The sequence below is a fragment of the Caecibacteroides pullorum genome (genome assembly GCF_019239235.1).
GTDB lineage: Bacteria > Bacteroidota > Bacteroidia > Bacteroidales > Bacteroidaceae > Bacteroides > Bacteroides pullorum.
Genome location: NZ_JAAZTS010000019.1, coordinates 1 through 57,671, shown reverse-complemented (window position 1 = coordinate 57,671; position 57,671 = coordinate 1). Strand labels below are relative to the sequence as shown.

At 51.3% G+C, this 57,671-nt stretch carries 49 protein-coding genes and 1 pseudogene (1 of these 50 running past the window's edge); 18 read left to right on the top strand and 32 right to left on the bottom strand.

Features of this window, described 5'->3' with window-relative positions:
* On the top strand, positions 1 to 255 hold the 3' portion of the coding sequence (locus tag HF894_RS11655) for a helix-turn-helix domain-containing protein (protein ID WP_204972532.1). It extends 150 nt beyond the left edge of the window; only the last 255 of its 405 coding nucleotides appear in the window; the start codon falls outside the window, past its left edge; it ends in the stop codon at positions 253 to 255.
* Positions 256 to 360: 105 nt separating this feature from the next.
* On the opposite strand, the gene lpdA is transcribed toward HF894_RS11655, so the two are convergent.
* From lpdA to HF894_RS11635, 4 genes are all read right to left on the bottom strand, one after another.
* Positions 361 to 1,710 (bottom strand): dihydrolipoyl dehydrogenase, encoded by a 1,350-nt coding sequence (lpdA, locus tag HF894_RS11650; RefSeq protein WP_204972530.1) that lies wholly within the window; start codon positions 1,708 to 1,710, stop codon positions 361 to 363.
* A gap of 28 nt (positions 1,711 to 1,738) precedes the next feature.
* Complete coding sequence (locus HF894_RS11645) at positions 1,739 to 3,637, bottom strand: TlpA family protein disulfide reductase (RefSeq protein ID WP_204972528.1); 1,899 nt, start codon at positions 3,635 to 3,637, stop codon at positions 1,739 to 1,741.
* A 577-nt stretch (positions 3,638 to 4,214) separates the two neighbouring features.
* Positions 4,215 to 5,093, bottom strand: a complete 879-nt coding sequence (locus tag HF894_RS11640; RefSeq protein ID WP_204972526.1) for a DMT family transporter — start codon at positions 5,091 to 5,093, stop codon at positions 4,215 to 4,217.
* Between the two features lie 11 nt (positions 5,094 to 5,104).
* Positions 5,105 to 6,070 carry a DMT family transporter gene (locus HF894_RS11635; protein WP_204969944.1) on the bottom strand — a complete coding sequence of 322 codons (966 nt, stop codon included), beginning with the start codon at positions 6,068 to 6,070 and terminating at the stop codon, positions 5,105 to 5,107.
* A 195-nt stretch (positions 6,071 to 6,265) separates the two neighbouring features.
* Here HF894_RS11635 and leuS point away from each other — a divergent pair, with 195 nt between their 5' ends.
* From leuS to HF894_RS11620, 3 genes are read left to right on the top strand one after another with little or no spacing between them, the layout of a single operon-like run.
* Positions 6,266 to 9,103, top strand: coding sequence for a leucine--tRNA ligase (gene leuS / locus HF894_RS11630; protein ID WP_204972524.1), 2,838 nt, complete (start codon positions 6,266 to 6,268; stop codon positions 9,101 to 9,103).
* A gap of 11 nt (positions 9,104 to 9,114) precedes the next feature.
* Complete coding sequence (locus HF894_RS11625; RefSeq protein WP_204972514.1) at positions 9,115 to 10,017, top strand: YitT family protein; 903 nt, start codon at positions 9,115 to 9,117, stop codon at positions 10,015 to 10,017.
* Positions 10,018 to 10,030: 13 nt separating this feature from the next.
* Complete coding sequence (locus tag HF894_RS11620; protein ID WP_204972512.1) at positions 10,031 to 10,609, top strand: non-canonical purine NTP diphosphatase; 579 nt, start codon at positions 10,031 to 10,033, stop codon at positions 10,607 to 10,609.
* A gap of 95 nt (positions 10,610 to 10,704) precedes the next feature.
* Here the strand turns inward: HF894_RS11620 and nadA are convergent, their stop codons facing one another.
* Together nadA and HF894_RS11610 are read right to left on the bottom strand one after the other, a co-directional pair.
* Positions 10,705 to 11,664 (bottom strand): quinolinate synthase NadA, encoded by a 960-nt coding sequence (gene nadA, locus HF894_RS11615; RefSeq protein WP_394369849.1) that lies wholly within the window; start codon positions 11,662 to 11,664, stop codon positions 10,705 to 10,707.
* Between the two features lie 8 nt (positions 11,665 to 11,672).
* A complete protein-coding gene (locus HF894_RS11610) occupies positions 11,673 to 12,962 on the bottom strand; it encodes a S41 family peptidase (protein WP_204972508.1) in 1,290 nt (429 codons plus the stop codon).
* Between the two features lie 478 nt (positions 12,963 to 13,440).
* Between HF894_RS11610 and HF894_RS11605 the strand changes: the two genes are divergently transcribed.
* Positions 13,441 to 13,980: an RNA methyltransferase gene (locus HF894_RS11605; RefSeq protein WP_204972506.1), complete on the top strand. Its 540-nt coding sequence runs from the start codon at positions 13,441 to 13,443 to the stop codon at positions 13,978 to 13,980.
* 294 nt (positions 13,981 to 14,274) lie between these two features.
* Here the strand turns inward: HF894_RS11605 and HF894_RS11600 are convergent, their stop codons facing one another.
* The gene (locus HF894_RS11600; RefSeq protein ID WP_394369848.1) at positions 14,275 to 14,892 is read right to left on the bottom strand and encodes a DUF4294 domain-containing protein; all 618 of its coding nucleotides are present in this window, start codon (positions 14,890 to 14,892) and stop codon (positions 14,275 to 14,277) included.
* A gap of 101 nt (positions 14,893 to 14,993) precedes the next feature.
* Between HF894_RS11600 and HF894_RS11595 the strand changes: the two genes are divergently transcribed.
* A complete protein-coding gene (locus tag HF894_RS11595; protein ID WP_204972502.1) occupies positions 14,994 to 17,003 on the top strand; it encodes a helix-hairpin-helix domain-containing protein in 2,010 nt (669 codons plus the stop codon).
* 16 nt (positions 17,004 to 17,019) lie between these two features.
* Here HF894_RS11595 and HF894_RS11590 read toward each other — a convergent pair whose 3' ends face one another.
* Positions 17,020 to 17,364, bottom strand: coding sequence for a cupin domain-containing protein (locus tag HF894_RS11590; RefSeq protein ID WP_246593231.1), 345 nt, complete (start codon positions 17,362 to 17,364; stop codon positions 17,020 to 17,022).
* Positions 17,365 to 17,631: 267 nt separating this feature from the next.
* On the opposite strand from HF894_RS11590, the gene HF894_RS11585 reads away from it, so the two are divergent.
* Together HF894_RS11585 and HF894_RS11580 are read left to right on the top strand one after the other, a co-directional pair.
* Complete coding sequence (locus HF894_RS11585; RefSeq protein WP_204972500.1) at positions 17,632 to 18,405, top strand: radical SAM protein; 774 nt, start codon at positions 17,632 to 17,634, stop codon at positions 18,403 to 18,405.
* 256 nt (positions 18,406 to 18,661) lie between these two features.
* Positions 18,662 to 19,759, top strand: coding sequence for an ATP-dependent metallopeptidase FtsH/Yme1/Tma family protein (locus HF894_RS11580; RefSeq protein ID WP_246593230.1), 1,098 nt, complete (start codon positions 18,662 to 18,664; stop codon positions 19,757 to 19,759).
* Here HF894_RS11580 and HF894_RS11575 read toward each other — a convergent pair.
* Together HF894_RS11575 and HF894_RS11570 are read right to left on the bottom strand one after the other, a co-directional pair.
* Positions 19,756 to 20,646 carry a DNA/RNA non-specific endonuclease gene (locus HF894_RS11575; RefSeq protein WP_021847185.1) on the bottom strand — a complete coding sequence of 297 codons (891 nt, stop codon included), beginning with the start codon at positions 20,644 to 20,646 and terminating at the stop codon, positions 19,756 to 19,758. The two genes, HF894_RS11580 and HF894_RS11575, sit on opposite strands and share 4 nt — an antisense overlap.
* Positions 20,647 to 20,764: 118 nt before the next feature.
* Positions 20,765 to 21,649, bottom strand: coding sequence for a TraB/GumN family protein (locus HF894_RS11570; RefSeq protein WP_204972498.1), 885 nt, complete (start codon positions 21,647 to 21,649; stop codon positions 20,765 to 20,767).
* 242 nt (positions 21,650 to 21,891) lie between these two features.
* Here HF894_RS11570 and HF894_RS11565 point away from each other — a divergent pair, with 242 nt between their 5' ends.
* Positions 21,892 to 23,244, top strand: coding sequence for a nucleoside hydrolase-like domain-containing protein (locus HF894_RS11565; protein WP_246593229.1), 1,353 nt, complete (start codon positions 21,892 to 21,894; stop codon positions 23,242 to 23,244).
* Positions 23,245 to 23,342: 98 nt separating this feature from the next.
* Here the strand turns inward: HF894_RS11565 and HF894_RS11560 are convergent, their stop codons facing one another.
* Positions 23,343 to 23,678, bottom strand: coding sequence for a DUF3836 domain-containing protein (locus HF894_RS11560; protein WP_262899893.1), 336 nt, complete (start codon positions 23,676 to 23,678; stop codon positions 23,343 to 23,345).
* 444 nt (positions 23,679 to 24,122) lie between these two features.
* Here HF894_RS11560 and HF894_RS11555 point away from each other — a divergent pair, with 444 nt between their 5' ends.
* Positions 24,123 to 24,605, top strand: a complete 483-nt coding sequence (locus tag HF894_RS11555; RefSeq protein ID WP_075318235.1) for an RNA polymerase sigma factor — start codon at positions 24,123 to 24,125, stop codon at positions 24,603 to 24,605.
* A gap of 12 nt (positions 24,606 to 24,617) precedes the next feature.
* Positions 24,618 to 25,196, top strand: coding sequence for a hypothetical protein (locus tag HF894_RS11550; RefSeq protein WP_204972495.1), 579 nt, complete (start codon positions 24,618 to 24,620; stop codon positions 25,194 to 25,196).
* A gap of 102 nt (positions 25,197 to 25,298) precedes the next feature.
* On the opposite strand, the gene HF894_RS11545 is transcribed toward HF894_RS11550, so the two are convergent.
* Both HF894_RS11545 and HF894_RS11540 read right to left on the bottom strand, forming a co-directional pair.
* On the bottom strand, positions 25,299 to 26,975 hold the full coding sequence (locus tag HF894_RS11545; protein WP_204972493.1) for a SulP family inorganic anion transporter: 1,677 nt from the start codon (positions 26,973 to 26,975) through the stop codon (positions 25,299 to 25,301).
* A gap of 92 nt (positions 26,976 to 27,067) precedes the next feature.
* Positions 27,068 to 27,370, bottom strand: coding sequence for a DUF4884 domain-containing protein (locus HF894_RS11540; protein WP_204972491.1), 303 nt, complete (start codon positions 27,368 to 27,370; stop codon positions 27,068 to 27,070).
* Positions 27,371 to 27,616: 246 nt separating this feature from the next.
* Between HF894_RS11540 and rbr the strand changes: the two genes are divergently transcribed.
* Positions 27,617 to 28,195: a rubrerythrin gene (rbr, locus tag HF894_RS11535; RefSeq protein ID WP_021847194.1), complete on the top strand. Its 579-nt coding sequence runs from the start codon at positions 27,617 to 27,619 to the stop codon at positions 28,193 to 28,195.
* Between the two features lie 182 nt (positions 28,196 to 28,377).
* Here the strand turns inward: rbr and nadB are convergent, their stop codons facing one another.
* On the bottom strand, positions 28,378 to 29,970 hold the full coding sequence (gene nadB, locus HF894_RS11530) for an L-aspartate oxidase (RefSeq protein WP_204969959.1): 1,593 nt from the start codon (positions 29,968 to 29,970) through the stop codon (positions 28,378 to 28,380).
* 102 nt (positions 29,971 to 30,072) lie between these two features.
* Between nadB and HF894_RS11525 the strand changes: the two genes are divergently transcribed.
* Positions 30,073 to 30,486, top strand: a complete 414-nt coding sequence (locus HF894_RS11525) for a PH domain-containing protein (RefSeq protein WP_021847196.1) — start codon at positions 30,073 to 30,075, stop codon at positions 30,484 to 30,486.
* A gap of 59 nt (positions 30,487 to 30,545) precedes the next feature.
* Here the strand turns inward: HF894_RS11525 and HF894_RS11520 are convergent, their stop codons facing one another.
* Entirely contained in the window at positions 30,546 to 30,941 is a 396-nt protein-coding gene (locus tag HF894_RS11520) for a hypothetical protein (protein ID WP_021847197.1), read from the bottom strand.
* A gap of 177 nt (positions 30,942 to 31,118) precedes the next feature.
* On the opposite strand from HF894_RS11520, the gene HF894_RS11515 reads away from it, so the two are divergent.
* A complete protein-coding gene (locus tag HF894_RS11515) occupies positions 31,119 to 31,667 on the top strand; it encodes a DUF4890 domain-containing protein (RefSeq protein WP_204972489.1) in 549 nt (182 codons plus the stop codon).
* A 387-nt stretch (positions 31,668 to 32,054) separates the two neighbouring features.
* Entirely contained in the window at positions 32,055 to 33,533 is a 1,479-nt protein-coding gene (locus HF894_RS11510; protein WP_075318228.1) for a TlpA family protein disulfide reductase, read from the top strand.
* Between the two features lie 408 nt (positions 33,534 to 33,941).
* Here HF894_RS11510 and HF894_RS11505 read toward each other — a convergent pair whose 3' ends face one another.
* The 3 genes from HF894_RS11505 to HF894_RS11495 all read right to left on the bottom strand — a co-directional run bounded on the left by HF894_RS11505 (position 33,942) and on the right by HF894_RS11495 (position 36,012).
* A complete protein-coding gene (locus HF894_RS11505; RefSeq protein WP_204972487.1) occupies positions 33,942 to 34,511 on the bottom strand; it encodes a hypothetical protein in 570 nt (189 codons plus the stop codon).
* 12 nt (positions 34,512 to 34,523) lie between these two features.
* The gene (locus HF894_RS11500; RefSeq protein WP_075318226.1) at positions 34,524 to 35,009 is read right to left on the bottom strand and encodes an RNA polymerase sigma factor; all 486 of its coding nucleotides are present in this window, start codon (positions 35,007 to 35,009) and stop codon (positions 34,524 to 34,526) included.
* A gap of 298 nt (positions 35,010 to 35,307) precedes the next feature.
* Positions 35,308 to 36,012 (bottom strand): YczE/YyaS/YitT family protein, encoded by a 705-nt coding sequence (locus tag HF894_RS11495; RefSeq protein ID WP_021847202.1) that lies wholly within the window; start codon positions 36,010 to 36,012, stop codon positions 35,308 to 35,310.
* A gap of 132 nt (positions 36,013 to 36,144) precedes the next feature.
* Here HF894_RS11495 and HF894_RS11490 point away from each other — a divergent pair, with 132 nt between their 5' ends.
* Positions 36,145 to 37,074, top strand: coding sequence for an AraC family transcriptional regulator (locus tag HF894_RS11490; RefSeq protein WP_204972485.1), 930 nt, complete (start codon positions 36,145 to 36,147; stop codon positions 37,072 to 37,074).
* A gap of 279 nt (positions 37,075 to 37,353) precedes the next feature.
* Positions 37,354 to 39,972 carry a DNA mismatch repair protein MutS gene (gene mutS, locus HF894_RS11485; protein ID WP_204972483.1) on the top strand — a complete coding sequence of 873 codons (2,619 nt, stop codon included), beginning with the start codon at positions 37,354 to 37,356 and terminating at the stop codon, positions 39,970 to 39,972.
* 233 nt (positions 39,973 to 40,205) lie between these two features.
* Here the strand turns inward: mutS and lgt are convergent, their stop codons facing one another.
* The 6 genes and pseudogenes from lgt to polA form a co-directional block, all read right to left on the bottom strand.
* The gene (gene lgt, locus HF894_RS11480) at positions 40,206 to 41,099 is read right to left on the bottom strand and encodes a prolipoprotein diacylglyceryl transferase (RefSeq protein WP_204969494.1); all 894 of its coding nucleotides are present in this window, start codon (positions 41,097 to 41,099) and stop codon (positions 40,206 to 40,208) included.
* Positions 41,100 to 41,173: 74 nt separating this feature from the next.
* A complete protein-coding gene (locus HF894_RS11475) occupies positions 41,174 to 42,088 on the bottom strand; it encodes a ketopantoate reductase family protein (RefSeq protein ID WP_204969493.1) in 915 nt (304 codons plus the stop codon).
* 35 nt (positions 42,089 to 42,123) lie between these two features.
* Positions 42,124 to 42,924: pseudogene (locus HF894_RS15325) on the bottom strand (carboxypeptidase-like regulatory domain-containing protein).
* Between the two features lie 92 nt (positions 42,925 to 43,016).
* Positions 43,017 to 44,120: a redox-regulated ATPase YchF gene (ychF, locus tag HF894_RS11465; protein WP_075318220.1), complete on the bottom strand. Its 1,104-nt coding sequence runs from the start codon at positions 44,118 to 44,120 to the stop codon at positions 43,017 to 43,019.
* A gap of 319 nt (positions 44,121 to 44,439) precedes the next feature.
* Positions 44,440 to 44,832, bottom strand: a complete 393-nt coding sequence (locus HF894_RS11460; RefSeq protein ID WP_021847209.1) for a DUF3836 domain-containing protein — start codon at positions 44,830 to 44,832, stop codon at positions 44,440 to 44,442.
* A gap of 277 nt (positions 44,833 to 45,109) precedes the next feature.
* On the bottom strand, positions 45,110 to 47,953 hold the full coding sequence (gene polA, locus HF894_RS11455) for a DNA polymerase I (RefSeq protein WP_204972481.1): 2,844 nt from the start codon (positions 47,951 to 47,953) through the stop codon (positions 45,110 to 45,112).
* Between the two features lie 88 nt (positions 47,954 to 48,041).
* On the opposite strand from polA, the gene HF894_RS11450 reads away from it, so the two are divergent.
* Entirely contained in the window at positions 48,042 to 49,016 is a 975-nt protein-coding gene (locus tag HF894_RS11450; RefSeq protein WP_204972479.1) for a polyprenyl synthetase family protein, read from the top strand.
* Between the two features lie 76 nt (positions 49,017 to 49,092).
* Here HF894_RS11450 and deoC read toward each other — a convergent pair whose 3' ends face one another.
* The 8 genes from deoC to HF894_RS11410 form a co-directional block, all read right to left on the bottom strand.
* Entirely contained in the window at positions 49,093 to 49,995 is a 903-nt protein-coding gene (deoC, locus tag HF894_RS11445) for a deoxyribose-phosphate aldolase (protein ID WP_021847212.1), read from the bottom strand.
* Complete coding sequence (locus HF894_RS11440; protein ID WP_204972477.1) at positions 49,985 to 50,320, bottom strand: nucleotide pyrophosphohydrolase; 336 nt, start codon at positions 50,318 to 50,320, stop codon at positions 49,985 to 49,987. The genes deoC and HF894_RS11440 overlap by 11 nt, the downstream gene beginning before the upstream one ends.
* A gap of 18 nt (positions 50,321 to 50,338) precedes the next feature.
* The gene (gene dtd, locus HF894_RS11435) at positions 50,339 to 50,791 is read right to left on the bottom strand and encodes a D-aminoacyl-tRNA deacylase (RefSeq protein WP_075318215.1); all 453 of its coding nucleotides are present in this window, start codon (positions 50,789 to 50,791) and stop codon (positions 50,339 to 50,341) included.
* 157 nt (positions 50,792 to 50,948) lie between these two features.
* Positions 50,949 to 52,796: an excinuclease ABC subunit UvrC gene (gene uvrC / locus HF894_RS11430; protein ID WP_204972475.1), complete on the bottom strand. Its 1,848-nt coding sequence runs from the start codon at positions 52,794 to 52,796 to the stop codon at positions 50,949 to 50,951.
* A gap of 84 nt (positions 52,797 to 52,880) precedes the next feature.
* Positions 52,881 to 53,405 carry an adenine phosphoribosyltransferase gene (locus HF894_RS11425; protein WP_204972473.1) on the bottom strand — a complete coding sequence of 175 codons (525 nt, stop codon included), beginning with the start codon at positions 53,403 to 53,405 and terminating at the stop codon, positions 52,881 to 52,883.
* Between the two features lie 58 nt (positions 53,406 to 53,463).
* Entirely contained in the window at positions 53,464 to 55,338 is a 1,875-nt protein-coding gene (gene mnmG / locus HF894_RS11420; protein ID WP_204972471.1) for a tRNA uridine-5-carboxymethylaminomethyl(34) synthesis enzyme MnmG, read from the bottom strand.
* 135 nt (positions 55,339 to 55,473) lie between these two features.
* Positions 55,474 to 56,286 (bottom strand): DUF6261 family protein, encoded by an 813-nt coding sequence (locus HF894_RS11415; protein ID WP_021847218.1) that lies wholly within the window; start codon positions 56,284 to 56,286, stop codon positions 55,474 to 55,476.
* A 319-nt stretch (positions 56,287 to 56,605) separates the two neighbouring features.
* Positions 56,606 to 57,671, bottom strand: a 1,066-nt coding sequence (locus tag HF894_RS11410) for a leucine-rich repeat protein (RefSeq protein WP_204972469.1), incomplete at its 5' end; no start/stop codon positions are given.

Below are 57,671 nucleotides of genomic sequence, written 5' to 3'. Positions count from 1 at the left end.
ATTGCAAAAACGATGTGTCTGAGCAAATCCCAACTCAACCGGAAAGTGAAGTCGCTGACCGGCATGAGTACCTCGGCCTACATCAAGCAATTGAAGCTGGCCCGTTCCCAGATGTTTCTGAAGGATCCGGAGAAGACAATCGGAGACATCGTCATGATGTGCGGTTTCGAATCGGCCAGTTACTTCACCAAGATGTTCAAGGAGAAATTCGGCATCACTCCGTCGGAATATAAAAAGAATAACATGGAAACTTAAAAGAAGCCGGCTCAGAATGTCAGTACTATTCCACTCTGAGCCGGCTATTCTTGTTTGTTTTACGGTCAACGCAGTGTAAATCGACGCGCTACCAATTAGGAAAGGTTACAACGCTTCACGAAAGATCTCGCCCACCGTGGGATGCGGGAAGACTACCCTCTTCCATTCCTCGGCCTTGAGTTTCAGCTCGACGGCCATGCCGGCCAGGGTGATGATCTCGCTGGCGGGATTGCCAAGCACATGTGCTCCCAGAATGGTGTCGTCCTCGGCCAGGATGAGCTTGCAGAGGCCGTTCACGCCTTCGTTCTCGGCTACGAAGCGGCCGCTATAGGCCATGGGCAACTTGACCACACGGCAGGCGATGCCTTTCCGTTGCAACGACTCTTCCGTCTCGCCCACGCCCGCAATCTCAGGATTGGTATATACCACGCCGGGGATGGCGCGGTAGCTCATCGCGTCTTCCTTGCCTGCGATGTGGTTCACGGCCACTTCGGCCTCGCGTACGGCGGTATGCGCCAGGAGCGAGAAGCCCGTCAGGTCGCCGCAGACATATACGCCGGGCAAGGACGTCTGCATGTGTTCGTCCACCACGATGCTACCGCGTTCGGTCTTCTGCAGGTCGAGGTTTTCCAGCCCGAAGCCCTTCGTCACGGGGCGGCGGCCTACGCTCATCAGCAGCCGTTCGGCCACGACGGAGCCTACGCCTTCGGCGTTCTCATATCCCACCTGTACCTGCCCGCCTTCGGCCACGGCCAGCGAAACAACCTTCGTACTGAGCATGAATTTCACGCCGCGCTTGGCATAGTCGGCCCGCAGGAGGGCGGCGAGTTCCTTGTCCATGCCGCCCAGTATCTCGTCCACCATCTCGATGACCGTCACCTGCACGCCCAGGCTGTTGAAGAACGAAGCGAACTCCATGCCGATGACTCCACCGCCGATGATGGCCAGCGACTGGGGTAGTTCCTTGTTGTCAAGCGCGTCGCGATGCGTCCAGTAGGGCACGGTGTCCACACCTGCGATAGGCGGGATGAACGTTTCCGAACCCGTACAGAGCAGCAGGTTGTCGCACTCATAGACCTCTTCGCCACAGCGCACGTGGTTCTTGTCCACCACTTCGGCCGTGCCTGTCACGATCTTTACATTATGGGCCGTCAGCTTGGCCTTGACGCCCAGTACCAGCTTACGCACCACCTTCTGCTTGCGGGCGATGATTTTGGGCAGATCGAAGCCCACGTTCTCGACCGACACGGCATACTTCGACGCATGGCGCGCGCCGTCGTAGGTCTTGGCCGAATACAACAACGTCTTGGTGGGGATGCAGCCCTCGTTCAGGCAGACGCCCCCCAGGCTGTTTTTCTCGAAGAGTACAACGCTCAGTCCTGCCCGTCCGGCAGCTTCGGCGGCAGTATAGCCCGCAGGGCCTCCGCCGATAATGGCAACTTGATATCTTTCCATGGTGTTATTCTTTAATTTATATAGAGGATTACTCAATCATTCCCTTCAACGTATCCTTCATCTTCCCGTGGTCGCGGAAGTCGTTGCGGAGGCCGTACTTGCCCTGCTTGTCCACCAGCACATACGAGGGGATGCCGTCTATCTTGAACTTGTCGCAGAGGTAGGCCCACTGCTTGTCGGTGAGGCGGTAGTGCTTGCCCTTGATGTCGGGTATCATCTCCTTGTACTTGACGAGCGGGGAGGTCTGGTTGGCGATGTAGATCCAAACCAGGTTGTCACTCTTCAGCTCACCGTCCTTCAACGGCTCGTTGGCCTTGATAGCCATGCGGCAGGGCGCACACCAGGTATTCCAGAAGTCTACGAGGACGACCTTGCCCTTGTGGGGTGCGATGATGGCGTCGAAGAGCTTCTCCACAGGCACATCGGGCGTCTGCTCGATGACGGCTTTCCCTTCGACGGCCTTGAGCAGAGCCAGCGTGTTCTCCTGCATCTTCAGCAAGGCTTCGCGCCAGAAGGGGTTCTGCACGCCGTCCAGCGTCTGCAGGTCGGCTTCGGTGAGGGCGGCGTTCGAGGCTTTTTCTACCAGAGGCAACGCCAGCTTCAGTGCGGAAGCGAAGGTACCTTCCAGGCCCGCTTCCTTGGGCCATGCGATTCGGGGATTAGCTACAGCCGATGCATACTCCATCGCATGCTGCCCCATCAGCAACTTGGGGTCGGCAATGGAGAAGAGCTTGCACAGCTCCGCGCGGTTCTCAGCCGTCAGCAGGTCGATTTTGAGGCCCAGAGGTTTGGAGCGGTCCCACTGGTTATGTACGCTTCTGTAATTGTGTTCACGGAAGAAATCGCCTTGTGCCATGGCCTCGACCGCCTCCTGCTTCAGATTGATCAAGGCCAGTTCCTTGCCTGCGGGCGGCAGCTTGCTTTGGGCGATGCTGTCCGAGAGGGCCTGATAACGGCCGATGACATGCTTTGTGTATTCGGCAGCCGTCATCTTGTAGTCGGCAAACTCGCCTGTATATAAGTTCATACCATAATACTTATCCGAATACAAAGACGGCGCCGACAGGCCCGCGTATGTGCCCGAGAAGTAACAGAAAGGAATGGTCTCGAATGCCGGCAACTGTTTCTTTTCAGCCCGACGCTTCAGAATATACTGCCCGCTACGCCGCATATCCACGTAGAGGTCTATCTCCTCGCCCGGCGCCAGCCATATTTGTCCATTCACCATGCCCACGCTGACCAAAGCCTGTGCAGGTCCGTATTGCCAGAACTTGAATTCGGCCCTACCCGTTGCAGAGTCGATGGCGGCTGTATAGGGCTGCTGGCCGTTCATCAGTGTATTGAGGTAAATATTGGCTTCTTTGGCCAGCTCCTTCCGATAGCCTGAAAGGTGCATGTGTACCATCGTCTCGCCTATCTTGAATTGAGGCTCGGGCACAGCATCGGGGGCGGTTTCCGAAGCACGGATGACGTCGGCAGGGATGTCAGAAAGGCGGTTGAAAGCCTTCTTGCCCGTCAGGTCGACACCGAACAGCTTGAAGCAATCCTCGCAATCGCCCTCGATAAAGTCGAACGAGCGCGTGCCGCGCGGCAACGGTTCGAAGGTCAGCTGGAAAGAAGCCTCGCCCGACTTGGGCATCCAGAAGAGCGAATCGGCATCGATGCCTTCCGTGCCGGTCAAGGCATAGCGTTTGCCGTCAGCCAACAGGTAAGATTCGGAACTGATCCTGATCCAATAGCCCGGATGGAAATAGGCATCCGTATAGAGCACGGTGGTCGTGTCGTTCAGTTCGACTTTGGAAATGTCGAGCGTCATGGTGTTGGCCGACTCAATCAGAGGATTCTCCACGCATTTGTCCCGTTGCGTACACGAAGCGGCCAGCCACAGGGTTACAGCTGCCGTCAGAAAGGCAATCTTGTTGTGCATAATGGTTTCGATTTAATATTGCTACAAATATAATAAAGATTTGCTTGCCTCTGCCTCGAAAGCAAATAAAAATCGACTGACTTCGTCCACCGTCTATTGACAGATTGACACTTTGATTTTCAAACCGTTTGAGAATCGCTTCGTTCGGTCCAAAGGTAAGGCTGATGGCAACGAACGAAGTGTAAAACCGTTTATTTGCTCATTCTTAATTCGATAGCGAAATATTTACAAAAAAACTGGAAGAGAAACAAAGAAAAATGCCTGTTTTCGAAGACGAAAAAAGAGAATAAAAGACTAAAAGTATCTGTTTCTCATCGTAAAGTAGTACTTTATGAACGAAAACAGGCACTTTTCTGAGGGAAAACAAGCACATTTATAAGAGAAAATAAGGCCGAAAACCAAGAAAAACATCCCCAAAAACAGGAAAAAACAGGCTTTAAAAGCCCTCAAAGCCTTCTATTTCGTACTTTTTAAAAAACAAGAGTGTCAGCGAAAAGAAAGAATCGGCCACAGAAAGAAAGATAATATGCCCAAAATCGAGCAATCCGCTAAACCAACAAAAAGTTCATTCTTCCGCCTACTTCTTCCCTGCCAAATAGACGCCACACAATACGCAAGCCGCACCCAACAAAGCAACGGGTGTCAACGGTTCGCCCAAGAAAAGCAGGGCACCAATGGACGTAAAGATGGGGTTCAGGTAAATATAATTAGAAGCGCGAACGGTACCCAACTGCTTCAGAATGAAGTTCCACACCACGAAGCACACCAATGAAGCCAATACACTAAGAAACAGCAGGTTCATCCAGACGGCAGGCCGTGCGAATGCCTCCAATGGGAATTGCCAGGGACGCACCACGAAAGCAGGAAGAATGGTGAGTACCCCATAAAAGAAAACCTTGCGGGTAATGAAGACCGTGGAATAGCGGTCGGCCACCTGGCGCATAATCAAGCTATAGAAAGCCCAGCAAAGAGCAGCCGTCAACGAAAGCACATCGCCCAGAGGCGAAAGCTTCAACACGAAATTGCCGTTGAAAATGACCAATCCCACGCCCAGCAAAGCCAGCAACGAGCCGCATACCAACCGCCACGTAGCCCGCTCGCTCCGATAGAAAAGCCGAGCCAGCAACATAGTGAGCAGAGGCGTACTACAGACAATAAAAGCCACATTTGTGGTAAGCGTCACTTCGAGGGCAGTATTCTCCGTCAGAAAATAGAGCGAACCGCCCGTCACGCCCGCCAACAGCATCCAGCCTTCGTCGCGCCACGTGCGGCAAAGCAATGTTCGAGGCGAAATGAACCAAATACCCACGTAAGCTATGAGGAAGCGCAACAGGAAAATCTCCTGCGGCGTAAGTCCGTTCTCTATCAGCACACGGGTCGAAATGAACGTCATGCCCCAAATGCCTACCACCACGATGGCCGTCAAGTGCCACTTGAAATCCTTGCCGCCTTCCATTGCCCTCTCTCCTACTCTGCTTTTTTGTCCAAGTTTTTCGCCTGCTTTTCCGCCTTATAAGCTTCCATTTCGGCACGGCTCTTGCTGGAAGTCACCAGCCAGACACCACCGAAAATCATCACGACGGAAAGCATCTTCGTCAGATTAAAACTATCCATCCCCCAGCAGATGGCTACAATCGTGGCGACCAGCGGCTGGATATAGTTGTACATGCCTGCCACCGTCGGACGCAGGTTCTTCTGCCCTACAATAATCAAAATATAACTAAGAAACGTAGCACCCACTACTACGAAAAGGATGGAAGCAATGCGCGCTCCGTCGAGTGCCAACCAGTCGGTACTCAGAAGACTGTTGTATGAGAAAGGAAGCAGACAAATGAAGGCATAGGTAAACATCCATTTCATCACCGTCACGGCCGAATACTTGGCTACGAAATTTTTAAACAACACAAAATAAAAAGCATAACTGCACTGCGCCAAGAGTACAAACACATCGCCCAGCAGAGGATTATCACCCTTCGATGCCGAACTGGCCGCCGCCTGCGAACTTCCCAAGATAAGCAGCAACGCGCCCGATGCGCCCACGGCAATACCCAATATCTTCCGACCCGTGATGGGTTCCTTCAGGAAGATGGCCGCCAATATCATGGCGATGAGCGGCATGCTGGTCGTGATGATGGAAGCATCGACAGGCGAAGTCAGCCCTACGCCGAAGATATAGCTGCCCTGATTGAAGACAATAGCCAGGAGCGAAGCTACGAAAAGCTTCATCAGATCCTTGTGACCCACATGTTCAGGCTTTTGGAAAAAAGAAAAAATCCAAAAGAGAACCATCGCACCAAAGACGCGCAAGTCGGTCATCACCAGCGAACTGACCGCCCCTCCTATCATGACGAATTTGGCCAGCGGAGCCATCAATCCCCACATGCTGTTAGCCGCCAACATCGCGGCATGGCCTTTCATTTTTGATGTATCCATAAGTGAATATTTCTGTTTCGGGCGCAAAATTACGAGAAAAGTAAGCAACGTACGCCCGCAACCCAATGTTTTTTATCGGCTTGATGAGCAAATCTGAAAATAAACCTGTAAATTTGCAACGGTTTATTAACCGTATTATAAACCGAAAAAAGAAGATATAAACACGTTTTCAATAAATTATTAACAGACATCAGTATGGAATACAATTTCAGGGAGATTGAAAAGAAATGGCAGAAACGATGGGTGGACAACAAAACCTATCAGGTAACGGAAGACGATACGAAACAGAAATTCTATGTACTGAACATGTTCCCCTACCCCTCGGGTGCAGGTCTGCACGTGGGACATCCGCTGGGATACATCGCTTCGGACATCTACGCCCGCTACAAACGACTGCAAGGCTTCAACGTACTGAACCCTATGGGTTACGACGCCTACGGCCTGCCCGCCGAGCAGTATGCCATCCAAACTGGCCAACACCCTGCAATTACTACCGTCAACAATATCAACCGCTATCGCGAACAGCTCGACAAGATAGGCTTCTCGTTCGACTGGAACCGCGAAATACGCACTTGTGACCCCGAATATTATCACTGGACACAATGGGCTTTCCAGCAGATGTTCCAGAGCTACTACGACAACAAGTTGCAGAAGGCACAGCCCATCGCCCAGCTGGTGAAGGCTTTCGAAGCTAATGGTACCGAAGGAATCAACGCGGCTTGTAGCGAGGAACTGAGCTTTACGGCCGACGAGTGGAAGGCCATGAGCGAAAAGCAGCAGCAGGAAACGCTGATGAACTATCGCATCGCCTACCTGGGTGAAACGATGGTAAACTGGTGTCCTCAGTTGGGCACGGTACTTGCCAACGACGAAGTGGTGGACGGCGTATCGGAGCGCGGCGGTTATCCTGTTGTACAGAAGAAAATGCGCCAATGGTGTCTGCGTGTGTCGGCTTACGCCCAGCGTCTGCTCGACGGACTGGAGACCATCGACTGGACCGACTCGCTGAAGGAAACACAACGCAACTGGATTGGCCGCTCGGAAGGTACCGAAGTTCAGTTCAAGGTGAAGGACAGTGACCTCGAGTTCACCATCTTCACAACTCGTGCCGATACGATGTTCGGCGTAACGTTCATGGTACTGGCGCCTGAAAGCGAACTGGTTCCACAGGTGACAACCGAAGCCCAGAAGGCCGAAGTGGAAGCCTATCTGGACCGCACCAAGAAGCGTACGGAGCGCGAACGCATCAGCGACCGCAGCGTGACGGGTGTCTTCTCGGGCTCTTATGCCATCAATCCTTTCACGGGCGAGGCTGTGCCCATCTGGATTAGCGACTATGTGTTGGCCGGATATGGTACGGGTGCCATCATGGCCGTACCTGCCCACGACTCGCGCGACTACGCCTTTGCCAAGCATTTCGGTCTGGAAATCCGTCCGTTGGTCGAAGGTTGTGACGTTTCCGAGGAAAGCTTCGACGCCAAGGAAGGTATCGTCTGCAACTCGCCGAAGGCCGGCGCCACTTCCTATTGCGACCTGTCGCTGAACGGACTTACCATCAAGGAAGCCATTGCTGCTACCAAGAAATACGTCAAGGAACACCACCTGGGCCGCGTCAAGGTGAACTACCGCCTGCGCGACGCCATCTTCAGCCGCCAGCGCTACTGGGGCGAACCGTTCCCTGTTTACTATAAGGACAACATGCCCTACATGATTCCTGAAAGCTGCCTGCCTCTGGAGTTGCCCGAAGTGGACAAGTTCCTGCCTACCGAAACAGGCGAACCGCCATTGGGACATGCCACGAAGTGGGCTTGGGACACGGTGAACAACTGTGTCGTTGAGAACAGCAAGATAGACAACCAGACCATCTTCCCGCTCGAACTGAACACCATGCCGGGCTTTGCAGGCTCCAGTGCCTACTACCTGCGCTACATGGATCCGCGTAACCACACAGCACTGGTAGCCCCGAACGTAGATGCCTACTGGAAGAACGTGGATCTCTATGTAGGCGGTACGGAACATGCTACCGGCCACTTGATCTACTCCCGCTTCTGGAACAAGTTCCTGCACGACCTGGGTATCTCCGTTGTGGAAGAACCTTTCCAAAAGCTGGTGAACCAAGGTATGATTCAGGGACGAAGCAACTTTGTATATCGCATCAAGGATACCAACACCTTCGTGTCGCTGGGCCTGAAAGACCAGTACGACACTACCCCACTCCACGTGGATGTAAACATCGTGTCGAACGACGTGCTCGACGTGGAAGCCTTCAAGAACTGGCGTCCTGAATACAATACCGCCGAGTTTATCCTCGAAGACGGCAAGTATATCTGCGGTTGGGCGGTTGAAAAGATGTCGAAATCGATGTTCAACGTCGTAAATCCCGACATGATTGTCGAGAAATACGGTGCCGATACGCTGCGTATGTACGAGATGTTCCTCGGCCCTGTAGAACAGTCCAAGCCCTGGGATACGAACGGTATAGACGGTGTACACCGTTTCCTCAAGAAATTCTGGTCGCTCTTCTACGACCGCTCAGGCCAGTATCTCGTGACCGACGAAGCTGCCACGAAGGACGAACTGAAGTCGCTCCACAAGCTCATCAAGAAAGTGACGGGCGACATCGAGACCTTCTCGTACAACACCAGCATCAGCGCCTTCATGATTTGCGTCAACGAGCTTTCTTCCCTGAAGTGCAACAAGAAAGAAGTGTTGAACCAACTAATTATAGTACTGACTCCTTTTGCTCCCCACGTATGTGAGGAATTGTGGGAAACACTGGGCAATACAGATTCCGTATGCGACGCCCACTGGCCGGCCTACAACGAGGAATATCTGGTGGAAAACACCGTAAACTACACCATCTCCTTCAACGGAAAGGCACGCTTCAACATGGAATTCCCCGCCGATGCCGCTTCGGATGCCATCCAAGCAGAAGTGCTGGCCGACGAACGCTCGGCCAAGTGGATGGAAGGCAAGTCGGTAGTGAAAGTCATCGTCGTGCCGAAGAAGATTGTGAACGTGGTAGTGAAATAAATCAGTAAACTATGCATATCAGTAAACCAAGTAAAGCAGCATTGATGAGGGAGTTGAAAGACTATGTCATGATTACCCTCGGACTCATCAGCTATTCGCTGGCATGGGCAGCTTTTCTGATCCCCTACCAGATAACGACAGGTGGAACCACAGGTATCGGAGCCATCATTTATTATGCCACCGGCTTCCCCATCCAATGGTCCTACTTCCTCATCAATGCTGTACTGATGACTTTTGCCATCAAGATACTGGGTCCCAAATTCAGCATCAAGACGACTTATGCCATCTTTATGTTGACATTCTTTCTGTGGTTGTTCCAGAAGATTGTGAACGGTCCTGACGGCATACCGCCACAGATTCTGGGACCGGGACAGGACTTCATGGCCTGCCTGATCGGCGCATCGATGTGCGGTTTGGGCCTGGGTGTGGTGTTCAACTGCAACGGAAGTACGGGCGGAACGGATATCATCGCCGCCATCATCAACAAGTATCGCGACGTGACGCTGGGACGCATGATTATGGCTTGCGACGTGGTCATCATCAGTTCGTGCTACTTCATCTTCCACGACTGGCGCCGCGTGATATTCGGCTTTGTAACGTTGTTCGTCATCGGCTTTGTGCTCGACTACATTGTGAACAGTGCCCGCCAGTCGGTACAGTTCCTCATCTTCTCCAAAGAATACGAGAAGATAGCCGACCGCATCACCAAAGAAACCCATCGTGGCGTAACGGTGCTCGACGGTACAGGCTGGTACAGCAAAGGTCACGTCAAGGTACTGGTAGTCCTAGCTTACAAGCGCCAGTCGGTCGAAATCTTCCGCCTGGTCAAGGACATCGACCCCAATGCTTTCATCTCGCAAAGCTCGGTCATCGGTGTATATGGTGAAGGTTTCGACAAACTGAAAGGAAAATAAATTCTATCAAGATATGAAGAAATATGTCTTTGCAACCAACAATGCCCACAAGCTGGAAGAAGTGAAAGACATCTTAGGTGACAAGATAGAACTTCTCAGCATGAAGGACATCAACTGCCAGACAGACATTCCCGAAACGGCTGATACCCTGGCAGGAAACGCCTTGATAAAGGCAAGATACATTTACGAAAACTATCACATGGACTGCTTTGCCGACGATACTGGTCTCGAGGTGGAGGCACTGAACGGCGCTCCGGGCGTCTATTCGGCCCGCTATGCAGGCGATGCCCACAATTCCGAAGCCAACATGAAGAAGCTGCTTCAGGACCTGGAAGGCGTAGAGAACCGCAAGGCTCAGTTCCGCACCGTCTTTGCCCTGATCATCGACGGAAAGGAACATCTGTTCGAAGGCATCGTCAAGGGAGAGATTGTCAAGGCACGGAAAGGGACTTCTGGCTTCGGCTATGATCCAATCTTTGTACCCGAAGGCTATACCCAGACCTTTGCAGAAATGGGCAATGCCGAAAAGAACAAGATCAGCCATCGGGCCAAGGCTACGCAGAAGCTCTGCAAATTCCTGAAGTCCATCTGATGTAAGTTACTACACAGACTATATAAAAAAAGAGTGCCGACATAACCGAATGTCAGCACTCTTTTTTTATACATTACAACCTATTATTCAGAAAATTATAATCCCAGCTGTGCCGATATCTCGAGCATGCGCTTGATGGGACGGACAGCCTTTTCGGCAATGGCAGGATCGACGGTTATCTCGGGACTCTCGTCTTTCAGGCAGTTGTAAAGCTTCTCCAGCGTATTCAGACGCATGAAGTTGCATTCGTTGCATCCGCAGGTGCTGTCCATCGGAGGAGCAGGGATAAAGGTGGTTTGCGGACATTTTTTGCGCATCTCGTGCAGGATACCTGCTTCAGTAGCTACAATATATTCTTTTTCAGGATGAGCTACGAAATACTTCAGCAGGGCGGCGGTCGAACCTACGACATCGGCCAGTTTCAACACAGCCCCCTTACATTCGGGATGGGCCAGGATGACTGCCTGGGGATGCTGCTTCTTGATTTCAACTATCTTTTCAACTGAGAACTGTTCGTGTACATGGCAGGCTCCATCCCATACCAGCATATTACGACCTGTAACGGAGTTGATATAACTACCCAAGTTTCTATCAGGTCCAAAGATTATTTTCTCATCTTTTGGAAAGCTTTCTACAATCTGACGAGCATTAGTAGAAGTGACCACTACATCAGTCAATGCCTTGACGGCCGCCGTGGTATTGACATACGAAATAACAGTATAGCCCGGATGTTCCTTGACAAATTGTTCGAACTTATCGGCCGGACAGCTATCAGCCAGCGAACAGCCGGCGGCCATATCGGGCACCAGTACCTTCTTTTCAGGGCAGAGAACCTTGGCTGTTTCGCCCATGAAGTGAACGCCACACATCACAATGATGTCTGCCGTTGTCTTGGCAGCCTGTTGTGCCAACGCCAAGCTGTCGCCGATATAGTCGGCGATTTCCTGTATTTCACTGCGCTGATAATAGTGACCCATAATCAAGGCATTCTTCTCTTTCTTGAGCTGCTCAATGGCTTGTATCAGATTTTCCATAATCGTTAGTAATTTGTTCAGATGCAAAGTTAATAACTTTGGCAAACACCTGCTATATGTTTCCGTACAAATTCTATTTGCGTATCACGACCATGCATGAAATCGTCTACAGTGAAAGGTACCACATAATGAGGAACAATCCCCTCGCCTTCCAACGGAAAGCCATGATGCGAACAATCCGGTTCACGGGTGGGGATACGTAGCCAGATGCCGTGCGAGGTGCAGAAATTCTTTGGTCCGTTACCCGTATCTCCAGCGGTAGGTTCACCCACCAGCGTCACATTACCGCTCTCTTTCATGTCCAGAGTAAAACTCTCGGCAGCCGAAAAAGTATCAGGTCCCGTCAACAGAAATACCTGTCCACGGTAAGCGTCTTGAGCGGGCTCCAACTGACGGGAATCGGAAAGGCAATGAAGCTGCGGACGGTTGATGAAATATTCGCATAGGAGTGCACCGTTGGCACTGCTTCCGCCTCCGTTGTCGCGAACGTCAACAATGAGATAAGGCAGGTGGCTCACCACAGGATAACACGTAACAAACTCATCCATGACGGGAGGCATCATGGTGTTGATGGCCAGGTAACCGATACTGTCATCCAACACCTTGGCAACAACGGCAGGCTGTTCTTCATAGGAGACACAATCGTTTCGTCGTAATGGCAAGCTCAGTATCAGCGTGTCGGTACCGCGCTGAACGGTATAGCTGACCACTGTATCGACATAACTGCGGAAAATACTCCGTGCCGAACGGTAATGACGGTCGGAAGCCGTAGAACCGCAAGCATATTTCTCGTTCTCGGCCACCCATTGTCTGACGGGGATGCCGTTAATGGCCGTAATACGATCTTTATCGCAAAAGCCAGCAGCACGCAGGTACTCGTTGGGCTTGCTTATGAACAACGAATCGTTGATAACCTTGGGTATAGCAGCAGCCGTATATTTGCTGAAAAAACTGGTAGCGTGTCCCGCCCTCAAAGCTGCTATATATTCCTGTACCAACAAGACATATTCAGCCGACTTCCTGGCAGTACTAATCCGCGATGCAAAAACACGGTAAAGCGAATCCATATCCAATCCCTTCTGGCGGTAGAGCGAATAGTTGTCCACCACAATCTGATGGATTTCATCAAAGTCAGCGGTATATTGGTCAGGAGTCAACGGAAGTTCGTCCACATAATACCATACACCGGTACGGGAATTATCCTTCTTATACGTATAATAGGCGTAGGCCACCAATCCACCAAACGCCAACAGAAGTACCAGCACAACAATTCCTGCAATTTTCAATACCTTTTTCCAGAGAGAACGATTGTTTTCCATCGGTATTAGCTTTTATCATTAAAAATTTTATTTCTCTTTTTTCTTTTTAAATCCCTATGGTAGTGATAATAGGCTGTTAATACGGTGGACAAATAAATACGATTTTTATTGCCTGTGAAGTTATTAGTCTCTTCTTTCTGTTTATCCCATGCTTATCAACGGGCAGGAAAGAGGTTAATCCTTGAAAACAAGCATACTTTTGTTCTGTATTAACTTCTTGTTCATATATTGCAAAGTTAATAACTTTCGGGGGATTATCTGTCTGAATGATGCTGAAAAATCTGTTTAAGATTGCTTGGAAATTAAATGCTAACTTTTTTGGGATATTTATAACTCATGGAGCATATAGTTTCTTTTGAATCGTGCAAGAAAAAGTTTTCATTTTCTTTTCATTGAGTTTCCACATGTTTTCAACGGTTGTTAACCGCTATATGAACGGAAAGGAGTATCTTTGCCAAGGATATAAAAACAGAATCGTATGGAGCATCGTAAATTGAAGATTACCGAACTGAACCGCATCAGTGCCGAAGAGTTTAAGAAGGCAGACAAACTGCCTCTGGTTGTGATACTTGACAATGTGCGTAGCTTGCACAATATTGGCTCAGTCTTTCGTACGTCCGATGCTTTTCGTGTGGAGTGTATCTATTTGTGTGGTATTACGGCCACTCCTCCTCATCCTGAAATGCACAAGACGGCATTGGGGGCTGAATTCACAGTAGATTGGAAGTATGTTAATAACGCGGTTGAAGCTGTTGATAACTTGCGTCAGGAGGGGTATGTTGTGTTTTCTGTAGAACAAGCTGAAAACAGTATCATGCTGGAAGACATGCGGTTGGAGCAAGGGAAACGTTATGCCGTGGTGTTGGGAAACGAGGTGAAAGGTGTTCAACAAGAAGTGATCGACCATAGTGATGGTTGTATTGAAATCCCCCAATATGGCACCAAGCACTCGCTGAACGTGTCAGTAACGGCAGGTATCGTTATTTGGGACTTGTTCAAACAACTTAAAACATTGTAATTTTCTGTCTCTTTATAGGAAGATCATCTGAGATATCTTACTAAGTGAAGCTTGTTCCCAATAGAGGAAACAGTTGTTACCTTTATAAGGTAACGGTCGTTTCCTATAATGGTAACGGCTGTTTCCAAATGCTGGAAACGATTGTTTCTATGTATAGGGAACGGAGAAAAGAAGCTGCTTATAGGGACAGTATGGTTCATAACTTATGAACAGAACTAATCATTTGATTTATAGCGAACTGTTTTCTTCTTATTTGAATAGTTAACCGCTGTTTCAACAAGATATAAACATGAATCAGAGTTGTCCGCTCTCTACCAGCAGAATGACACGTTCGGTCAGAGCATCATCGCCTGTAGCGTCGTATTCCTTCTTCAGACTGGCACCGAAGAGGGCGGCAAACGTCTGATAGAAGCCTGCACGAAAAGTGCCAAGGAAAGCTTTCACCAGTTCATAACCTGTAGAATGTGTTTGTCTGTCCACCAACTTTATTAACAGCTTGCCTTGAGAGAAAGTGAGTTTCTTCATACGAGGCATATATTGTTCTTTCAAGCTTTTCTCGACTCTCTTCAGGTGTTTGGACCTTTCTTTGGGAGGAAGCGTCTGCAAGTATTCATAGGTTTCGATGACGATCTGATTGACTTCTTTGGCAATGGGTAATACCTTCTTGACATCGCGTATCAGTTTGTAGTATTGTGTACGGGCTCTTTTGTTTTTGAACTTTAGTGGTTTGAATATATAGACGGTTGGTAACTTTACGTAAGGGATGGTGTCACCTTCGTAAATGGTCATGGGAGTGAGATACACCTTACCAGGTTGTTGTTTCTTCTGTTGGGAGTAACCGTTGAAAGTAGCGGTTATTAACAGGATAATGGTTAATATGAAAAGCTTTCCGTTCACGTTGCAAAAGTACAGCATTCTTTGATATTTTTTTTGAATACCTTTCTTTTTCCTTGCATTGTTAACTTATTTAAGGTAACTTCGTTGGCACATAAACAAAAAATTACATCGATCCTATGAAAAACATAAAGATAGGGGTGTGGTTGCTGATAGGATTGATTTCTTCTGCCGTGCAGGCTCAGAATACCAATCTGATGCTTTGGGAAGAAAACTTGGAGCAGCTGGCTACCGAAGCTGAAAGCACGGATTGGGAAGACGAACTGGAGGAACTTTCTCATCGACTGACTCAGAAACTGAACTTGAATACGGCTACACGACAACAGCTGGAGATTTTTCCTTTCTTGTCGGACATTCAGGTGGAAAACCTGTTGGCATACGTGTATGTGCATGGCGATATGCAGACATTGTACGAACTCCAGTTGGTGGAGGAGATGGACAAGGCGACTATCGAACGGTTGCTTCCTTTCGTCTGTGTGGTCCCTTCGCGTGAGGAAGAGAGGTTTCCTTCGTTAAGGCGTATTTTGAAGTATGGAAAGCACGAGGCGACGACTCGTTTCGATGTGCCTTTCTATACGCGCAAAGGATATGAGACAAGCTATCTGGGCCCTTCGCTCTACCATTCGTTACGTTACAATTTCCGTTATAGCGACCGTCTGCAAGTGGGCGTGACGGGCGAGAAAGATGCAGGCGAACCTTTTTTTGCTTTGCACGACCGTCAGGGATACGACTATTATTCCTTCTATCTGTTGATGAAAGATTGTGGACGCTTGCAAACCTTGGCTATAGGTAACTATAAAGCCAGTTTCGGACAGGGATTGGTGTTGGGCAATAGTTTCGGATTTGGCAAGACTTTCTCGTTGGCAACTACTGAAAACCGCACAGAAGGTTTTCGTAAACATAGTTCATCAGACGAATACAATTACTTCAGAGGGGTGGGGGCTACCGTCCGTTTGGCATCTCGTTGGCAAACATCGGCTTTCTATTCGCATCGGCGGATGGATGGCGTGGTAGAAGATGGATCGATCACTTCCATCTATAAGACAGGCTTGCATCGTTCGGAAAGCGAGGCGGCCAAGAAGCATGCTTTCGTGATGCAGGTAGCAGGAGGAAACGTTTCTTACGAAAACGCTCATCTGAAAGTGGGTATGACGGGTGTATATTATTTCTTCAACCGTCCTTATGAACCTAATTTGAGGAAGTATGCCCGCTACAATCTGCGAGGCAATCATTTCTATAACGTGGGTGTGGATTATAAACTTCGCTTGGGCAGGTTTGCTTGGGTGGGGGAGGCGGCCAAAGGAAAACAAGGTTATGCGTTTCTCAATCAGTTGCGCTATCAGGTGGCGAACAATTACAAGGTGATGCTCATCCATCGCTTTTATTCCTACGACTATTGGGGAATGTTTGCCCATTCGTTTGGAGAAAGCAGTGCTTTGCAGAACGAAAACGGCTGGTTTCTGGGTGGCGAAGCATCGCTTTTCGCCCGATGGCGTTTCTTTGGTGCGATCGACCTCTTTTCGTTTCCCTGGTGGAAGTATCGCATCAGCAAGCCTTCGCAAGGAGTGGACGGCTTGTTTCAAGCTACGTTCACGCCCAACAAGCGATGGTCGATGTATGCCAACTATCGCTTCAAGCGGAAGGAAAGGGATGTGACAGGTAGCGGAGGAGAAACTATATTGCCCACTTACCATCACAAAGTGCGCTATCGACTTAACTTCGTGCAAGGCATTTGGAGCCTGCGTACTACGTTTGATTACAATCATTTCAGCCAGCCTCCTTTGCAATATAGTCAGGGATGGCAGGCGACGCAATCATGTAATGTACGATTACCTTTCTTTCCTTTGGTCGCTTCGTTGCAAGGCACCTATTTCCATACCGACGATTATGATTCGCGCGTCTATGCTTACGAGAAAGGGTTGCTTTATACTTTCTATACGCCTTCGTTCTATGGTCGCGGCTTTCGTTTTTCCGCTCATTTGCGTTATGATTTTCGCAACTGGCTGATGTTGATAGCCAAATTCGGACAAACCATCTATCAGGACAGGGATGAGATAGGTTCGGGCAATGACCTGATACGAGGAAACAAAAAGTCGGACCTGCAAATACAAGTCCGACTGAAATTTTAGCGTATGAAGAGTGTGTTTATTTCTTCAAGAAATCATCTCTATATGGGTTGAAGCAGTCGATGAGAAGACCTGCTTCAAGGCATACACAACCATGCTCTACGTTAGGCTCCATGTAGAGCGCGTCGCCTGCCTTTACCACTTTCTTTTCGTTGCCGATGGTAAATTCGAATGCGCCGCTTACGACATAAGTCACTTGTGTGTGCTTATGGGTATGGGCTGTACCGACACCTCCTTTTTCGAATTTTACCTTGACCATCATGATGTTCTCGTTGTAACCTACAATCTGGCGGGTCACACCTTCGCCTGCAGGTTCCCATTCCATGTCATTTTCATACATGAATACGTTGCTGTGATTATCCATTTCCTTTTGATTTTGTTGTTGCGTACAGCTGCTTGTGGCAAACAAAGCCGACAAGGCGAATACGGATACAAGAGTTTTAAAAGTTTTCATATGCAGTAGTTTATGCTAATTGTTGTTTGCAAATGTAGGTAACTTCTATGGATTGTAAAGACGATTTTGTTGAAAAGTGGAGCAAGATTGTTTATTTTTGAAGGAAAAACAAAGAATTCATTCATTTTGCTTACCTTTGTTTTTGTTATTCGTGATTGGTTAAAATAGAAGATTGGTATGACTGTCATCTATCCTTCGCCCATTTTTGGGCCTGTTCATTCCCGTCGTTTGGGAGTTTCGCTGGGCATCAATCTGATGCCTGCCGATGGTAAACTATGTACGTTCAATTGCATCTATTGTGAATGTGGTTTCAACGAAGATTTTCGTCCGAAGCTTCCTCGTCCGACACGTGAAGAAGTGCGCCAGGCACTCGAAGCCCGTTTGCAAGATATGAAGGCCAACGGTCCTGCTCCCGATGTCTTGACCTTTGCAGGTAATGGGGAACCGACTGCCCATCCACATTTTGCTGAAATCATTGATGATACGTTGGCTTTGCGCGACCGCTATTTTCCAAATGCCAAAGTTAGTGTGCTCAGTAATTCCACCTTTATCCACAAATCTGCCGTCTTTGATGCATTGAACAAGATAGACAACAATATCTTGAAACTCGATACAGTAGATGAGGACTATATTCGCGACCTTGACCGTCCGACAGGCAAATATGCTGTGGCTGATATCATTGAAGGTATGAAGGCGTTCAAAGGCCGTTGTATCATTCAGACAATGTTCCTTAAGGGTGGATATAAAGACAAGGATATGGACAACACGTCAGACAAATATGTCCTTCCTTGGCTGGAGAAAGTAAAGGAAATATCTCCTCGCCAGGTGATGATCTATACCATTGACCGCGAGACACCCGATCACGATCTGCTGAAGGTTACACACGAAGAGCTTGACTGTATTGCCGCACTGGTGAAGGAAGCAGGAATTGAAGTAAGTGTATCCTATTAGAAATGAGCCTATTTAAATACTTTCTTACTTTCTTTAAACATTAAAAAGAAACCAGGTGACTTTTAGAACATTCTTGGTCTTTTTTGGATAATATTTTCTGTTATACTATTTGCGATATTTGCAGATAAAACAGAAGTCAACATAATAATGAAGCAAGAAAGTCAGAATCAACAACCCAAACGAATGAACCCATATTGGGGACTTTTGGTTGGTATTTTAATTGTCCTTTTTCTTAACGGCCTGCTTGTACATTGGTATGGGAGCAGCTAAAGTTCGCGATCTTTTTCGACAAGCCAATGAAAAAGCACCTTGTATTATCTTCATCGACGAAATAGATGCTATAGGCAAACGTTGCGACACAGGTATAGGAGGTAACGACGAACGTGAACAGACTTTGAACCAGTTGCTTACCGAAATGGATGGTTTTGATGGGCGCAAGGGTGTTGTAATATTAGCTGCTACCAATCGTCCTGAAAGTTTGGACAAGGCATTACTTCGTCCAGGTCGTTTCGATCGTCGTATTCAGATGGAGTTGCCCGATCTTGAAGGGCGCAAGGCTATTATCAATGTACATCTTAAGAAAGTGAAATGTGACAAGATAGATATGGATGTAGTGGCTCGTGCTACGGCAGGTTCGTCGGGTGCCGAATTGGCCAATATAGTCAATGAGGCAGCCTTGCGTGCTGTTCGTATGGAACGTAACAAAGTCACTACTTCTGATTTGGAAGAAAGTGTAGAGACGGTAATTGCAGGTGCTCAAAAGAAAGGAAAAGTAATTTCAGACGAAGAGAAGAAAATTGTTTCCTACCACGAGATAGGTCATGCTTTGGTAGCCGCTTTGCAGAGCCATTCGGCACCTGTCCACAAGATTACAATCGTGCCTCGTACTTCGGGTGCATTGGGTTATACCATGCAAGTGGACAAGGGTGAGCAGGTGTTAATGAGTCGAGAGGATCTTTTCAATCGCATCGCTACGTTAACAGGTGGACGTGCGGCCGAAGAAGTAATCTTGGGGCGTGTTACAACAGGTGCTTCGAACGACATTGAGCAAGCTACCCGTCTGGCACGTGCTATGGTAACTCGCTATGGTATGAGTGAAAAATATGATATGATGGGGTTGGAAACAGTGAATAATGCCTATCTAGGTGGTGATTCCTCGTTGACTTGTTCATCGGAAACGGCGGCCGACATTGATCGCGAAATGCTTAAAATGATTGGTGATGCTCATCAGAAAGCTCGCAAGCTCATTGCCGATCATTTGGACATTATGCACGAAGCCGCTGCTTATCTGCTGGACAAGGAAACCATTACAGGGGAGGAATTTATGGCGATTGTGCGTAAATATCAGTCTTAGTTCCATTGTTTCCAGTCACATTTCGCTTCTACTTGTTTCTCCACATCATCAGGTAGGGCAGGGAAGAAGTCGATGCCTGTGATGCGCTCCACCTGGTCAACGGAATTGATATAGCTGTCCAGCGGATGGTTGCCTGAAGTATTTTTGTAGATGAAGCCGATGGCACGCGGAGGGCGACTGTCGGCACATAGGATGACTTTGAAGAAGGCTTCGGGCACGGTCACTTTGTGCTCTTTTCCGATGGTGCGATGTTTTTGATTGTAAAGTATGGGGCCGCAGACGATGTAGATACGACCTTCCTGTTCAGCCCATACGCGACAGCGGTCTTCCAGTTCCTTCCAATCACCGCGATTCAGGTTGTGGTGCTGAGGACAGATATTGGTCATGTAGAAGCTTTCTTGCATGGCGCGCCAGTGCCAGCGGTTGTCGGCAGCGGGACACATGTGGCCGCGATCCCAGCCCGAACCTTTGTAGTCGTCGGTAGTGACGGCTTCGCTTTCAGGCAGGTCGGGGTCAGGTAGAAATTTATCCGTGCGGCTTTCGCGTTCTATCAGTTTGTCGCGATTTAGCTCCCACGCTACCCAGTTGGGTAGGTTTAATGTACGATTATAAGATACTGTATACCCTTTCCGTTTCAAAATGGTTTCATTTATGCCTTTTAATGGGGCAGGTATTTCGAGGCCTTGGGTAGTGGAGAGATTTGTTTGTGTTTCAGGTTCACTTGTCTGTACAGCGGACTTTATGCTTTGTGGCAGGCGGTCGAGATGAATAAGTCCTGATTTCCAAGCATTGCTTAGCGGGCCGTAGCCGATGAAGGCGGCACAAACCAGTAGAATAAAATACAGAAGACCTTTGGAGTCTTTCTTTTTAGCTTTTCTTCTTGCCATAAGAATTCGTTTGTTCAGACTCCAAAGGTAGTGAAAGTCGAAAGCAGAAAAAACAAAGCTTGCTTGATTTTTTTTGCTGAGGTGTATTCTGCCTTATCGAAAGGAAGGAAAATTAGCATTACTTCATTGGCTCTACTGTGTATCCTTGGTCTTCGAGCAGCTTCAGAAGACCTCGCTGGCTGGGCAAATGGCCAGCACCTACTACAAACAGGGTGGGGGCTTGCTTCATGATGTCGGGCATTTGGCGGGCCCAGTCGGCATTGCGGCCGAATATCAGGGTGTCTTCCTCCTGAGGTGTACTGTCGCAAGAGTCGTTTTGTTTCTCTTCCATGATTTCAAGCAGGGTGTTGAGGTCCTGGTTCATGTATGCCTCTGTCATGCGTTGGGCCTGTAAGGTAGCGTAGTCGATGGTGGTAGCCGCACAATAGAGCAGGTGGGCCTGGCGTTGCAGGCTTTGCGAGCGGTAGAGTACGTCGATTTGCTGCTCCATACTTTCCAGCCCTCCCACTTTCTTTCCAGCCTGTTTGGCCTGTGCCTGAAACCAAGTATCGAGTTGTTCTTGCGGATTGAAATCCTTTACCGACTTGGCAGCCAGTGCTACGGACAGCTGGGTGGTAAGGGCGGCTGGCTTCAGCTTGTCGAACAGGGCAAGGTCCATGCCGATATATGTCTTTACGACCGAAGCGATGCTGTCGTATTCGGCTGGCGTGAAGAGGCTCTTCAGCGTAGTGTCGGCTGGCAGCATCATGGCCTGTTGCATCTTCATCAGCATGTCGGGTTTCATGGCATTCTCCATAACGAGCTCGCCATAGACCTGTTGCGTTTCATCCATCGCCTGCTTCATGCCTGCAATGCTGTCCTTGATGCTGAGGGGAGCCAGATGGTGGGTACCCATGACGTACGAGGGGCGGTCGAGTCCGTTGCCCGATATTTTCCATAACAGTTGTGCCTGAGCTCCGAGAGTGATGCAAAGGAGCATCACGAGTGCGAGTGTTTTTTTCATTGTTGTCATTTGTCTTTTTGTTTTTTGTTGATGCAAAGATAGGGAAGGATAGTGGAGATTTAGGTTAACGTTACGTTAATGTTAGGTTAACAGACATCGGTCATAAACACTGACTCTGTCTGTAAGAATAGGAAAACATTCTGTATCTTTGTTGGCGTTATTATTGGAATAGTATGATTGGATTGAGATTTATTGGAATTGTTTGCTTGCTGGTCATTTGTTGTTGTACATCTGCCAGGGGAATGGAAGACAGGCCTCGCATCATTGTCACAACCGATGGTGAGGCGGACGATCGTGCTTCGTTTGTACGCTTTCTGCTGACATCCAATGAGTTTGATGTCGAAGCCATAGTGAACAGCAGTTCGGAGTTCCATTGGGTGGGTGGTAAAGGATGGAATGCTTTTCATCCCGTCGAGTGGATAGCGGAGTATATCGGATATTATGCACAGGTTTATCCCAATCTGTTGAAGCACAGTAAGGATTATCCTTCGCCCGACGAACTGCTGGCACGTTGGAAGGTGGGTAACATTAGCGCAGTAGGCGAGTATGCCACCCGCACGGAAGGAGCTCGCTTTATTGCAGATATCCTCTTGGACAACTCAGACAGCCGTCCCATCTGGTTGCAGGCCTGGGGTGGATGCAATACGGTAGCGGCAGCCTTGAAAATCATTCAGGAAGACCATCCTGAGCGTATGGCCGAAGTAGCTTCACGCCTTCGCCTGTATCTCATCTGGGAGCAGGACGAGACTTATCAGCAATATATCCGCCCTCAGTGGGAGCCGTATGGCATACCGACCATTATTTCCGACCAGTTCGACTGCATGGCATATATATGGCCGAAGGTGCTGCCAAGCGAGGTTAAACCTTATTTTGAGAAGGCGTGGATGAAGGCTCAGATACTGGAGGGACATGGACCTCTGTGCGACGCCTATCCCAACAAGCAGGGAGCCTTCAATGCCGAGGGCGACACGCCCGCTTTTCTGCATACCATTCCTACAGGTTTGCGCAACAGGGAGTCGCCTGCCTATGGAGGTTGGGGAGGACGTTATGTCAGGGTCAGGGGAAATGTGTGGATGGATCCTCTGCCTTTATCGGATTATGTATATCCTTCGGGTCAGTGGGGAATTGCCAACAGCTGGTCGAAACGCTTGGAGCATGCAACTGATACGGCGGAAATCAATGTCCGTACCCGCTATTTCAAGCCCCTCTGGCGATGGTTGGACGACATTCAGAATGACTTTGCGGCACGGGCGGATTGGTGTGTAGAGGAGTATGAGTCGGCCAATCATCCGCCTGTCGTCAGCTTGGCTCAGGCTTTGTTGGACGTCTCTGCAGGTGTTGGTGAAGTAATCGAATGGGATGCTTCAGGCAGTACCGACCCCGATGGCGATACGTTGTCTTTCCGCTGGTGGCATTATGCCGAAGCTGGAAGTTATGCGGGTCATGTCGAAGGAGTTTCGACGCCCAAGTTTTCATTTAGGATACCTGAAGATGCCCGCGTGGGCGATACTATCCATCTGATTTGTGAGGTTCGCGACTCAGGTACGCCTGCATTGACACGCTATTGTCGGGTGATTGTGACCGTGGTTGGATAAATAGTCTTTTGTTTACATACACTTGTCCCCCGAAACGGCTGTCTACAAATGGTGCGTTTCGGGGGACAAGTGTATGTAAAGTCAGACTTCAAGCGCGGTTATTCAGCCTGTTTGTCGTCGGTCGGATTGAAGGTTTCCGTCTGTTGGAGGACGTAGTTTTGGCGGGCGTCGCTCCACACGTAGGTCTTCTTGTCTGTCACCTGTCCTTGTGCATTGTAGGTGAAGTCCATCTTGAAGAGGCGTTTCAGGTACTTTCCGTTTTCCACGCTGAACACTTCCTTGTTCGCCAGTCGGTTGTTTTCCATTTTTACGTTGTACACCAAGTTGGTAGATACGCCTGCGGCCGAAATCAAAATGGCCATGATGAGATTGGTAATCATATTCGTTTCAGTTTTTATAGTTAGACATTCCTTTTTTTTGTTTCGATGTCGCAAAGGTAGGGCGATGCAAGGAGCTTTCAGGTTAAGGCTACGTTAAGCTTAGGTTAATGCCTGTTTGCCGTCAGTAACATCAACATGAGTGTCGTAAAGAGGGACTTTAGCAAGCTAAAGTGGCACTTTACGAGAACCATGTTCATGGTTGCGAGGCGGAAGGATATTTATGGCTTTTCGTAAAGCATAGTTTTACCTTCCGTAAAACATAGTTTTATCCTTCGTAAAGCATTGCTTTTTCGGGTGAAAGCAATTTATTTTGTTTCGCAATCCCGTCTTTTGAAAAGATAAAGTCCTTTTCTATGTGAATCGTTCACCATAACTTGTTTGTTATGAGACGCTTACTTTGAAACTTCATTGAATGGAGATGAATGAATCAAAATAATGGGTGTGAACGTATAGTTTTCAGGTCGCTTTGTGGTCTAATAAGTAAAAACAGCATGTGAAATGAATGCGAAAGAACAACAATTCATAAATATCATCCGAGAGCATGAGCGGACTATTTACACCGTCTGCTACATGTTTTCGAACGATACGGACGAGGTGAACGATCTCTATCAGGACATTCTCGTCCGCTTGTGGCAGGGCTTCGATGCCTTCGAGGGGAAGAGCGATATCCGAACGTGGATTTATCGCGTCAGCCTGAACTACTGTATCAACTTCAGCAACCGCCAGAAGAAGCAGCGCGAACGGCTGGACTTGGGTACGAGTTTTCCTTCGGAAGGGAGAAGTCTGGAAAAGAATTTGCAGATAAAGCAGCTTTATAAGCGGATCAATGCATTGGGACTGGTCGACAGAAGCGTCGTTCTGTTGTGGCTCGAAGGCCTGAGCTACGACGAGATTGGCGCTATCCTGGGTATTTCTGTCAAGAATGTCTCGTTCAAGTTGGTTCGCATCAAGGAACAACTCAAAAAAATGTCTAACATCTAAAAAACGAATCGTATGGAAATCAATATCGAAAAAGAACTTCAGACACTGAAATCGGAGTATAACGTGTTTAAGGAAGGGTTGGAAAAGCAGGAAACGTTGAACGAAAAGTTTTTCAAATCCCTCAGGAAACGGCCTGCGATGGCCATCAGCAAGGAAATCAGAGACCGAATGTTGGGTGATGTCCTGACGGTACCCATGATTATTGTGATTTGTGTCAACATAGATTGGCCTCTGCTGTTTGGCATATTGGTGTCATTGTGGGCTTTGGTCGATTTGGGTGTCAGCCTGTGGGTCAGCCGCAAATTGGGCATGAACCATCTGCTGGACGACGATGTGCGGACGGTTACAGAAAAGATTACCGGTTATCGCAGATTTTACACGGGGTCGCTCCTTGTCGGCATAATTCCCCTGACCGCCATGCTCACCTACATCTTTATGCGCCTGTATGCTCAAGCGGACGATCCTGCTACCGTACAGCTTATTACCGTGTCGGGCATTGTTTCCATCATTGTTGCCATTGTGATAGCTCTGTTTCAATATAAAAAGCATGTGGAAAGGTGCAAAGAGCTGCTGGATCAGTTCGAGGAGTAGTGGTCGATATATTTAAGATCGTTGTGGATCTTTAAAATAAAATGTGCCAAAAACAGAAATTACTCGTTTTTGGCACATTCTTTATATGCAGAGGTTGTCTGTTTACAATAACTTCTTGGCCCGCTCCAGCGCTACATTGATGTTTGGACAGATGTTTTCTTCGCCCAGCAGTTCGTAGAAGCCCGATTTCTCCAGTACCTTGTGTACCTTTTCGTTGACACCCGAGAGGACGATAGTTATCTTTTCCTTTTGTGACATGCGGCAGAGGTTCTCCAGATTGTGAATACCCGTGGAGTCGATGAACGGCACCTTACGCATGCGGATGACACGTACTTTGGGTCGGTCGCCCATTTGCGCCATCATTTCCTCGAACTTGGTGGCGATGCCAAAGAAATAAGGACCGTTGATTTCGTATACCTCCACACCCTGCGGGATGATAAGATGTTCCTCGCTCGTGGCGATATCCGATTCCTTGCTGGGGTCTATCTCGTCTTTGATGACCGAGATTTCTGTTGTCTCCATCACACGGCGCATGAAGAGCACGCAAGCAATGACCAGACCCATTTCAATGGCTACGGTCAGGTCGAAGATGACGGTCAGGAAGAAGGTGATGAGCAGCACCGTGACGTCCGACTTCGGATTGCGGAGCAGTGCCTTGAATGTACGCCAGCCGCTCATGTTATAGGATACTACAACCAGTACGCCCGCCAGGCAGCCCATGGGGATGTATTGGGCCAGCGGCATGAGCAACAGTAGGATGAGCAGCAGTACGATGGCATGTACGATGCCAGCCACAGGTGACTTACCGCCATTGTTTATGTTGGCCATGGTACGTGCGATAGCTCCTGTGGCAGGGATGCCGCCGAAGAGCGGTGTAATGATGTTGGCCGCTCCCTGTGCGATAAGCTCCGTGTTTGAGTCATGTTTGTCGCCAATCATACCATCGGCAACGGTAGCTGAAAGCAACGATTCAATGGCACCTAGCACAGCGATGGTCACGGCTACGGGGAAGAGGTTCTTTACAGCTTCCCAATCCAATGCGGGGATAGCGGCATCGGGCAGCTCGGCACGGATGCTGAAGCGGTCGCCGATGGTGTCGATGCAGGTAATACCGCCGTAGGTCTTCATCAGCCAGACAGCCAACGTTACCACTACGATGGCGATGAGCGAGCCGGGTATTTTTTTAGAGAACCTGGGTGTCATGGCGATGATAGCGATACTTACTATGCTCACCAGTGTGTTCCACCAATTCACTGTATCAAAGTGTCTGAAATAGACCAGCCATTTACCTACAAAGTCGCCAGGCACCTTCTCGTCGCCAAACTGAAGGCCGAATACATCGGCCACCTGTGTAGTGAAGATGGTAACGGCAATACCGCTTGTAAAACCCACAATGATGGGATAGGGGATGAATTTGATGACTGCTCCCAATTTGAATACACCCAGCAGCACCAGGATGACACCTGCCATCAGCGTAGCTACGATGAGGCCCGCCTCACCATATTGCTGGATGATGCCATAAATGATAACGATAAATGCACCTGTAGGTCCGCCGATCTGCACCTTGCTACCGCCCAGCAGGGAAATGATGAAACCCGCAATGATGGCGGTTACAATACCTTTCTCGGGCGATACACCCGACGCGATGCCGAAAGCAATAGCCAATGGAAGGGCTACGATGCCCACAATGATGCCGGCCATGAGGTCGGCCATAAACATTTCTTTAGAATAATTCTTCAGCGCCGTGTAGAGTTTCGGCTTGAATTCGAACGCTTTCATTTTCTGTTTAATAGAACTTTATTTTACCTATTGAGTTTGTTGTGATTCCGAAAACGAGGGTGCAAATTTAGGTAAAATAAAGCAAATAGTTGCTATTGCTCTGCTTTTTTTGTGAATACGCTGTCATTCCATTGGCGGTAAGTGACCGTTTGCTGGCGTGTGGAGTCGTTGGGGATGGCGGTTACGTCGCCTTGTGTGGTGAAATAAACATAGCTGGACGAATATGTATCATAAAAGCGATATACACGGCATCCGTCGTGTTCGAAGAGGTAACTGACAGTATAGTCGGGGTTATTGGCGGCTTTGTCGACCGAAACGGAACGTTGTACGAAACAGGCGGAAAAACAAATGCAGGCCAAAGCCAGCAAAAGGAGAGAACTGAGATTTTTTTTCATGGAGGATGGAATATTTATGAGGTTTCTATGAACCCAAAGATAGTGACATTTGTTTTTTTATAGCGTATGGATGACGACAATTATTGTTAATACAACTAGGTTTCTACTGTATAATAGATTTTGTTTATGAAGTGATAGAAAAATCCGATAAGGTTGGAGATAAGGCATTTGAAGTCTTTTTCCTACATTTGCAACGTAAGAAATCAACAAAAACAAAATATTAACCCTTTTAAAAACTGAATGATTATGACTAAGAGTATCAAAGGAACCCGCACAGAGAAGAATCTGATGACTTCGTTTGCCGGCGAATCGCAGGCACGCATGCGTTACACTTACTTTGCCAGTGTAGCTAAGAAAGAAGGTTACGAACAGATTGCTGCTATCTTCATGGAAACAGCCGATCAGGAAAAGGAACACGCTAAACGCATGTTCAAGTGGCTCGAGGGTGGTATGGTAGAGATTACGGCCAGCTATCCCGCAGGTGTTATCGGCACGACGCTCGAAAACCTTCAGGCAGCTGCTGCAGGTGAGCACGAAGAGTGGTCGCTCGATTATCCCAAGTTTGCTGACATCGCCGATGAGGAAGGTTTCCCCGAAATCGCTTTGATGTACCGCAACATTGCTGTAGCTGAGAAGGGACACGAAGAACGCTACCAAGCTTTCGTAAACAATATCCAGAATGCTACTGTATTTGCTAAGGAAGGCGAAGTGGTATGGCAGTGCCGTAACTGTGGATTTATCTATGTAGGTAAGGAAGCTCCTGAGTTATGTCCCGCTTGTCTCCATCCGCAGGCTTACTTCGAAGTGAAGAAGGAAAACTGGTAAGATTTGGATTATCTCCATTCTATATTCTATAAGTAACGACCCATTGGCAGAAGTCGCATAGACAGGCCAATGGGTCGTTTTTATTATATGCTTGTTATAGGTTGCAAAATTAAGTTTGCGTCCAATTCTATGGCCATCTGGGACCAATGAGGGGAGTCTTCTTAATGTTTACAGAAGACTTTTTATTTTTTCTTTCCGTCGGCTTCGTCGGCGTGGTGCGGATAGTCAATGGTGTAGTGCAGGCCGCGGCTTTCCTTGCGCTCCATAGCTTGCTTCGTGATGAGGTAACCCACATTGATCATGTTGCGCAGTTCGCATAGCTCGCGCGTGGCCTTGCAACGCTTGAAGAGGCGTTCAGTCTCCTCATAGAGGATGTCCAGGCGGTTCCAAGCGCGGGTGAGGCGCACGTTACTGCGCACGATGCCCACATACGACTCCATAATCTGGTTCACCTCCTTCATGCTCTGTGTGATAAGTACACGCTCTTCGTTACTGATGGTGCCCTCGTCGTTCCATTCGGGGATGTCTTCGTTGAAGTCGTAACGCTCCAGCACGCTCAAGGCATGCTTGGCAGCCGCGTCGGCATAGACCACGGCTTCGATGAGCGAGTTCGAGGCCAGACGGTTACCGCCGTGCAGGCCTGTGCACGAACATTCTCCGATGGCATAGAGGCGACGGATGCTGCTCTGCCCGTCGAGGTCCACCTTGATGCCTCCGCAGAGGTAGTGAGCAGCAGGTGCTACAGGGATATAGTCTTTTGTAATGTCGATACCGATGCTGAGGCACTTCTGATAGATGTTGGGGAAGTGGCGCTTCGTTTCTTCGGGGTCTTTGTGGGTCACGTCCAGGTAGACATGGTCTTCGCCGCGGAGCTTCATTTCGTTGTCGATGGCACGAGCTACGATGTCACGCGGGGCGAGCGACAAGCGCGGGTCATACTTCTGCATGAACTCTTTGCCGTCCATTGTGCGGAGTACGCCGCCGTAGCCGCGCATGGCCTCGGTGATGAGGAACGAGGGACGGTCGCCTGGATGGTAGAGGGCCGTGGGGTGGAACTGGATGAATTCCATGTCCTTCACCGCTCCCTTGGCGCGGTAGACCATGGCAATGCCGTCGCCTGTAGCCACCAGCGGGTTGGTGGTGTGGCGGTAAACGGCCTCACAGCCTCCCGTAGCCATGACGGTTATCTTGGAGAGGAAGGTGTCCACTTCGCCCGTATTCTCGTTCAGTACATAGGCGCCATAGCACTTGATGCCCGGCGTGTAGCGCGTCACGATGATGCCCAGATGGTGCTGTGTGATGATTTCCACTGCATAGTGGTCGGTGAATATACTGATGTTGGGATGCCTTTTCACAGCTTCGATGAGCGAAGTCTGTATCTCGGCTCCCGTGTTGTCCTTGTGGTGCAGGATGCGGAATTCAGAGTGACCGCCTTCTTTGTGCAGGTCGAATGTCCCGTCTTCCTTTTTGTCGAAGTTCACGCCCCAGTGGATGAGCTCCTTGATCTGTTCGGGGGCATTACGCACCACCTTCTCCACGGCGGCACGGTCGCTGATCCAGTCGCCGGCTATCATGGTGTCTTCGATGTGCTTGTCGAAGTTGTCCACGGCCAGATTGGTCACCGAGGCGATGCCTCCCTGTGCAAAATACGTGTTGGCCTCTTCCATTCCGGCCTTACAGATGAGGGCTACCGTCCCCTTTTCCGCCACTTTCAGGGCGAAGCTCATACCGGCTATTCCAGAGCCGATGACGAGGAAATCGAACTTTCTTACCATAACAATGTGTATTAGCAGGTTGCAAATCTACAAAATAAGTGCGTTGTTTGTGCGCTTTGCCACCGAAAATCCATACCTTTACCGCAAAAAAAAGAAGAAACTATGGACAGAGTATTCCATGCCCGAGTGGGTGCAGCCCGTTATCTGGCGCTGCTTATGTTTACGTTCATGCTGGTTTATTGCTTGTGGGTGAAGTACATCTTGATAGCTGTGCTATGGGGTATCCTGTTGCTTCATTTCATCGAAAAAATCATTCATACTACTTATACATTGACAACAGATGGTCAGCTGATCATTTATGAAGGACGTTTTTCGCGCAGACGTGAGCGTTCGTTAGCCGAGATTGTGTCAGTGGAGTGTCGTTCGTCCATGCAAGTGGGAGGGCGTGCGTTGGTGCACTATGTGCTGGTAGTCTATAAAGATGGCAAGCACGATGCCCTCCAGCCTACCAATGAAAAAGAGTTCGTGCGGATTTTGGAGAAGCGGCGGAAGGAATTAGATAAAACGAATGGATAGGAGGCTTTTACTAAAACTATGCAATCCATACTCGAAAAGGCTGTTTTGCGAGGCGTAAATCAATGGTTTGTTTCCAGCAGGCCAATGAGAAATTCTCGTTGGAGCGAATAGTTGTCGCTATGCTGCTGGATATATTTTAACAGTTGGATGCCTTCCTGTCGGAGGCGTGATTTCAGTAGAGGATTGTCTTCATCTACTTCTTCGGCCAGCTTCAGCATGTTGACGGCGGCCAACTCCAGTTTCTCCATACCGTCGGGCGTGTCGGCATGGCGGGCAATTAGTTCGTCGGCACTGGTGTTGAGCAAGTCGCGGGTGTCTGTCCCCAATATCTGTCTCGTCAGGTGATCGTAGTCTTCCCATTCCTTCTGGCGGATTTTTTTCTTGTGTAGCAGCGCCTCTACAATCATAGAGACGATTTGCTGTATCATGCGTATCAGGTAGTCTTGTTTAATCATATCTTAAGTTTCTTTTATTAGTCGTTGTCGGGTTGGATAAATTACATTCAGATGCCAGATTTTTTAGGTTTTATCGTCAAAAGTTTCCTATTGGTCTATTCTGTTTTCTATTTGTTCGAATGCTGGCTACATTTGCAATGTCATTCATAGTAAACAAAGGAGGAATAAGAGATGAAAATGAGCCTGAAATATACGGTATTGTGTCTTGGAATTTTCCTATCTGCTTTGCAGGTACAGGCACAGGTGGCTTCGGAAGGCGAGCCAGAGAAGAAAGGTGAAATGTTTCGCGAAGTGCCTAATCCTGAAAAGATGGCACAAAAAGAAACTGATCGCTTGAAAGAAGCTTTGAATCTGACGGACAAGCAGTATAAGAAAGTCTATAAACTGATTTTGAAAGAACAGCGCGAATTGCTTGAAAACCGTATGCAACGTCCGCCTATGATGGGGGCAAATGGTCGGGGGCCTCGTCCGCCTCATGAGGGAGGAATGCCACCCATGGGCATGGGAGAAGGTGCTCCTGACGGTATACACCGTCCACCTATGATGGATGGAGCTCCGAAGCCAGAAAGTACGGAGGACATGCAAAAGCGTATCGCCAAAAAGAACAAAAAAATGAAGAAGATACTCACCGAAACCCAATATGACCAATGGTTGGGCATGAGTCAAAAGCCGATGCCTAAACATAAACCGGAGGGTACGCCGAAGCAAGAAAGAGATGATGAGTGAGGATTGATATCGCTAGCGTAAAAACGGTGGAACAGCCGTCGTTTCCTATACAATAAATAGGAAATGGTGGCTGTTGTTTTTTGATTGATATTTGTGAGTACAGGTAAAGATATAAAAAAAGGGCTCCGCTGAGCCCAACCTTTTGTTAACCTTAAATCTAATACTATGAAAAACACATTGCAAATGTACGGACTTTGGGGAAATCTGCAAATTTTGGAAGTGAAATAGGCTGTTTTATAACATGTATTAAAATCCTTACAGATTTATTTGGATAAGAATTTCTCTTTTAAGTATCTGTTTGCATCTCCGAAACATTCGTTTTTCTTATATTTGCTGCATCTTGCTATGGCAGAGAATAATTATATCTAACGATTTATGCAATTGTCTATGAAGCATCTATTTTTTGTGGTCTGTCTGTTTCTATGCAGCTTTGGCCGTCTTTGGGCCGATGGTCTTGAACCCGTTAAAACAGCTGTTGTGCAGGGCCGTATTCTGAATAGGGGAATTTATCCCAATGAGAAGGAATTGGAGTTGGTACTGGTTTCTTTTAACGCCAAACAGGAGACGGTGTATAAGGCTTCTATCAGGGAGGACGACACCTTCTCGTTTAACGTGCCGCTCTGCGAGGCGGTGTGCGAGTTTTCTCTTCGCAATTATGCACCCCGTCTGTATCTGGCACCAGGCGATAGCCTCTATTTACAGATTGATTTTAATGACTTGCTCCATCCGGTGGTAAAGGGAACTTCAGCTGCCTTGAATCAGGGTATGCTGGCTTTTGCAGAAGGAGGTTTCTATCAGTCGGATTATGTTTATATGGACGATGTAAACTCATCAGTAGAGGTGTTTGAAAAGGCCGTGCAGAAGGAATATGCGCTTCGGAAGCAGAAGCGGGAGGAGTTTCTGGAGCGTTATCGTCCCACCAGTGACGTGGCTGAACTGACGGAGCGTCTGTTGCTGGCCGACTATTACGCCGAACGTTTCCGTTATACGCAGCAACGCATCAGGCGGCTTTATGGCCAAAAGCAAGTGGACTGGCAGAAGGAAACGGCTGCCTGCGAGGCGTTGATGCCCGAGGTGGACGCATTACTGGCCGACAAAATTATTACGTCCGCTCATTTCCGCTTGATTCGTGATTTGACTTTTTATTTGAGATATAGACGTGCTGCGACGGGTGACCTTGATTTTACCGACAAGGATTTGGTTGATGAACAGAGAGGAAGCAGGGTGGCCCAGTTCCTGCTGGCCGACTTACTGGGTACTTCACTGGCAGTCAACGATACGGTAGCTTGGGATTCTGTTTGTCGGGAATATGATACGCTGGTGCAGATACCTGTACTCCGCCACTCTTTGGACTTGCTTTATCGGCGGACAACCGATTACTTGCGCCATCCCGAAGTCTTTTCCCGTTACCTGTTGCATGGCGATGCCGATACTCCCGAGGCGGAACAGTATATGGCGCCCTTGCGTTCGCTGATAGACAAGCATCGGGGCAAGGTGCTCTACATTGACTTTTGGGGAGTTTTCTGCCCTCCCTGCCTGGCGGAGATGGAGCCGTTGAAGAAGCTGTGTGCCCGATACAGCACGGACGATGTGGCGATGGTCAGCCTCTGCGTCAGCGGGAAACGCACTGATTACGAACGGATATTACAACGCTTTTCGCTTAAGGAAACAGTGTTGGAGTGTTTGCATTGGGAAGACTTTGCTGAGCGTGATGTCTTGCAGAAAATGTCCAAGCATCTGGGGCAGGACGGCATACCCTTCTTCCTGCTGGTGAATAAGGAGGGAGTAATTGTGAACTACGGCTCGGCTATCCGTCCCAGCTGGCCAAAGACGGCTGTCCAGATAGATCAGCTGAGGGAGGATTGAATGGAAAGATTGTGTGGAGTGGAGGCCATTTGCGTATGGGCATAAAAAAAGGAGTACCGCTGTACTCCAACCTTTTGTTAACCTTAAATCTAATACTATGAAAAACACATTGCAAATGTACGGACTTTGGGGAAATCTGCAAATAATGTAGTCAGAAAAGTCTGTTATATAACACGTTTTAGATCTTACATGCAGTTGTTAAGTAAAAAAGTCTTTAATGAGCCTTTAAGGCTTCCTGTTTTTGTCGGTGGTAGGTCTCAGCAAGGGTATCAAACGGTAGAAGTTTTTGCCTATCCTGATTTTATGATTGAAAATGGTGACGGTATAGCTTGTAAGGTCGTTTCCTGAAGCTGCAATAAAGGCGGGACAGGGCATTGCTTACCCTGTTCCGCCTATGCTTTTCTTCAGTCATTCTTCTTCTATCTGCTTGAGTTCTCGGTTGACTTCAATCATCTGCTTCACCCGGCCGTGCGTGTAGTGGAATATGAAATAGTCGGCTATGAGGCAGACGGCCAGTAGCAGTAGGATGAGGGTGCGGTTGAACAGCGTGTGGAAGTTGACGACGAGCATAATGGCAAAAAGGATGATAATCGGGTAGAGAATCAGATAGGTGCGGTTGTAGGCAGCTTTGTAGCGCAGGGCGTATCGGATTTGTACTTCCAGGTTCTCTGCCCGCTTCATACTGGTCAGCTGGTGTAGTCGGCCTGCCTGTAAAACGAGGCTGCCGACGAGCAGAATGGCCGCTGTGATGTTGGTAGGCAGGTGGTAGCCGGGGAACGTTGTCCAGGCATAGATGCAGAACAGACACAAGGCTACGATAGTCAGCAGTCCTGTTTTCTCCAGTCTCATCAGTTTCTCCAATTGGCTTTCCTTGCGTATGTTCAGGATTCTCTTTACTTCTTCCCGATGCAGGATTTCGTTGCGTGCGACCCGTTCGTTGAGTTCCTTCCACGCTTGTTGCATTTCTTCCAGATTCATGATAATGTAAAGTTAAAGGTTGGACATGGTTTTCAGTTTCTCTTTGATGCGGTGTAGCCTGACGGCCACCTGATTGCGGTTGGTACCGATGATGTCGGCAATCTCCTCGTAGGTCTTTCCGTCCAGCCAGAGGACGATGTACATGCGGTCCAGCTTGTTCAGGCGGCGAATGAGGCTGTAGAGGTCGTTCAGCATTTCGTCCTGCGGGTCGTCGTCCGTCAGGTCGGTATCTGTCAGACGTAGGGGTACGTACTCGTGGCGCTTCCTGCGGCGCAGGTCGGTGATGCAGGTGTTCAGCGCGATGCGATAGACCCAGGTGCCGAAGCTGCTTCTGTTTTCAAATGTCCTGTAGCTTTTCCACAGGTTGTACACTGTCTCCTGGTAGAGGTCGGCGAGGTCTTCCTTGTCTTGCGCATAGAGCAGGCACACCTTGTAGACGATGGCCTGGTGTTGCAGCAGCAGGTCGGTGAATTCTTTTTCCTTGTTTTTGTCTGTCATTTTTCCGGCTTTTTGTTCAGTTGGTCGTCCGAGGTTTCCGATTAGTTACAGGCTGGTTCCGTTTTTTTCTGACTGGGAAAAATTATTTTGTCGACTGGGGAAGAATGGAGAGGAAACGTATGGGCATAAAAAAAGGAGTACCGCTGTACTCCAACCTTTGTTAACCTTAAAATCTAATACTATGAAAAACACATTGCAAAGATACGGACTTTGGCGAAATCTGCAAATAATGCAAATATAAAATTCTGTTTTATAACATGTTTTAGACCTTACATGCAGTTGTTAAGTAAAAAAGTCTTTAACAGGCCTCTAAAGCCTCCTGTTTCTTGTCGGTGGCAGGTCTCAACACAGGGATCAGACGGTAGAGGTTCTTGCGCGTCATGATTTTGTGGTTGAGGAAAGTGACGATATAACCGGTAAGGCCGGCTGCAATGAGCGAGCCTTCGCGTACGCCCTCGATGGTTTGCGTGAAGGCCAGCGAGAGCAGGACGGCCAGTGTTACCAGTGTGACGTCGAAGCACACTTTCGTACGTCCGAACTCGCGGCGGTAGCGGCTGGAGGCATATTTTACGAACGCTTCGGCGCTCATCATGGCTACACGGGGCTTCAGTTCGAGCACCACGCCTACCGACTGGACGAGGCATCCTACGAGCAGCAGGGCGATGGACATGGCATAGTTGGACGGGCGGATGTCGGCCGCAAGGAGCATATTCAGGTCAATGAAGGCCGAGAAGATGAAGGAGAAAGGAATCTGGAGGAGGATTTCGACGGTGTCCTGACGACTGCCCCGTCCGCGTACCAGCCAGAACTGCCCTACGATGAGCAGCATGTTGATGATGAATGTACAAGTGCCCAGTGTGAGCGGTGTGTTGAGGCTCATCACATAGTTGACACTCGAGATGGGAGTCGTGCCCAATGCCGAACGGACTATGAGTACCACACCCGCAGCCAGGAAGTACAATCCTGCTACAAATACCAGATATCTTTTGAACATACTTTTCATATCCTGATCTTTTTACCTTGTTTTCGGGGCGCAAAGTTCGCCTTTTTCGTTCGCATCGGGTTATACAATCCGATTCAATTTTTGTATATTACGAAACAAATACTACTTTTGCAGGCATATATTTGAACTGAAATGGTAAAATCTTGTATATTCGACAATGCAGGGATGCTGAAAGAGCGTCCGGGAATCCCCCATTATCGGGAAGATGTGGTCTGCTTCGAAAGCGGATACGACGACCGCAACTATCCGGCAGATGTAGCCTACTTCAACCGTGAACTCTATCTGATCTTTATACTGGAAGGGCGTTCGGAGATATTGCTCAACGGGGAACATATCGTCATGGAGGCGGGCACACTACTGGTGCATGGAGCCAACTACCTGACCGACCATCTGTTCTCGTCGAAAGACATCCGCTTCATTACCCTTTCCATTTCGGAAGCCATGCTGACCAACGATTCATACCTGACGCAGACGGCCGCCCTCCTGCTGTCTACCCTGCGGCAGAACAGGCAATATACCCTCCTGCTGGCCGAAGACGAGATGCAGGAGATGCGCAGCCAGCTGGAAGTGCTGATGCGGCTGCTGGATTCCGACCACAAGTTCCTCTTCCGCCGTCTTCAGGCTGCCTGCAATGCCCTGTTGCTCGATATTGCCGACTTCCTTTCGCGGCGTACCCCCATCCGCCGGCATCTAAACCCCAAGGAGCATGTGTTGCAGGAATTCTATGCCCTCGTCACCCGTCATTTCCGCGAAGAGCATTTTGTGGCTTTCTATGCCCGCGAGCTGGCCATCAGCGAACAGTATCTGTCGCGTATCGTACGGACGGGAACGGGCAAGACGGTGAACGGCATCATCAGCGAGCTGCTGCTGATGGAGGCTCGTACCTTGCTGGGCAACCGCAGTCTGGCGGTGAGCGATGTAGCGGTCAGACTCAATTTCAGCGACACTTCTGCTTTCTGCAAATTCTTCCGGCGGAATGCGGGCGAAACGCCGTTGGGGTTCAGGAAAAGGTTGTGGCGCGAGGCAGCTGTGCCGGCAGTGACGGACGGGAAAGAAGAATGAGCCGACGGGGAGGCTTGTTGGCGTAAGGGCATAAAAAAAGGAGTACCGCTGTACTCCAACCTTTGTTAACCTTAAAATCTAATACTATGAAAAACACGATGCAAAGGTACAGACTTTTGGGAAATTTGCAAATTCTGCAAGAAAAAACGCATGTTATATAACATGTTTTATGAATATGCGCTATTTTGTTAAGGGTTACTAAGGAATGGGAGCCCGCAGATGCTTGTTTTCTAAAAAAGATTTATCTTTGTTTCTGTTTAGTTTTTAAGCCGAAACCTCATGAACGAAGATATTGTCCTTACACCGATGATGAAACAGTTTCTCGACCTCAAGGCCAAGCACCCTGACGCCGTGATGCTGTTCCGTTGCGGAGACTTCTATGAAACCTACTCGACCGATGCCATTGTGGCCTCCGAAATCCTGGGCATCACGCTGACCAAGCGTGCCAACGGCAAGGAGAAGACCATCGAGATGGCCGGATTTCCCTATCATGCGCTCGACACGTACCTGCCTAAGCTCATCCGTGCGGGCAAGCGCGTGGCCATCTGCGACCAGCTGGAAGACCCCAAGCTGACCAAGAAGTTGGTGAAGCGCGGCATTACGGAGCTGGTGACGCCCGGTGTCAGCATCAACGACAACGTGCTGAACTACCGCGAGAACAACTTCCTGGCTGCCGTACACTTCGGCAAGGGAGCCTGCGGCGTGGCTTTTCTGGACATATCGACGGGTGAGTTCCTGACGGCAGAAGGCCCCTTCGACTACATCGACAAGCTGCTCAACAACTTCGGCCCCAAGGAGGTGCTCTTCGAACGAGGCAAGCGGCCGATGTTCGAAGGTAATTTCGGAAGCAAGTTCTTCACCTTCGAGCTGGACGACTGGGTGTTTACCGAAACGACGGCCCGCGAAAAGCTGCTGAAACACTTCGAGGTGAAGAATCTGAAAGGCTTCGGCGTGGAGCACCTGAAGAACGGTATCATCGCGTCGGGAGCCATCCTGCAATACCTCATCATGACGCAACATACGCAGATAGGTCACATCACGTCGCTGGCCCGCATCGAGGAGGACAAGTACGTCCGGCTCGATAAGTTCACCGTGCGCAGCCTCGAGCTGATGGGTTCGATGAACGACGGGGGCAGTTCGCTGCTCAGCGTCATCGACAGGACCATCTGCCCCATGGGTGCCCGCCTGATGAAACGCTGGCTGGTGTTCCCGCTGAAGGACGTGCGCCCCATCAACGACCGCCTGGACGTGGTGGAATACTTCTTCCGCCAGCCCGACTTCCGCGACTTGGTGGAGGAGCAGCTGCACCGCATCGGCGACCTGGAGCGCATCCTGTCGAAGGTGGCCGTGGGACGTGTCAGCCCCCGCGAGGTGGTGGCGCTGAAGGTGGCGCTGCAGGCCGTCGAACCCATCAAGCAGGCCTGCCTGGAGGCCGACAATGCCAGCCTGAACCGCATCGGCGAGCAGCTCAACGTCTGCCAGTCCATCCGCGACCGCATCGACCGTGAAATCAACAACGACCCGCCGCTGCTGGTCAACAAGGGCGGTGTCATCAAGCAAGGCGTCAGCGTCGAGCTCGACGAGCTGCGCCAGATAGCCTACAGTGGCAAGGACTATCTGCTCCAGCTGCAGCAGCGCGAAAGCGAACTGACGGGCATACCGAGCCTGAAGATAGGCTATAACAACGTCTTCGGCTACTACATCGAGGTGCGCAACGTCCACAAGGAGAAAGTACCCCAGGAGTGGATACGCAAGCAGACGTTGGTCAACGCCGAACGCTACATCACGCAGGAACTGAAGGAATACGAAGAGAAGATACTCGGCGCGGAAGACAAGATACTGGTGCTCGAGACACAGCTCTACAACGAGCTGGTGCAGGCTCTGAGCGAGTTTATCCCCGCCATCCAGATCAATGCCAATCAGGTGGCCCGCCTCGACTGCCTCCTGTCGTTTGCCACGGCCGCGCGCGAGAACAACTACATCCGTCCCGTCCTTTCGGACGACGACGTGCTCGACATCCGTCAGGGCCGCCATCCCGTCATCGAGAAGCAGCTCCCCATCGGCGAGAAGTATGTGGCCAACGACGTGATGCTCGACAGCCAGACACAGCAGATTATCATCATCACCGGTCCCAACATGGCCGGTAAGTCGGCCTTGCTCCGTCAGACGGCCCTCATCACCCTCATGGCGCAGATAGGCTGCTTCGTGCCTGCCGAGAGCGCGCACATCGGGCTGGTAGACAAGATATTCACCCGTGTGGGCGCCAGCGACAACATCTCCGTGGGCGAGTCGACCTTCATGGTCGAGATGAACGAGGCGGCCGACATCCTGAACAACCTCTCGCCGCGCAGCCTCGTGCTCTTCGATGAGCTGGGGCGCGGCACGTCGACCTACGACGGCATTTCTATCGCCTGGGCCATCGTGGAGTACATTCACGAACATCCGCGGGCCAAGGCGCGCACCCTCTTTGCCACGCACTACCACGAGCTGAACGAAATGGAGAAGAGCTTCGTTCGCATCAAGAACTACAACGTGGCGGTGAAGGAGGTGGACGGCAAGGTCATCTTCCTGCGCAAGCTGGAGCGGGGCGGCAGCGAACACTCCTTCGGTATCCACGTGGCTAAGCTGGCAGGCATGCCCAAGAGCATCGTGAAGCGCGCCGACGAAATCCTGAAGCAACTGGAGCGCGAGAACCGCCAGACGGGCACCGTCACGGGCAAGACCATCACCGAAGGGCCTTCGTCGGCCGGCGGCATGCAGCTCAGCTTTTTCCAGCTGGACGACCCCGTGCTGTGCCAGATACGCGACGAGATACTGAACCTCGACGTGAACAACCTGACACCCCTCGAGGCGCTGAACAAGCTGAACGACATCAAGCGCATCGTCAAAGGGAAATAAGATACTCCGATTTTTTGAAAATGATTGACAGGGTGGAGCTTTTCTCCATCCTGTTTTATATCGACAATCTGGCATGGACGCAACAAAGATGACAGATGTGATTGCTTACTTCCTTTTCCTTTCTATAAAAGATACGACCTTTTGATGCAAAAGAAGCAATGTTTTGCATCAAAAGGTCGTATCTTTCAGGGGAAAAGCGGGGATGTTTTCAGCGGTCCGAAGCCACAGGGACGTCACGCCTTCTTCTGTCGTCCGTAGAAGAACATGAAGTAGAGGCCGATGAGGACGAAGGGCACACTGAGCCACTGGCCCATGTTCAGCGTCATGCCGTCCTCGAAGTCCACCTGGTTCTCCTTGAGGAACTCGATGAAGAAGCGGAAGACGAAGATTTCCGTTAGGCAGAGGCCGAAGAAGAAGCCGCGGTGATAGAGCGGGGTGACTTGTGCGTCGGCTTTCGCACCCTTGCTGAAGTCGGTACGCGGGGTGGCGGGAGCCTGTTTCTGCCCGCGCTTGTACAGCCACACCATGCCGAGGAAGAAGACGAAATAGGCCAGCGCCTCGTAGAACTGGGCCGGATGGCGGGGCACCATGTCCACCCGCTCGAAGACGAAAGCCCAGGGTACGTCCGTCGGCCGCCCGATAATCTCGGAGTTCATCAGATTGGCCAGACGGATGCAGCAGGCGGTAATGGGGGTGGCTACGGCAATCATGTCGAGCACGTCCATGTAGTGCATCTTCGTCTTGCGGCAGTAGAGCCATAGGGCGATGATGAGTCCCAGCGTGCCGCCGTGGCTGGCCAGGCCTTCGTAGCCCGTAAACTTCCATCCGCCATCCGGCAGGAACTTCACGGGGAGAATCATTTCCCAGAAGTGGTGCAGGTAGTAGTCGGGCTGGTAGAACAGGCAGTGGCCCAGGCGGGCACCGATGAGGATACCGAAGAAGCAGTAGAAGAACAGCGGTTCGAACTTGTCGTCGCCGATGCGCCGGTCGCGGTATTCTTTCTGCACGATGAAGTAGGCAAAAGCCAGGCCGATGACCCACAGCAGGCCATAGTAACGGATGGAGATGCCGAAGAGGTTGAACAGTTCGGGATCGGGGTTCCAGTGGATGTTGAGTAACGGTAACATGACGTTTCTTTCTTGGTTTTATGGTTACGGTTGCCAAAAGTAGTCTTTATCCGGCAAAGAACAAAATCCGCGGGTCAGAGATTTCTGAACTTTTCTGCCACCATCCGGTAGGTGGGGATGTCGATGCCCTGCGCTTCGGCGGCGGCAATCATGTCGAACAGCAGTCCCTGCACCTCGCTTTCGTGTCCGCGGGCCATGTCTTTCTGCATGGAGGCGGTGCTGTGCGGGTCGAGCTTGTCCATCACCTTCAGATTGTATTCCACCAGGTCTTCTTTCGGCTCTATGCCCAGTTTGCGGCCCAGGGCGGCACTTTCGCGCGAGAGGCCGATGAAGGTGTCGCGCACGGGGCCGGGCTTCTGTACTTCGCCCATAGGCACGTCGTAGTAGGCGCCCGTCACAGCCATGGCCGAGATGAACGACCACTTGACGAAGGTGTCGCGGTTGATGTCGTCCGAGATTTCGGCCTTGATGCCGCTGTCCTGCAGGTCGCGCTGCACGGCTTCGAGTGTTTCACGGGGAACATCCGTTCCTTGGTGGGCACCATAGACCAGACGGAAAATCCGTCCCATCTGTGTGATTTCGCCCCGGCCGCTGACGAAGCCCACGATGTAGATGCAGCCGTCGAGCACCGTCACGCCCGGCACCAGACGCTGGATGCGGGGCCCCGTGCCATAGACGTTGAGGATGGGGATGACCACGGTTTCGGGTTTCGAGGCCCGCCGGATGAGGTCGGTGATGGAATTGACGGAATATCCTTTGACGCAGACAAAGATGACGTCTGCCTTGTCCTGATATTCCTCGGCCGTACAGGCGGGGACATGCAGGGTGTGTTCGCCCTTGAGGTCGGAGTGGAGACGGAGTCCGTGTTCGCGGATGGCGGCCAGGTGTTCGCCGCGGGCAATGCAGGTGACGTTTTTCCCTGCCAGTGCCAAGAAGGCGGCGATGCTTCCGCCTACGCCGCCGGTACCTGCAATGAGATAGTTCTTCATGCTGTATTTGTTTTTGAGGATTAGGATGTATTTGTTCAGTTTACATACTTTTCTTTTTCCATATAGTAGAGCCCTTCGCCCCGGTCGCCGTTGTCCAGGTCTTCCAGCTCTACCTTGAAGACGTGGTAGGGCAGGGCGGTACTGCGCTTGGGGCGGTCTGTGGTGAGGAGGTAGGCATTTCCCCATTCGTCGGCCGAGAAGTATTCCTTGATTTCCTGCTTCATCAGGATGGACACTTCCTCGCCGTCTATCCATACGGTGGCCTTCAGGCGGTCGAGGGTGGGGGCGAGGCGGACGGCACGTGCGTCGTTGCGTGCGGCTCCCTGCTCGATGTTGCTCACGTCTTGGGCATGCTGCGCCTAGGAGGCTTCCATCTGCTGGAAGCGGGTCAGGCTCATGGGGCGGACGAATATCTGGTAACAGGGCATGGCTCCGGGGATGCGGAACACGCGCAGGCCGTAGACTTCCATGCGGTGGTAGCGGATGTCGAGCGTCGTGTCGCGGTCGGCGATGAAGTCCCATGCCCAGAATTCCAGCCGCTGGTCGGCTGCCGGCAGGGCTGAGCCTTGGGGTGTATGCGGATAGGTGTCCATGCGCAAGGCTCCCATGCTTTGGTACTTGCCGCGGGGAATGCGTATCGAGTAGCGTCCGTCGGCATCTGTCATGGCCTGGGCTGCGTCGTCGAACGAAGGTGTCTGCCAGAAGAGCGAACAACTGTCGATGGGCTGTCCTTCGTAGTCGGTTACACGTCCGCAGATGGTTACGCTGTCGGCTGCGGTCTGTGCCTGCAGGGGGAGAACCAGCAGGGCGAGAAGGAGTGGGAGAATGGCTTTCATGGAGTTATGGTTGTTTTGTATCAGGGGGTATAATTTGACGAGGCCATCCGGGTGCTTGCCCCGTGGCCTCGTCCTTTATCTTGTCTTTATCCTTACACGTTGAAGCGGAAGTGCATGATGTCGCCGTCCTGCACCACGTAGTCCTTGCCTTCGACGCTGAGCTTGCCGGCCTCGCGCACGGCGGCTTCGGAACCGTACTTGATGTAGTCGTCGTACTTGATGACCTCGGCGCGGATGAAGCCCTTCTCGAAGTCGGTGTGGATGACGCCGGCACATTGCGGAGCCTTCCAGCCCTTGCGGTAGGTCCAGGCCTTGACTTCCATTTCGCCGGCGGTGATGAACGTTTCCAGGTTGAGCAGGCTGTAGATGGCCTTGATGAGTCGGTTGCAACCGCTTTCCTTCAGGCCGAGGTCTTCGAGGAACATCTGTTTCTCCTCGTAAGTCTCCAGTTCGGCGATGTCGGCTTCGGTCTGGGCAGAGATAATCATCAGTTGGGCATCCTCATCCTCGATTGCCTTGCGCACCTGCTCCACGTAGGCGTTGCCGGTGGCAGCGGAGGTATCGTCCACGTTGCACACGTAGAGCACGGGCTTGGTGGTGAGCAGGAACATCTGGTGGGCGCAGGTTTCTTCGTCTTCGTTCTGAGGAACAACGGTGCGGGCGCTCTTGCCCTGCTCCAGCGCTTCCTTGTAGCGGAGCAGTAGTTCGTACTCTATTTTGGCATTCTTGTCACCGCCTACCTTGGCTACCTTCTCCACGCGTTTGATGCGGTTTTCTACCGTCTCGAGGTCTTTCAGCTGGAGTTCGGTGTCGATGATTTCCTTGTCGCGCACGGGGTCGACGGAGCCGTCCACGTGAACGATGTTGCCGTTGTCGAAGCAACGGAGCACGTGGATGATGGCGTCGCATTCGCGGATGTTGCCCAGGAACTGGTTGCCCAGGCCTTCACCCTTGCTGGCGCCCTTGACGAGTCCGGCAATGTCGACGATGTCGCACACGGCGGGGACGATGCGACCCGGATGGACGATTTCGGCCAACTTGGTCAGTCGTTCGTCGGGCACGGATACCTGGCCCATCTGGGCGTCGATGGTACAAAATGGGAAGTTGGCTGCCTGTGCCTTCGCGCTGGACAGGCAGTTGAAGAGTGTGGATTTTCCCACGTTGGGAAGGCCCACGATACCTGCTTTTAATGCCATAGTCTGTCTTATATTTTAGAGTTATCTTCTTGTTGTCAGTTGTTTTCAGTCCGCAAAGATAGTGTAAACCAAGGGAAAGGCAAAACGAAAATTCTGTTTTCGATTTTTCTTTCCGTAGTGTTCTTGTCTTATTTAAAGATTATGCACCTTATGCGCAATTACATGTGTGGAGATGGAATGGTTAATTAGTTGGTAGAGAAAAATAAAAAAGCCGGGATGCATCACGCACTCCGGCTTTTCGCAGTTAACTAAAAAGGTTTGGTTTATTGTTAGGAGTAAAATAGTTTCGATTAAGAGAGTATAAGGATTTTATACTTGCTTATTTGGCAGCTATGTACATAGTGGTTGTTTTGCCATTTTCTTTTATGTACCGGCCTTTGTGGTCGTTCCATTTGTAATAGTTGGTCGTTACCTGATTATCACTATATGTATAGCGTACACACATTACCTTTTTCCAAGTCTTCAGATTCTCATCCCAACATACAGTTTCGTTCTCAATGAGACGTTTCTGGTCATCATATTTGTAATGGTATTCCAGATAATTGGTCAGCAGGTTGTTGTTGTTCTTGTAGACGCTTTGGCTCACTTTTAGTCCGTTTACTTCTTTCGAATTGTAAACGAAGTCGTTGTTCTGGAAAGCGAATGCGCTTACACCAAGAGTCAGAAACAGGGTGGATACAAACAATTTCTTTAAGGATACTTTTGCTTTCATGATTAATATCAATTTATGTCTATTCTTTCTTTTTTCTATACTTTATTTCTGAAAAGCGGTGCAAAGGTAGTCATTATATTGACATAATGTCTGATATTAGACGAATATTTTTCAAAGTGTAAGCATTTGCAGGATTTATCCCCTTTCTTTTTGCCCGATAAATATCAAAAAAAATGTCCGGCGGATGGTCTGCCGGACATTTTGCATACAAAGTGCATTTTAATTAATTTCTTTTGGCTGCTTTCTGATTGTAAGTTAAACTTTGTTATCGGCCTCTTTAGTGAGCTTCCAGCCAGTTGGTTCCCCACCCGCAATCGGCCCTGAGGGGCACGTGCATGCGGTAGGCGTTCTCCATTTCCTCGATTACAATTTTTTGCACGAGCTCTTTTTCGGTCGTCGGAACGCTAAAATTCAGTTCGTCGTGGACCTGCAAAATCATCTTTGCTTTCAGATTGTTACTTTGGAAGCGCTGATAGATGCGGGCCATGGCTACTTTGATGATGTCGGCGGCGCTGCCTTGGATGGGTGCGTTGATGGCGTTGCGTTCGGCATAGCCGCGCACGACGGAGTTGCGCGAGTTGATGTCCGGCAGGAAGCGCTTGCGGTGGAAGATGGTTTCCACGTAGCCCTGTTCGCGTGCCACGTTGATGCTGCGGTCCATATAGGCCTTCACGCGGGGATAGGTGGCGAAGTAGCCGTCTATCAGCTCCTTGGCTTCCTGGCGGGAAACGTTCATGCGTTCGGCCAGCCCGAAGACCGAGATGCCGTAGATGATGCCGAAATTGGCCGTCTTGGCCTTGCGTCGCATGTCGGAGGTCACCTCGTCGATGCCCACCTTGTAGATCTTGGCGGCGGTGGCGGCATGGATGTCGTGGCCCTCGACGAAGGCTTCGATCATGTTGGGGTCTTCGCTGAGGTGGGCCATGATGCGCAGCTCGATCTGCGAGTAGTCGGCCGAGAAGAATTCGCAGCCGTCGTCGGGGATGAAGGCCTTGCGGATTTCCTTGCCGTCCTCGTCGCGGATGGGGATGTTCTGCAGGTTGGGGTTGCTCGAGCTGAGCCTGCCCGTGGCGGTGACGGCCTGGTTGAACGATGTATGGATGCGTCCCGTCCGCGGGTTGATGAGCTGGGGCAGGGCTTCGACGTAGGTGCCCAGCAGCTTCTTCAGGCCGCGGTGCTCCAGTATCTTGCCCACGATGTCGTGCTTGCCGCGGAGGCTTTCGAGCACTTCTTCGGAAGTGACGTACTGGCCGGTCTTGGTCTTCTTGGGTTTCTCCATCAGCTTGAGGCGGTCGAAGAGCACTTCGCCCACCTGCTTGGGCGAGGCGATGTTGAAGGCTCCGCCAGCCAGGGTGTAGATGTCTTCCTCGATTTGCCGGATGCGGGCGTTGAAGTGCGCGGCCGACTGCTTCAGGGCTTCCGTGTCGAGGCGCACGCCGTTGCTCTCGATGTTCACGAGGACGGGCACGAGCGGCATCTCTATTTCATAGAAGAGGTGTTCCACGCCCTGCGCCTTGAGTTCCTTCTCGAGGACGTTCTTCAGCTTGAGGGTGACGTCGGCGTCCTCGCAGGCGTAGCGGTAGACTTCGGCGGGGGCGAGGTCGCGCATGCTCTTCTGTCCCTTGCCCCGCGGGCCGATGAGCTGGTCGATGTGGATGGTGCGGTAGTGCAGGTAGATTTCGGCCAGGTAGTCCATGTTGTGCCGCAGCTCGGGCTGGAGCACGTAGTGGGCGAGCATGGTGTCGAAGAGCGGACCTTGCACGCGGACGCCGTAGTTCTGCAGGACAATCATGTCGTACTTGATGTTCTGCCCCACCTTCACCGATTTCGGGTTTTCGTAGAGCGTGCGGAGCTCGTTCACAATTTTTAAGGCTTCTTCCCTATTGGCCGGAACGGGCACGTACCATGCCCGATTTTCGGCGTCGCTGAAGCTCATGCCCACCAGTTCGGCCTCCATCGGCTCGGTGCCGGTGGTTTCCGTATCTATTGAGAGAATTTCCGTTGTCAACAACTTTTGAAGAAATTCGCGTCTTTTCTCTTCTGTATCAACGAGTTGGTAGTCCGTTTCTATCGTTTCTAAGCTGCTGAGAATCGAATTTTCGGCGCCGCCTGTCCCCTCGTCCGCAAATAACGCAAACAAATCGCCTTGGGCAGCGGCCTTCGGAGCGGCCTCTTTTGTAGCGTCGGGCTGGGCGAAGAGGGTGCCGGCAAACGGGTCGGCCGGAGCGGTAGGGTGGGGGGCTTCGTCTTTACCAAGCACGCGGTCGATGAGGGTGCGGAATTCCAGTTCCTCGAAAATCCGTCGTAACGCTTCCTTGTCCGGCTCTTCGCGGACGAGGGCCTGCATGTCGAGCTCGATGGGAACATCGGTTTTGATGGTGGCCAGGAATTTGGAGAAGGCAATCTGCTCCCTGTTCGTCTCGACCTTCGTCTTCAGGGCGCCCTTCAGCTGGTCGGTGTTGGCCAGCAGGTTCTCGATGCTGCCGAACTGGGCGATGAGTTTCTGTGCCGTCTTCTCGCCTACGCCCGGACAGCCGGGGATGTTGTCCGACGCGTCGCCCATCAGGCCCAGCATGTCGATGACCTGCAGGGTGGACTGGATGTCGAACTTCGCTTTGACCTCTTCCGTGCCCATCACCTCGAAGCCGCCCGTGTGCTTTGGGCGATACATGAAGACGTGCTCGCCCACCAGCTGGCCGTAGTCCTTGTCGGGTGTCATCATGTAGGTGATGATGCCCTGCCGTCCGGCTTCGGTGGCTAGTGTGCCTATCACGTCGTCGGCCTCGTAGCCCGCCACCTCGAGGATGGGGATGCGGTAGGCGCGGATGATGTCCTTTATAATAGGTACGGAGAAGCGGATGGCTTCGGGCGTCTCCTCGCGCTGGGCCTTGTACTGTTCGTAGGCCTCGTGGCGGAAGGTGGGGCCGGCCGGGTCGAAGGCCACGCCGATGTGGGTGGGGTTCTCCTTCTTGAGCACCTCTTCGAGGGTGTTGACGAAGCCCAGGATGGCCGAAGTGTTCTGCCCCTTTGAATTGATTCGCGGGTTCTTGATGAGCGCATAGTAGGCGCGGTAGATGAGCGCGTATGCGTCGAGCAGGAAAAGTTTATCGGTTGAATTCATACATTTTATCCTTTTTTGCAGGGTAAAAGTACAAAAAAATACCGTATTAACCGTTTTATTCGTATTTTTGTACCCAAATAATGCCCTCATGGATATAGCATCAGTGATACAAGCCCCCATTTCTGCTGAGTTGGAAGATTTCAGGCAGCTGTTTGCCCGTTCGCTTTCCAGCTCCAACCCGCTGCTCAATAGTGTAATCGAACACATTCGCCAGCGGAGCGGGAAGATGATGCGTCCTATGCTGGTTTTGCTTTCGGCCAAGTTGTGCGGTGCGGTTTCTCCGGCGGCCCTTCATGCGGCCGTGGCGCTGGAGCTGCTCCACAATGCCAGCTTGGTGCACGACGATGTGGTGGACGAAAGCGGCGAGCGTCGCGGACAGCTCTCGGTGAACGCCGTGTTCAACAACAAGGTGGCCGTGCTCTCGGGCGACTATCTGCTGGCTACGGCTCTCGTACAGGTGGCTTTGACGCGCAATCACGACATCATCGACGTGGTTTCCGCATTGGGTCAGGACCTGGCCGACGGCGAACTGCTCCAGCTCTCCAATGTGGGCAACACCGATTTCTCCGAATCCGTCTATTTTGAGATTATCCACAAGAAGACGGCCGTGCTTTTTGCCGCCTGCACCAAATGTGGTGCCCTGTCGGCCGGAGCCTCTGCCGAGGACGTGGAGAAGGCACGTCTGTTCGGTGAATATATTGGTCTCTGCTTCCAGATTAAGGACGATATCTTCGATTATTATGAGGACAAGCAGATAGGCAAGCCGACGGGCAACGACATGCACGAAGGCAAGCTGACGTTGCCCGTGCTTCATGTGCTCAATGCTACGGGCGACGAAGAGGCTCGTTCTATTGCCCTGCGGGTGAAGTCTGGTGTTGCATCGGCCGATGAAATCGGCTGTTTGGTGGCCTTCACGAAGGAAAACGGTGGCATTGAGTATGCCGAAAGGGTGATGCGCGACTATCGTGAGAAGGCTTTTGCGCTGCTCCCTGCTACGGCCGATACAGCTGTTCGTCAGTCACTGGAGGCTTATCTTAATTATGTAGTGGAAAGGCAGAAATAAAGCATTGTAATGATAAGCATAAAAGGCCGTTTCCCGAGGAGGAAAGCGGCCTTTTATGCTTGTGTTTCTATTCTGTTTAGAAGAACTTCGTCTCCTTGCCCAGTATGTCGCTCAGCAGCAGGTTGGCCAGGCGGCTGGTGCCCAGGCGGAACAGGGTGTTGTTCAGCCACTCTTCGCCCAGCACTTCCTTCACGATGGAGTAGTAGACGAGGGCGTCGTTCACCGTGTTGATGCCTCCGGCTGGCTTGAAGCCTACCTTGTTGCCCGTCTCTTCGTAATATTCCTTGATGGCTTGGCACATCACGTAAGCGGCTTCGGGTGTGGCGGCAGGCTGCTGTTTTCCGGTCGAGGTTTTGATGAAGTCAGCACCGGCATACATCGATAAAATCGAGGCTTTTTTGATGTTCGAAGCCGTACGGAGGGCGCCTGTCTCAAGGATAACCTTCAGATGCTTGTCCTTGCAGGTTTCTTTTAATTCCTGAATCTCGTCGCACACGCTTTCATAGTCGCCTACGAGGAACTTGCCTACCGAGATGACGATGTCTATCTCGTCGGCTCCGTCCATAATAGCCATCGCGGTTTCGGCAACTTTTACTTCGGTAAAGGTCTGTGAGGAAGGGAATCCGCCCGATACACAGGCAATCTTTACGTCTTCCACTTCGAGTGTATCTTTCACGATTTCGGCAAAATTGGGATAGACGCAGATGGCAGCCACGTTCTTCATATCGGGGAATTCTTCGTCGAAGCGATTCACATTCTGAGTGAAGCGCATTACACTTTCGTCGCTGTCTGTAGTGTTCAGCGTAGTGAGGTCGATGCAGTGGAAGAGGAATTTCTTGACTTCGGGCGTATCATTTTCGGCCACTTTCTGTTCGATGATGGCTTTCACTTGTGCGGCTACGTCCGCATCGTCGAGGCTGGTGTTGTATTTGGCCAGCGCTTCGTCATACTTGCTTTTGGTGGGCTCTTTACTTTCCATGTTCCTTCAGTTTAGGGTTGTTGATATGTCTGTCTTGATCTCGTTTCGTTTTCTTCTCGATGCTGCGGCGGAAAGCTTCGGTCAGGTCGACGCCCGTCTGGTTGGCGATGCAGAGCAGCACCCAGAAGACGTCGGCTATCTCTTCGTCCAAATTGTCCTTTTCACCGGGCTTGAACGACTGGTCGCCGTACTTGCGGGCCATGACGCGGGCCAGTTCGCCCACTTCCTCGGTCAGTACGGCCATATTGGTCAGTTCGCTGAAGTAGCGTACGCCGTACGTCCTGATCCAATTGTCCACCTGTTTTTGTGCTTCTTCCAGTGTCATATCGCTGCGTTTTTAGGGTTATTCCTTGTTTTTGGTGTCGATGCAGATGGTGACGGGGCCGTCATTCAACAGCTCCACCTTCATGTCGGCACCGAATTCTCCCGTACCTATTTCCTTGCCCAGTGCGGCCGAGAGGTCCTGGCAGAACCGTTCGTAGAGGGGGATTGAAATCTCCGGCTTGGCGGCGCGTATGTACGACGGGCGGTTTCCTTTCTTCGTCGAGGCGTGCAGGGTGAACTGGCTGATGACGAGGATGTCGCCTCCCGCGTCGAGGATGGAGCGGTTCATTACGCCGTTTTCATCGTCGAAGATGCGCAGGTTTACGATTTTCTTGCAGAGCCAGTCGATGTCTTCCTGTCCGTCGGCTTCTTCGATGCCTACGAGTATCATCATGCCTTGGCCGATGGCTGCCTTGCAATGTCCGTTGATGGTCACTGAAGCGTGTGCGGTGCGTTGTATCACTACTCTCATTGTCTTTGTATCTTGTTTTACTGACTGACAAAGATAGTGAAAGGTGAGCGCAGAAGCAAATGAAAACTAAGTTTTTCAATTTGATTATGCCGAACCGCCTCCTATCTTATTGAAAGATAGTGAAAGGAGAATGCAATAAAAATAAGCCCGCTTATTTTTATTGCTGAGCCCCGTCCTTTTGCTTGCCGAAGTGTTCCTGCAGGATGCGTGCTTTGGCCTCGCCTACGACGGCCGCCCATTCCTGCGGCGTGGCTTCGCGGAGGCGTTTCACGCTCTTGAACTCTTTGAGCAGGGTGTTTTTGGTCTTTTCACCGATGCCTTTTATTTCGTCCAGTTCCGAAGCCGTCTGCCGCTTGCTGCGCTTGTCGCGGTGGAAGGTGATGGCATAGCGGTGTACTTCGTCCTGTATACGGGTTAGCAGGTTAAATAGTGGTGTACCCTGTTTCAGGCCAATGCTTTGCGGAGGGAAGCCAAAGAGCAGCTCGTTTGTGCGGTGGCGGTTGTCTTTGGCCAGGCCGGCGATGGGGATGTTCAGCCCTAGGTCGTCCACAACCTCTTTTACGGCGCTCATTTGACCCTTTCCACCGTCGGTGATGAGGAGGTCGGGCAGAGGTGTGTTCTCCTCTACAGCGCGCTTGTATCGCCTCCATACGACCTCTTTCATCGAGGCATAGTCGTCGGGGCCTTCCACGGTCTTGATGTTGTACTTGCGGTAGTCCTTTTTCGACGGCTTTCCCTTGGCGAAGACCACGCAGCCGGCCACCGGGTCGGAGCCCTGAATGTTCGAGTTGTCGAAGCACTCGATGCGAAGGGGCAGGCGGTCCAGGTGCAGTTGTTGTTGGATTTCCTTCAGCAGGCGCGTGGTGCGCTGCTCGGGGTTCAGTTTCTCCTGCTGTTTCAGGCGGTCCACCTTGTATTGCTTCACATTCTGGATAGACAAGTCGAGCAGTTTCTTTTTGTCGCCACGCTGGGGGATGGTGAAGGTCACGTCCTTCAATTCCATGTTCAGTTCGAAGGGCACGATGATTTCGCATGACTGGCTTTTGTAGCGTTCGCGCATCTCGATGATGCCCAGTTGGAGCAGTTCCTCCTTGGTTTCCTCAAGGCGCTTTTTGTATTCGAAAGTGAAGGCTTGGTTGACGGCACCGTTCGTGATGTGCAGGTAGTTGATGAAAGCCGCCTTTTCATCGGCATCTTCTTCGATGGAGAAGACGTCGATGTTGTGAAGCACGTTGCTGACCACTTCCGAGCGTGAACGGTAGTTCTCTATCAACAGGTATTTCTCCTTGACCTTCTGTGCTTCCTCGAATTTCATTTCGGCGGCCAGATCCTGCATCTGCTGATAGAGCATTTGCTCCACGTCGCGTGTGTTTCCTTTCAGGATTTCTTTGATTTCACCGATATTCTTCAGGTATTCCTCATGGCTCTGCTTGCCGATACAGGGGCCGGCACAGTTTTTGATGTGGTATTCCAAACAAACATTGAACTTGCCTGCGCGTATGTTTTCCGGACTGAGGTTGAGGTTGCAGGTGCGGATGGGATACAGGTGCTTGATGAGGTCGAGGACGGCATACATGGACGGCAGATGGCTGTAGGGACCGTAATAGGTCGAACCGTTGCGGATGATGCGGCGTGTCTTGAAAATACGTGGAAAGTATTCGTTCTGGATGCAGATGCTGGGGTAGGTCTTGTCGTCTTTCAGCAGAACGTTGTAGCGCGGTTTGTATTTCTTGATGAGGTTGTTTTCCAGCAGCAGCGCGTCTTCTTCCGTATTGACCACGATGTAGCGGATGTCGGCAATCTTGCTCACCAGTACCCTTGTCTTGCCGGGACCGTGTTCGCGGTTGAAGTAAGAGGAAACTCTTCTTTTCAGATTTTTGGCCTTTCCAACGTAGATAATGGTTCCTTCATCGTTCAGGTATTGGTAGATACCGGGGCTCTCGGGCAGGTTCAGCACGATGCCTCTCAGGTAGTCGTTGAGCTTCAGTTCGGGGTCTTTGTCCATGGGAAGTCGGGGTTAAGGTCGGAGGAGAAGAAGGACACAGGCAGGGCGTTGGGATTGTGTCTTCCTGTCTGTGTCCCGATGAAATCAGAGAGAAAGAACACTTTCTATGTCGATGTCCTTGTCGAAGACATTTCTGCCGTGCAGTTCTTGTAACTCGATGATGAAGTTTACGTAGATTTTCTTGGGGTTCATCTGCTTCACCAGCTTGCAGGCTGCGGCCATGGTACCGCCGGTAGCCAACAGGTCGTCGTGAAGCAGGATAACGTCGTTTTCATCGATGGCGTCCTTGTGCATCTGCACCGTATCCTTACCGTATTCTTTCTCGTAGCTTTCTTCGATGGTCTCGGCGGGCAGCTTACCGGGCTTGCGGATAGGTACAAATCCGGCTCCCAGGCGGGTGGCGAGGATCGGTCCCATGATGAAGCCGCGCGACTCGATGCCCACGACCTTCGTGATGCCTTTGTCTTTGTACATCTCGTACATCGTGTCCGAAAGTTCCTGTAGGGCGGCTGGGTCTTTGAACAGGGTAGTCACGTCGTAGAACAGGATGCCCGGTATCGGAAAGTCGGGTATTTCGCGGATGCTTTTCTTTAGAGTTTCTTTGCTCATAATCAGTTGTTTTATTAGGTTTATTGAACTTTTTGTTTCACGTGGAACGTAAGGCCCGTCAGCGGCCGCAAAGCACCAGCAGGACGTTGATGTCGCTGGGGGATACACCGGGGATGCGGCTGGCCTGTGCGATGGTCTCCGGGTCGATCTTCACCAGCTTCTGTCGCGCCTCGGTGGAGAGGGACTGTAAGGAGTTGTAGTCGAACTTGCCCTTGATCTTGATACTCTCCAGACGGGCCAGCTTATCGGCAATCATACGTTCGCGGCCGATGTAGCCTTCGTACTTGATGAGGATTTCGGCAGCTTCCAGAATCTCGTCGCGACGCTCGGTTACCTTGTCCAGCTCGCGGTGGAAGGCGCTGACGTGCTCGGCAATATTAGCGATAGTTACCTGCGGGCGGTTGATGAGATCGATCAGTTTGCAGCCCTGGCGGAGCGGGGTAGTGCCCAGTGCTTCGAGCGCGGGATTGATGAGCGCCGGCTTGATGGAGTAGCTGCGGGCGAAGTCCAGGATGTGGTTCACGGCTTCGCGTTTGCTGGTCAGCAGATCATAGCGGTGGCGCGTGGCCAGGCCCAAATGGTAGGCGCGTTCAGTGAGGCGCATGTCGGCATCGTCCATGCGGAGCAGGATGCGGTATTCAGCGCGCGAGGTGAACATGCGGTAGGGTTCGTCGACGCCTTTTGTTACGAGGTCGTCGATGAGCACGCCAATATACGCTTCGTCGCGTGCCAGGGTGAAAGGTTCGCCGCCGTGGCAGTTGATGTGGGCGTTGATGCCTGCGATGATGCCTTGTCCGGCTGCTTCCTCGTAGCCTGTGGTGCCGTTCACCTGTCCAGCCAGGAAGAGGTTTTTGATTTTCTTCGTTTCCAGCGTATGCTTCAGCTGCGTGGGGTCGAAGTAGTCGTACTCGATGGCGTAGCCGGGGCGGTAGACCACCAGGTCGCGGAAGGCGGGAATCTTCTTCAGCGCTTCCAACTGGATGTCCATCGGCAGGGACGAGGAGAAGCCGTTCAGGTAGAGTTCCTGCGTGGTCTCGCCTTCGGGCTCCAGGAAGAGCTGGTGCTGTGGCTTGTCGGGGAAGGTGACGATTTTCGTCTCGATGCTGGGGCAGTAGCGCGGCCCGATGCTCTGGATCTGCCCGTTGAAAAGGGGCGAATCGGGCAGGCCGCGGCGCAGCACCTCGTGCGCTTCCTCGTTGGTGTAGCACGTCCAGCAGGGCAGCTGCTTGAGTTGTCGGGTAGGGGTGTCGAGGAAGGAGAACTTGTGGAAGTCCGCCTCGCCGTCTTGCACTTCCATATCCTCGTAGTGGACGCTGCGGCCGTCGATGCGCACGGGCGTGCCGGTCTTCATGCGGCCGTAAGCGATGCCGTGCGCGGCGATGGATTCGGTCAGTTCGTACGAAGCGGGTTCGGCCATGCGTCCGCCGGGCAGCATGGTGCGGCCCACGTGCATCAGTCCGTTCAGGAAGGTGCCGGCAGTGACGATGACGCAGCGTGCGTGGAACGTCACGCCCCATACTGTCTCCACGCCCCGCACTTCACCGTCCTCGACGAGCAGGCGGCGTACGGTGTCCTGCCAGATGTGCAGGTGGGGCGTGTTTTCCAGCACCTCGCGCCAGGCCCAGATGAACTTGGCACGGTCGCACTGCGCGCGGGGGCTCCACATGGCGGGACCTTTCGAGCGGTTGAGCAGGCGGAACTGGATGGCCGTTCGGTCCGTCACCAGGCCCATGTGTCCGCCCAGGGCGTCGATTTCGCGGACGATTTGTCCCTTGGCGATGCCGCCCACGGCGGGGTTGCAGCTCATTTGCCCGATTTTGTTCATGTCCATGGTGATGAGGCAGGTCTCCGAGCCCAGGCGGGCTGCGGCGGCTGCGGCTTCGCATCCGGCATGGCCGGCGCCTATCACGATTACGTCGTAGTTGAATTCCATTGTTCTCTGTTTCTTTGCTTTTGCTGGGCAAAGGTACAAAAAAAAGGGGCCGAAGCCCCTTTTTTAATGGAGAATTGAGAATGGAAAATGGAGAATGAATTTTCAATTATCAATTATCAATTATCAATTATCAATTTATAGCGGGCTTCCGCCTTCGCCCTCGTCCTCGCCGCCGCCGGGTTCCGGTTCGGGCGTGGGTTCGGGCGTATCCGTGCCGGTATCTGCCGTGGAGCCGCTGGTGGAGTGCGAGTGGCTGGCCTCCTGCTGCGTGCGGTAGATGAGTCCGTTCACCGAATCGATGAATGCGTCCAGCTCGTCCGATGGCGAGGCGATGGCGAAGGCGTTCACCACCAGGACGATTTGCTGGTAGCAGGCATCCACCTGGCCGCGCAACTCCTTCGTGTCGATGCCCTCCAGTGTCTGCCGTTGCTGGGCGTCCTCCTGGCTCAGGCGGTGTATTTCCTCGAAAGCCGTGTTGGCCTCGTCCAGCAAGTCCACTTCGGCCTCTATGCCGAGCAGGGCGACGAGAGGCGCGTTTTCCGCCGAGCGCAAGCTGGCCACCAGTCCCTTGATTTCAGCCGTTTCCTTCATGTAGGAGTTGCTGTAGGCCGTGTTGTAGGGTGCGATGACCGAAGCCAGCTGTGCCGCAGCCCGGTATTTCTCGTCGTCGATGGAACGTTGGTGGGCCTTGATGAGGTTCAGCACCACCATCAGGCCGTTGTCGCGCCGCGTGTCGGCGTCGGCCAGCAGCTGCGTGTAGCGTTGCGACGAGGGGCGGTTGATGATGGCCGCCTCCTGCTTCAGCAGGGAGGCATACAGCGCGGCCTGCGCCTCTACGTGCAGCGCGGCGGCGGTGGCCTCGATGATGTAGCTGTTCGCCTGGTCGTGGAATTGCATGTGGGTACCGCCGGGAAGGCCGGTGAGCCCAATGGGTAAAATCTGTTTCATAATGTTGGGTATTTGAGGGTTAATAATAGGTTTGTCGGTCATTTCCGAGGCCTCGGACGCGCGGCCAAAACTTTTGGCAGGGTTTCCGAGCCCTCGGACGAGCAGCCCAAAACTTTTGGCAGGGTTTCCGAGGCCTCGGACGTGCAGCCTAAAACTTTTGGGAGGGTTTCCGAGGCCTCGGAAGGCAGCCTAAAACTTTTGGGAGGGGTTCCGAGGCCTCGGATGTGCAGCCTAAAACTTTTGGCAGGGTTTCCGAGCCTTCGGATGTGCAGCCTAAAACTTTTGGCGGGGTTTCCGAGGCCTCGGAAGGCCTACTGCGTCACGGCTCGATGGCTTTGATTTTGTCCGCGTATTCGAACCATGTTTCCTTGTAGGCATCTACCGACCCGGCCGGCACGTAGATGTCGGAAAGGGCGGTATACTGGTAGAAGACGTGACCAATATGTACGGGCGGTGTCTCACCCAGGAAAGTGGCGGTGGAAAGGGAGCTGCAATCGCCGAATGCCCCCGCACCGATGCCTGTCACTCCGCTCGGGATTTCGATGGATTTCAGGGAGGAGCAGCCGAAGAATGCGTAGTTTCCGATGGTATTCAGCGCTACAGGGAAGTCAATGGAGGTCAGGGACGAGCAATGGTTGAATGCGTAGTCTCCGATGCCCGTGACGCCTTGGGGCAGCTTGAGGGTCTGGAGGATCGAGTTGCCTCCCAGGTGTCCGGTGTATGCAAATTTTGCTGCGTCGTCGCCCGTATAGGTGGTGCCCGCGAGGTCGAGGTCGGTCAGCATGTCTTTGTTCCGTTTGATGGCCTCCCAGTCGTCGTCGTTGATCTCGCCGCTTGTCACGGTGATGGATTTCAGGTCGATGCGGCTGCCTATCAGGGTGGCAAGCTGGCCGGGCTGGAGGTTGCCTATCGTCAGCTCAGTGCCGCAAAAGACGGTGATGCGCCCGATGGTGGTGCTGCCCTTCTTGTTGTCCAGCATCACGAGGATTTCGCCCTCGGAGTCAGCGTCGGGGGCGGTAACGTTGATGCTGAGGTCATCATTGATGACAACTTTCCATCCGTCGGGGGCGGTTATCAGGTAGAGGTCGTCCGCAGTGGGGTTGTCGATGCCGGTGACAATGCATTTTATTTTCGCCGTTTGCCCGTAGGGCAGGGATACACCCGGAACATCGAACGTCAGGCCGATGCCCGTGTAGCGGGGCACTTGGAAGGTGCTGCCGTCCGCCAGGGTGAAGAGGATGTAGTCGGCGTTCATCGTGTCGACACTTTCAAAGACGCTGTCGCCTTTCGGGCCCGTATCGCCCGTGTCACCTTTCTCGCCGTCCTCGCCGCTGACGCGCGTCCAGGTCTTGCCGCCGTCCACGCTCAGGTAGATGGCGTCGGGC

What these genes read in the sequence shown, in the direction of transcription:
- HF894_RS11505 (WP_204972487.1), bottom strand. Translation starts at nt 34,511, where the DNA reads ATGAATCTGGAAGAAATGCAACAAGCGTGGAAGGAACTCAACGAACGG.
- HF894_RS11425 (WP_204972473.1), bottom strand. Translation starts at nt 53,405, where the DNA reads ATGAGCAAAGAAACTCTAAAGAAAAGCATCCGCGAAATACCCGACTTT.
- HF894_RS11620 (WP_204972512.1), top strand. Translation starts at nt 10,031, where the DNA reads ATGAAGAAATATGTCTTTGCAACCAACAATGCCCACAAGCTGGAAGAA.
- HF894_RS11555 (WP_075318235.1), top strand. Translation starts at nt 24,123, where the DNA reads ATGAATGCGAAAGAACAACAATTCATAAATATCATCCGAGAGCATGAG.
- HF894_RS11475 (WP_204969493.1), bottom strand. Translation starts at nt 42,088, where the DNA reads ATGAAGAACTATCTCATTGCAGGTACCGGCGGCGTAGGCGGAAGCATC.
- HF894_RS11540 (WP_204972491.1), bottom strand. Translation starts at nt 27,370, where the DNA reads ATGAAAAAAAATCTCAGTTCTCTCCTTTTGCTGGCTTTGGCCTGCATT.
- HF894_RS11545 (WP_204972493.1), bottom strand. Translation starts at nt 26,975, where the DNA reads ATGAAAGCGTTCGAATTCAAGCCGAAACTCTACACGGCGCTGAAGAAT.
- rbr (WP_021847194.1), top strand. Translation starts at nt 27,617, where the DNA reads ATGACTAAGAGTATCAAAGGAACCCGCACAGAGAAGAATCTGATGACT.
- HF894_RS11500 (WP_075318226.1), bottom strand. Translation starts at nt 35,009, where the DNA reads ATGACAGACAAAAACAAGGAAAAAGAATTCACCGACCTGCTGCTGCAA.
- HF894_RS11460 (WP_021847209.1), bottom strand. Translation starts at nt 44,832, where the DNA reads ATGAAAGCAAAAGTATCCTTAAAGAAATTGTTTGTATCCACCCTGTTT.
- dtd (WP_075318215.1), bottom strand. Translation starts at nt 50,791, where the DNA reads ATGAGAGTAGTGATACAACGCACCGCACACGCTTCAGTGACCATCAAC.
- HF894_RS11490 (WP_204972485.1), top strand. Translation starts at nt 36,145, where the DNA reads ATGGTAAAATCTTGTATATTCGACAATGCAGGGATGCTGAAAGAGCGT.
- HF894_RS11570 (WP_204972498.1), bottom strand. Translation starts at nt 21,649, where the DNA reads ATGAAAAAAACACTCGCACTCGTGATGCTCCTTTGCATCACTCTCGGA.
- polA (WP_204972481.1), bottom strand. Translation starts at nt 47,953, where the DNA reads ATGAATTCAACCGATAAACTTTTCCTGCTCGACGCATACGCGCTCATC.
- HF894_RS11645 (WP_204972528.1), bottom strand. Translation starts at nt 3,637, where the DNA reads ATGCACAACAAGATTGCCTTTCTGACGGCAGCTGTAACCCTGTGGCTG.
- HF894_RS11605 (WP_204972506.1), top strand. Translation starts at nt 13,441, where the DNA reads ATGGAGCATCGTAAATTGAAGATTACCGAACTGAACCGCATCAGTGCC.
- deoC (WP_021847212.1), bottom strand. Translation starts at nt 49,995, where the DNA reads ATGGAAAGTAAAGAGCCCACCAAAAGCAAGTATGACGAAGCGCTGGCC.
- HF894_RS11585 (WP_204972500.1), top strand. Translation starts at nt 17,632, where the DNA reads ATGACTGTCATCTATCCTTCGCCCATTTTTGGGCCTGTTCATTCCCGT.
- HF894_RS11520 (WP_021847197.1), bottom strand. Translation starts at nt 30,941, where the DNA reads ATGATTAAACAAGACTACCTGATACGCATGATACAGCAAATCGTCTCT.
- HF894_RS11415 (WP_021847218.1), bottom strand. Translation starts at nt 56,286, where the DNA reads ATGAAACAGATTTTACCCATTGGGCTCACCGGCCTTCCCGGCGGTACC.
- HF894_RS11590 (WP_246593231.1), bottom strand. Translation starts at nt 17,364, where the DNA reads ATGGATAATCACAGCAACGTATTCATGTATGAAAATGACATGGAATGG.
- lpdA (WP_204972530.1), bottom strand. Translation starts at nt 1,710, where the DNA reads ATGGAAAGATATCAAGTTGCCATTATCGGCGGAGGCCCTGCGGGCTAT.
- nadB (WP_204969959.1), bottom strand. Translation starts at nt 29,970, where the DNA reads ATGGTAAGAAAGTTCGATTTCCTCGTCATCGGCTCTGGAATAGCCGGT.
- HF894_RS11440 (WP_204972477.1), bottom strand. Translation starts at nt 50,320, where the DNA reads ATGACACTGGAAGAAGCACAAAAACAGGTGGACAATTGGATCAGGACG.
- HF894_RS11450 (WP_204972479.1), top strand. Translation starts at nt 48,042, where the DNA reads ATGGATATAGCATCAGTGATACAAGCCCCCATTTCTGCTGAGTTGGAA.
- HF894_RS11510 (WP_075318228.1), top strand. Translation starts at nt 32,055, where the DNA reads ATGAAGCATCTATTTTTTGTGGTCTGTCTGTTTCTATGCAGCTTTGGC.
- HF894_RS11515 (WP_204972489.1), top strand. Translation starts at nt 31,119, where the DNA reads ATGAGCCTGAAATATACGGTATTGTGTCTTGGAATTTTCCTATCTGCT.
- HF894_RS11550 (WP_204972495.1), top strand. Translation starts at nt 24,618, where the DNA reads ATGGAAATCAATATCGAAAAAGAACTTCAGACACTGAAATCGGAGTAT.
- HF894_RS11495 (WP_021847202.1), bottom strand. Translation starts at nt 36,012, where the DNA reads ATGAAAAGTATGTTCAAAAGATATCTGGTATTTGTAGCAGGATTGTAC.
- HF894_RS11595 (WP_204972502.1), top strand. Translation starts at nt 14,994, where the DNA reads ATGAAAAACATAAAGATAGGGGTGTGGTTGCTGATAGGATTGATTTCT.
- HF894_RS11525 (WP_021847196.1), top strand. Translation starts at nt 30,073, where the DNA reads ATGGACAGAGTATTCCATGCCCGAGTGGGTGCAGCCCGTTATCTGGCG.
- HF894_RS11610 (WP_204972508.1), bottom strand. Translation starts at nt 12,962, where the DNA reads ATGGAAAACAATCGTTCTCTCTGGAAAAAGGTATTGAAAATTGCAGGA.
- leuS (WP_204972524.1), top strand. Translation starts at nt 6,266, where the DNA reads ATGGAATACAATTTCAGGGAGATTGAAAAGAAATGGCAGAAACGATGG.
- HF894_RS11575 (WP_021847185.1), bottom strand. Translation starts at nt 20,646, where the DNA reads ATGGCAAGAAGAAAAGCTAAAAAGAAAGACTCCAAAGGTCTTCTGTAT.
- HF894_RS11635 (WP_204969944.1), bottom strand. Translation starts at nt 6,070, where the DNA reads ATGGATACATCAAAAATGAAAGGCCATGCCGCGATGTTGGCGGCTAAC.
- HF894_RS11565 (WP_246593229.1), top strand. Translation starts at nt 21,892, where the DNA reads ATGGAAGACAGGCCTCGCATCATTGTCACAACCGATGGTGAGGCGGAC.
- HF894_RS11625 (WP_204972514.1), top strand. Translation starts at nt 9,115, where the DNA reads ATGCATATCAGTAAACCAAGTAAAGCAGCATTGATGAGGGAGTTGAAA.
- mutS (WP_204972483.1), top strand. Translation starts at nt 37,354, where the DNA reads ATGAACGAAGATATTGTCCTTACACCGATGATGAAACAGTTTCTCGAC.
- HF894_RS11640 (WP_204972526.1), bottom strand. Translation starts at nt 5,093, where the DNA reads ATGGAAGGCGGCAAGGATTTCAAGTGGCACTTGACGGCCATCGTGGTG.
- lgt (WP_204969494.1), bottom strand. Translation starts at nt 41,099, where the DNA reads ATGTTACCGTTACTCAACATCCACTGGAACCCCGATCCCGAACTGTTC.
- mnmG (WP_204972471.1), bottom strand. Translation starts at nt 55,338, where the DNA reads ATGGAATTCAACTACGACGTAATCGTGATAGGCGCCGGCCATGCCGGA.
- uvrC (WP_204972475.1), bottom strand. Translation starts at nt 52,796, where the DNA reads ATGGACAAAGACCCCGAACTGAAGCTCAACGACTACCTGAGAGGCATC.
- ychF (WP_075318220.1), bottom strand. Translation starts at nt 44,120, where the DNA reads ATGGCATTAAAAGCAGGTATCGTGGGCCTTCCCAACGTGGGAAAATCC.
- HF894_RS11580 (WP_246593230.1), top strand. Translation starts at nt 18,662, where the DNA reads ATGGGAGCAGCTAAAGTTCGCGATCTTTTTCGACAAGCCAATGAAAAA.